We start from the raw sequence: 57,671 nt of genomic DNA, 5'->3' as shown, positions 1-57,671 counted from the left end.
GAGGATTATCATTTTGTAGTGCTAAATTTTGCTAATCCTGATATGGTTGGCCATACCGGTGATATGGATGCAGCCATTAAAGCCGTTGAGGTCATAGATTCAGAACTCAAAAAAGTCCTAGAGACAGCAAATGACCACGGCTATCGGTCTCTGATAATTGCTGATCATGGTAACGCCGACTGCATGATCAAAGAAGACGGAAGTCCGCACACTGCGCACACAACTGCTCTGGTACCGGCCATTATTGTAAATTATCCTGATGAAATTCAGATGCATGATGGCATTCTGGCTGATGTATCACCTACTATTCTAAAGCTCATGGGGTTGGATCAACCTGATGATATGAGCGGTACGCCATTATTTTAATACATCTCCTTAGCATTTAGTTTGCATTTACTATACCGCCCTACTACCTTCGAGTAGCGATGAACTAAAGATGTGTCTGACACGTTTTTAATTACATCAATAGAAACTATTATATATTAAAAGGACTAAGGAACACGCCAGATGGAGGGAAATTTTTCAAGCAAGGTTCGTGATGTAATTCAATTCAGCCGTGAAGAAGCGCTGAGATTGGGGCACGACTACATCGGAACTGAACATTTAATATTAGGAATTGTACGTTTGGGCGACGGTGTTGCAGTCCGGATCTTAAAAAACCTGGATTGCGATCTCTTTAAACTCAAAAAAACTATTGAGGATACTGTCAGGGGAACCGGAGGATCGGTTCAGGTCGGAAATATCCCGCTAACCAAACAAGCAGAAAAAGTATTACGCATAACCTATTTAGAAGCAAAACTTTATAAAAGCGACACGATCGGAACTGAGCATCTGCTATTATCTTTGCTCAGGGATGATGAAAATATTGCAGCACAGATCCTACAACAATTCAGCATCTCTTATGATGCTGTACGAGAGGAGTTAGATCTGATCATTTCTGGAAAATCGCGGGATGACCACAGTGACTCTTCAAGCATGAAAGCAAGCGCCGCAGCCTCAAAAGGACCGAGTGGCTCGGGCAGCTCCAGAGAGAAAAAAATGGATAAATCAAAAACACCGGTTCTGGATAACTTCGGCCGTGACCTTACAGAACTTGCTGAAGAAGGTCGTCTTGATCCGATCATTGGCCGTGAAAAAGAAATTGAACGAGTGGCTCAAGTTTTAAGTCGCCGTAAAAAGAATAATCCTGTTCTGATCGGCGAACCCGGTGTGGGTAAAACAGCCATCGCTGAAGGTCTTGCATCCAGAATTGTTGAGCGTAAAGTATCACGCGTATTGTATGATAAACGCGTTATCGCTTTGGATTTGGCAGCATTAGTAGCCGGAACTAAATATCGCGGACAGTTTGAGGAACGTATGAAAGCCGTGATGACCGAACTTGAAAAAACAGATGATGTGATACTCTTCATTGATGAGCTTCATACCATTGTGGGTGCCGGAGGTGCCAGTGGGTCATTGGATGCTTCAAATATGTTAAAGCCTGCCCTTGCTCGCGGTGAGGTTCAAGCCATCGGAGCTACTACTCTAAACGAGTACAGACAGTTTATTGAGAAAGATGGAGCACTTGAACGACGTTTCCAGAAGATCATGGTTGAACCAACTACACCAGAACAAACCATCGAAATTCTGAACCAAATCAAATCAAAATACGAAAAACATCACAGTGTCAGGTATACTGAAGATGCTTTAGATGCCTGTGTAAAACTTACTGACCGCTATGTCTCTGATCACTTTTTGCCAGACAAAGCAATAGATGCTTTAGACGAAGCCGGAGCCCGGGTTCACTTATCAAACATAACGGTACCGCAAAACATCATCGACCTTGAAGAAGAGATCGAGACCACCAGTGAAGAGAAAAATTCAATGGTAAAAAAGCAGCGTTTTGAAGAAGCTGCGAGACTTCGTGACAAAGAAAAGAGGTTAATTGAAGAGCTTGAGTTAGCTCAACAGGAGTGGGAAAAAGAATCTGAAAATATCGTTTACGATGTAAATGAAGAGGATGTCGCATCAGTAATTGCCATGATGAGTGGTGTTCCTGTAAATAAGATCAGCCAAAAAGAAGGGCAAAAACTTCTCAAAATGAAGCAAAGCCTTTCCGGTAAGGTAATTGGTCAGGAAGAGGCGATCGTCAAACTTACAAAAGCTATACAAAGAACAAGAGCCGGTCTCAAAGACCCCTCTCGACCTATCGGTTCCTTTATATTTCTGGGGCCGACGGGGGTCGGTAAAACTGAGATGGCGAAGGTGCTTTCCAGGTATTTATTTGACAAAGAAGACACTCTTATTCGTATTGATATGAGTGAGTATATGGAGAAATTCTCCGTATCAAGACTTGTCGGAGCTCCTCCTGGATATGTCGGTTACGAAGAAGGTGGTATTCTTACTGAAAAAGTAAGACGCAAACCTTACAGTGTGGTACTCTTAGATGAGATCGAAAAAGCTCATCCCGATGTATTCAATATTCTCCTTCAGGTACTGGACGATGGTATTCTAACTGATAGTCTTGGCCGTAAAGTAGATTTCCGTAATACTATCATCATCATGACGTCCAATATTGGAGCACGTGACATTCGTAATATGGGTAAAGGCATCGGTTTTGATACTGATGATTCACCTTTCGATTATGCGAAAATGAAATCGACCATGCAAGATGCCCTCAAAAAGGTATTTAATCCTGAATTCCTCAACCGCATAGACGATGTAATCACCTTTAAGCCACTTGAGAAAACCGATATATTCCAGATCATTGATCTGCTTAACGAAGAGTTATTTGAAAGGATCAATGAGCTTGGCTTTGAAATTCAGGTTACTAAAGCTGCCAAAGAGTTTATCACTGATAAAGGCTTTGACCAGAAATATGGAGCACGACCTCTAAAACGTGCCATCCAAAAATATATTGAAGACCCTTTAGCGGAAGAGATCCTTGAAAATAAACATAAGTCAGGTGCTGTAATCAAGATCAAAATGAACAAATCCAGAGATGGATTGGAATTTGATTGGACTGAAACAGACTCCACTGATATCAAATCTGAAAATGGATCTTCCGAATCTGACCATGAAGAAGACACTTCAGAAGAAGCGAAAAAAGCATAACAGATAACAAAATATCTGTTAAAAATTAAAGCCCTGTTCATTGGACAGGGCTTTTTTGGTACTTGCCAGAAAAGTGTGTCTGGGTATAGAATAAAAAAGTCTTCTTGTGTAGGTTTGGCGGCGTCCAAACCAACCAGGAACCCAAAACACAAGAAGACCAATGATAGTATCAAAAGTACTGCTCAATGATTTAATTACCAACCACATCAAACAAGACAACGGGCTCAATGAAGTGCTCGAATTTACCCTTAATGCGATGATGGCCCGTGAACGGGAACTACACTTGGAAGAGGCTGATTCCAACAAAGGTAATGGCTATCGCCCCGGGAAAGTGTATGGCCACGGGAAGCTGTTAGAGTTGCGCATCCCTCGCGATCGCAATGGAGAGTTTTACCCAAAAGTATTAGCTCTGCTACGCAGCCAACAGGCGGAAACCGACAAACTTGTAAGCGCACTTTATGGACAAGGACTTACCCAAAGCCAGGTAGGGGAAGTGTTTGAACGACTCTACGGACGCCACTACAGCTCTTCTCAGATCGGCCGGATGATCGACTGGATGCGCGAGGATGTAGCCATGTGGAACAGCCGGGCGTTAGAGGTGGAATACCCGGTGATTTTTATCGATGCGCTGTGGGTGAATGTTCGCCGGGATAGCGTAAAGAAGGAAGCGTTCTACGTGGTACTTGGCGTCAAAGAAGATCGCACACGCGAGGTGCTGGCTATTTCTCATCAACCTACCGAGAGCGCTACGGGCTGGGAGATGGTGCTGGAAGAACTGACCCAACGCGGGTTGCAGTGCGCCAGGCTCATCGTCGCCGACGGGCTAAGCGGACTCGAGGATGCGGTAGCAAAAGTGTATCCATCGGCTGACTTTCAGCGCTGTGTTACCCACCTCAAACGTCGGCTTCTGGCTCGTGTGCGCAGTGAGGACAAAGCTGAACTGGCTGAGGACCTCAAGCATGTATTTGCCACTGACGGGCAAAAAGATAGCCCAGAAAAGGGGTGGACACGTTGGCAGGTGATGTGCGAAAAGTGGGGCGCTAAGTATAAAAGGTTTTTTGAGTTTAAGAATGCCCCACTGTACCGTCCATGCTTTAGCTATTTGAAGTATGATTACCGCATACGCTCGATGATCTATACCACGAACTGGATCGAGCGACTTAACAAAGACTTTCGAAGGGTGTTAAAAGCCCGCAACAGCATGCCTGATGAGCAGTCAGTAATAACGTTAATGGGGCATGTAGCAATGAATAAAAGTGCCTATACCCGGAAAGTCCCAAAACTGAATTATGAGAAAAAACTGTTTATCCAATCATCGCATGAAAAAAATTACTAACATAACTTAAGTTGCTAGCTTGCATAAGAAGACTTACAGACACACTAGTTGGGTAAGTACCGCTTTTTTATTACACTGATGAATAAATAAGAGTTCGTGGAGAATTCCTATCAAAATCTAATTCTTAGATCGACCGGATTGTTGAAGCCTGTTAATTGATAATCATAAGCCCCTTTTCTGCGCAAATTTACCGGCACTTTTTCACTGGTAACTAGCTGACCGTTCAAATCTTTTCTCTTTATGCTACGTTGCACTATGTTGATGGCGTGAAATTCTATGTCTGACAACATATCACCGGAACGTTCTGCTGTCATCGCGATGATCGTATTCTCTTCAGGGACAAAAGTCGCAAAGTGTAATCTGGATCTGAAGCTGGTACTGCCTATTCTTTCTCCGTTTAGTACGTTATAGACCCCAACCCGTCCATTAGATCTGATTGTTACGAAGTTACCATTTGTTGAAAGTGCAAAATCCATTACAGCCTGATCAAATGAAATGGTATTAAGCTCGTTACCAAAACGATCAAACAATGAAAGTTGATCATCACCGCTCCCATAAGTGATCACTCCAATGAATTGGCCATCATTCATAACCTTAACACTTCTAATGGCACGGTCTGAACTGTAAAAAAAGTCTTCAGTGGTATAATTAGATCCAAGGACCCTTGCTCTTGATCCTTCCACTCCATCTCTTACGATCTTTGGATTGTATAAAACACGTGTTTTAAAAGCCGGATCAGTTGCAAGTTCCGAGATAGATTCCCCTTCGGTACTTTGAGAACTGTTTGAAACAGATTGTACAATATTACCGTGAGAATCATAAAAAAGGAAGTTTGCGATATTTTCACGAATCGCATAAGAGCCATTCAAACCTGCATAGATCTTCAGTGACTCGTCGCCGGGTGCAGTTGATACTTCAGATGATAAAAGTTGGTTAGAGCTTCCGGAATGAATAAAAACTTCATCCGCTTGAAGTATCGTTGAAATTCCTGTAAGACTATTTATATCTCCGGATAGCACAGATTCAGATTTTAAAAATGAGTTTTGTCCCAAATTCACCTCTTCACCAGCAATGTTAAAAACCTGAGAAGAATTATTACCGTCAACAGATAAGGTTATCTGACCGACAGCTGAGACGTTGGTAAGGAGTAAAATTAGTATAAGATTTGTCAGATATTTCATAAATAAGATTGGTGATTTTTTCTGTGCAAACTTAATGAAAATTAACAAGAGCTATAAGTTTTAAATGGTTATTGCTTGAACTTGTAATTACTTTTTTTAAGCATTACCATTTCAGTAAAAAATATCCCTTGATTTCATTTGTAAGTGTATTCCCTCCCTTTCGCGGTGGAATTGCAAAATTTAGTGATTATTTGTTTCAGCATTTAAAGGTCAGGACTAAGGTAAAAGCTTATAACTTTACTAGTCTCTATCCTTCTTTATTGTTTCCCGGTAATAGTCAATACCTGGATTCTGTTGATACTACATATGCTCAAAGAGTACTTCATTCATGGAATCCATTTAATTGGAAAAAGGCAGCAAAAGAAATAATTGCGGACCGACCAGATAATGTGATCATCAGTTACTGGCATCCATTTTTTGCCCCGGCTTTTATAAAAGTAATCACTCAAATTAAAAAGAGCTCTCCTCAAACTTCAATCTCAGTTCTTGCCCACAATATACTTCCTCACGAAAATTTCCCACTTGGTAAGTACTTATCAAAGAATCTATTGGATAAAGCAGACCATGTAATTGTCCTTTCAGAGAAAAGCAGCGCGGAAGCACAAAGTTTATCCCTTGGTAATAAGGTGATAAAGTTATTTCATCCAGTTTATGAACAAGAGCTGCCGAAAATAACAGTACCGGAGTTAAAACAACAATATGGGTTTACAAATGATGATTTTGTATTGCTCTTTTTCGGCTTAGTACGACCTTATAAAGGTCTGGATGTACTAATCGAAGGCCTGAATGAAATGGACTTAGAGTCAGAAGGTATCCGTCCTTTTATAGTCGGAGAATTTTACATGGATAAAGATTCAGTTCTCTCACGGATAAATATGAAGCATAGAAAATTTTATACCATCATAGATCGATTTATAAGTGACCGGGAAGTGGCCGAGGTTCTGACATTATCGGATGCTATGGTAATGCCTTATCGCTCCGCTACCCAAAGCGGTATCCTGGCTAATGCCATTAATTTTAAACTACCCTGTATACTATCAGACCTTCAGGGTTTAACCGAGCATATTGAACATAATAAAAGTGCTTTGGTGTTTTCGTCGGATAGTGTGTCAGAATTAAAAGAATCCATATACACTATGATGAAAACTGAAACTCGCACAACAATTATCAGTGAATTAGAGAAGTTAAAAGAGGAACTTAGCTGGGAGGCTTTTACAGACCGTCTACTTAGCAAACTTATTAAATAAAATACCTAAAACTATTTGCCTGCAATTGGTATGCTTCGTATTTTTGGAATCTGTCTTGAAGACGGAAACCGGGGAGTGGCGCAGTCCGGTAGCGCATTCGCTTTGGGAGCGAAGGGTCGCAAGTTCAAATCTTGTCTCCCCGACATAGAGATTTCCTGATTACTTTAAAATGATCAGGAAATCTCACTTTTTTTGACATATTGTTAAGTTGAGCGCCCGTAGCTCAACTGGATAGAGCAACGCCCTTCTAAGGCGTAGGTTACAGGTTCGACTCCTGTCGGGCGTACTAACTTTGGCGGTTTTTAAAAGGCGACATGGCCGAGTGGTTAGGCAGAGGTCTGCAAAACCTCGTACGGCGGTTCGAACCCGCCTGTCGCCTCACTTGTTAACGCTTTATGTTTGACTTATTGATTTTATGTATGCCGCGTTCGTCTAGGGGTCTAGGACGCCGCCCTTTCACGGCGGTAGCACGGGTTCAAATCCCGTACGCGGTACTTAAATGGAGCTCGTAGCTCAGTCGGTTAGAGCGCTAGGTTGTGGCCCTAGAGGTCGTGGGTTCAATTCCCATCGGGCTCCCTTTTTTTCAGTGTACAGTGACCAGTAAACAGTATACAATTAATGTACTGTTTACTGGTCACTGTATTTCTGAGCACTGTTATCAAAATGCCGCGTTCGTCTAGGGGTCCAGGACGCCGCCCTTTCACGGCGGTAGCACGGGTTCAAATCCCGTACGCGGTACAACAGATAAAGCTTCCCGATGATCGGGAGGCTTTTTTTGTTTTATGGACCATCCATTCAAACAGCCTATACTACCTCATAGCTTTTCTCAAAATTAGCACCAACTGGCCTGTTACCAATGGAATCAAACTCATTAACAGGATAATTGCCCACATTGAAAAACTTGGTGGAATCAGGCTTAGTACATCTGATAATATCGGTACATATATCGCGCTCAACAGTAAAACTAAACAGAGTACTATAGCCGCCCAAATCCATTTATTTTTAGTAATTGAATTAATAAATATTCTACTGTTCTCTTCTCTCATATTAAAAACATGCCATAACTGAGACAATGCCAATGTTAAAAAGCTCATTGTTACAGCCCCTTCAGCACCCACTTCTAACCAATGTGACCCGATCAGAAATGAACCAAGTACCGCTGCAGTCATTATCAAACTGTATGCTCCAATCATTTTCCAGTGTTTTCTGTTTAAAATTGGTTCCTCAGACTTTCTTGGTCTTTCTTTCATTATAGTCTTGTCGCCTTCACCAACTCCCAAAGCAAGAGCCGGAAATACATCTGTTACAAGATTTAAGAAAAGTATCTGCAAGGGTAATATTGGCAATGGCAAACCAATGAAGGAAGCAATTCCAACCACTGCAACTTCACTTACATTACAGGAAAGCAGATAAAACACAAACTTTCTGATATTGTTGAATATGATTCTACCCTGCTCAACTGCCAGCACGATCGTTGAGAACGCGTCATCCGTTAACACTATATCTGCAGCTTCACGTGCAACCTGCGTACCTCTCCGACCCATTGCGATCCCAATATCAGCTTTCTTCAGTGCCGGGGCATCATTTACGCCATCACCCGTCATTGCCACTGTCTGATTCTCATTTTGATACATGTCTATGATTTCCAACTTTTGTTTCGGATCAATTCGTGCATAGACAAATGAATTTAGCTTGGTCTGCTTATCAGTTTCATATAATTTACTTCCGTGAATAACTGCACTGTTACTTTTCTCAACAAGTTTAAGCTTATTCGCAATGTAACGAGCCGTCTCTACCTGATCACCTGTCACCATAACTACATTGATCCCGGCCTGCCTGCACTCTTCAATCGCTTCTTTAACGCCTTCCCTTGGGGGATCCATCAAAGCTACTAGCCCAATAAAGCACAAATCCTCATATGAATTCCCTTCAGGATCTTGAGCCATTTTAGTAGCCAAAGCGATCATCCTGTAACCTTCCCCGGCTAGTTTATTGTTCAGGTTCGACCAATGATCTTGCTCATCATTTCCGAGTTCTTTACAATCCCCTTCTTTTAAATAAGTGCTGCAATTCTGCAGTATTGCCTCAGGTGCGCCTTTTATATAAACCCGAAGTTTCCCCTCCTCAATCTTGTTCCAGGTTGCCATCATCTTAGTTGTTGAATCGAAGGCATCTTCCCTAACTTCCGGATGGACTTTCATCAGCTCAGAATGTAATAAGCCTGCTTTATAACCGAGCTCAAGCAGGGCAATTTCTAATGGATCTCCATTTGCCTCTTCTGAGTTTGGTTCGAAGGTCGCATTGTTGCATATCACCCCAACTTGTAATGCGAGCCTAAGGTCCCCATCGTGCTCAATGTGCAAAGGGTTACCCTCTTCAGTAAGTTCTTGGTCAATTTTGCCGTTTACATCTATCGTTCTGTTGTACAAATGGACCTGTGTAGCTGTCATTTGATTTTCAGTCAAAGTCCCCGTTTTATCCGTACAGATAACAGATGTAGCCCCGAGTGTTTCAACTGAAGAAAGCTTATTGACCAAAGCATTTTTGTTTGCCAGAGTTTTCAATCCTTTTGCAAGTGATAAAGTGGCAACAATTGGTAGTCCTTCCGGAATAGCTGCCACGGCAAGAGCGATCCCGGTTTCGATCATCAACACGATTTCTTTTCCACTGACAATTCCCGATATAACAATTGCTATGATGATCCCAACGCTTACATAGATCAGCTTATAACCCAATACGTCAAGGCGTTCCTCCAATGGGGTTAGCTCATCTTCTGTAGTCTCAACTAAAGATGAAATCTTACCTAACTCAGTACTCATTGCCGTGCCTACTACTACGGCAAGCCCAGAACCCCTCGTTACAGCTGTTCCTTTATACAGCATATTACTTCTCTCAGCCAATACGCTTTCTTCCTTAACTTTCATTTCATTTTTACTGACCGGAAGACTTTCACCCGTTAGTGCAGATTCATTAGCCTGCAGTTTGGAAGCATTGATTATCCTGAGATCTGCAGTTATTATATCTCCTCCTTCAATTACAACCAGATCTCCCGGAACAAGGTCCTCAGCGTCTACTTCAACAACTCGACCTTCCCTTTTTACTCTCGTCTTAACGACCCCAATTTGTGACAGGGCCTCCATTGCACGCACGGCTCTTAATTCAGTAATAAACCCGATCAGTGTATTGATCAAAATGACCACCAATACAGCCCATCCTTCTATCCATTCACCATATATTAATGCTGCTGCCGCTGCTACCGCCAATATCCCAATTATGATACTCTTGAATTGCGATATAAAGACCGACCAAATACTCCTGCTTTTGTGCTGCCTTAATTTGTTAATTCCATACTGCTCTCTTCTTATCTTAACAGTTTGTTCGTTAAGGCCCTTGTTCCGATCAACTTCAAATCTATTCAGTACCTCCTCAACTTCTAAAGTATGTAGGTTCTCCGGATCCACTAAAACATTATGCTTATCTGCAGCTCTGCTCATTCAATTACCGTCTGATTTACCCGGAATTTAGTCTTACTCCATAACTGAATTTAATATATGAGGCTGTAATATCCATCATTCTTTGAATTACAAAACCTATTTATATCAATTCTTATTTCGATGTTGTAATTGACACCTGCATGAGTTATTGAAAATGCCGTAATGATCTAATTACTAAACTTATTTTACAGTATGAAAAACAATAGCTTTGACAGCTTGTGTCAGCTTCTCATTAAACAGACTGACCAGATTCTGAAAAAATCCCTGTGTGATTCCAAAAATGTTTGGTCGTAATAATTCTAACCTATCAAAATAAATACGGTTTTATCCTACACTTTTTGTAATAAAAATATTACAACCTCTTTATCCTTTCCCCTGCATACAACTAACAGGTATTGTTTTATACTTCTCTCAGAGTCTTTGATATAATGATAGTCAAATTAAAAAAGAGCATAATTTCTGTCTCTTTAAATAGAACAGAGATAAACCGGAAAAATGCCGCCGGTTACTTACAGTGATTAATCTTTATTGATTTTTCCTGACGTATGCTCCGGTTATCAATAAGGAATGCTGATAATACAGCAAACCCGAAAGATACCTGTTGAGGGTGCTTGTTATGAGCTGAAATTATACCTCTTATACTTGATGCGGATCATACCGACGAAAGGAAACAGTTAACTTTCTAATTATTGAGTAGCCCGTAGTTTAATTACTATGGGCTTTTATTAAACATACTTCGAGACAGTAAAGATGCTGATGACGGGCTTAGTAATCTGGCTGAAAGTGAAGTCAATAAAAATGCAACCTGGAGCTCGATCGTATCTTCTATCGATTAAATCCCTAATTTTTCTGATATTAAATAAATTCCGGGAAATTAAAACCTACAGGATATAACATGGGCAAAGCAATCAAAAACATTCTTCATCCAACCGATTTTTCAGATAATGCCAAACACGCACTTTCTTTCGCTTTGAAGCTGGCAAAAGAATATGATGCAAGTTTACATATAATGCATTCAATAGAAGAGCCCTACGATTTTACTCCCGTGGTTGAAAATATCAAACAAAATGTGACGCGTAAAGTTGAAAAACTGTTTGAGGAAATCACTGATCAGATAAAAAGTCAAAAAGAATATGAAAATCTAAAAGTTAAAACTCATCTTTTTGAAGGCAGGTCAGTTTATTCTGTGATAAATGCAATACCTGAATATCATATAGATATGGTCGTAATGGGTACTCAAGGAAGAAGTGCGCTTGAACGGATGTTCTTTGGCAGTACTACCACAGAAGTCGTTCAACAATCTGAAGTACCGGTTCTTGTGATTCCAATGAATAGTGAATTTACCGGTTTCAAAAAGATCCTGTTTACATCAGATTATGGGCCTTATGATCTGAACGCACTAAAATTTGTAAGCCAGTTAGCATCTCAATATCAAGCATTATTAAAAATAATTCATGTCACTAAAAAACTGGATAGAAAAGAAGATCTGCTATTTCGCGGATTAAAGGATTATGTTTCTGAACATATCAGCTATAACAAGATCAAATATGAATTAATGGAATCTGATGATCTTTTAAATACCGTAAATATTGAGGTTAATGAGCATGACTTTTCTTTGATCGTTACCGTACGCTATCAAAATCTATTTTCTGTTATTGGCAAAAAACATTCAAAAAAGATAAGTCAGGCCACAATGGTTCCTCTACTTGTTATGCCCGGAAAACCAAAGTCATAAAAAACTTCTGTTAATATGTAGATCACTATGGAAAAAAAGAAATCACATAATATTGAACCCAGGGAAATAAAAATTGAGATTGATTCTGAAATTATAACGGTTCCCAAAACTGCCGAAAATATCCGATGGGAAGATGACGGTGGACATATACCTGAGGTCATTAAAATGGTTGACAATAGTCTGCTACCTTTAAGGCCCGGAGACTCTTTTAAAGTTAAAAGTGGAGAGCTTATTAAGGAAAAAGACCGAGTTTTCTACGTTGCTAAAATCGAAACTATAAATGAGTAGGCAGCTTTATAAGACAGATTCATATTCCGGAAATCTTCAAACCTGTTCCCTGATCCTTGGTTTTTGTTTTTCTATATGATTTTTATTGATCAACTCACCAAGTAAGCCCGTTGAAAAGAACTGAACACCGACAACCATCAAAAGAATGCCAAGAAAAAGTAATGGCCGGTTTCCAATGCCCTCACCTAAAACCAGTTTCACATACACCATATACAAGTTTATGAAACCGCCGGCAATTAACAGTAGTACCCCTATGGTTCCAAAGAAATGCATTGGTTTTTGGAGATATCGCTGAACAAAAGTAATTGTCACAAGATCCAAAAATCCGTTCATGAACCTAGATAAACCAAATTTAGTCTTTCCGTATTTTCGAGGATGATGCTTAACAACCTTTTCAGTTATTCGGCCATAACCTTCACGTTTTGCCAGCATGGGTATATATCGGTGTAACTCTCCGTATAAATAAATACTCTCTACAACTTCTGCTCTATAGGCTTTCAAGCCGCAGTTAAAATCATGCAGTTTGATACCCGCAACTTTCCGGGTCACATAGTTAAAAAATTTAGACGGTATAGTCTTTGAGATCGGATCGTGGCGCTCTTTTTTCCAACCACTTACCAGATCGTACCCGTCTTTCAGCATTTGTATCATCTCAGGAATTTCATTAGGATCATCCTGAAGATCTGAGTCTAAGGTAACAATGTAATCTCCCTTTACATCTTCAAATCCAGCTTGTAAAGCAACACTTTTACCGTAGTTGTGATGAAATGAAATGCCTCTTACATTATCATTTTTTTCAGCCAGATCTTTGATCACACTCCACGAAGTATCAGTGGACCCATCATCCACAAATATGACTTCGTAGGTAAACAAATTCAACAGAGCTTCTGAAATAGCTTTTTCAAGCTCGGGCAGTGATTCTTCTTCGTTGTAAACAGGGATCACTAAACTTATGTCTATATTTGAATTAGTATCCTTATCTTGCAAAATGTTACCTTTTATAAATGAACAGAATTAGTTTACTTTAATAAATAAAACGGTTCTAAAATACACTTTCTGTCTGCTATGAAAAAATTGTATTACTCTATGGGTGAGGTCAGTAAATTAACGGGACTTGAACCTCACGTTCTAAGAAACTGGGAAAAAACCTATTCAGAGTTAAATCCCAAAAAGAACAGTGCCGGAAATCGTGTATATAAAGAAACTGAACTGGCGTTGATCTTCAGAATAAAAGAACTGCTTCATGACAAAAAATACAGTACTGAGGGAGTTCAGGATATCTTAACCAACGGAGAGGGAAAGAAATCATCCGACTTAACTCCAGAAGCTCAAAAAGATCTTTCAGAGATCCGTGTATTCTTAAGTGACCTCCTGGAAAGGCTATAAAATAGATACCTGTCGTCTCCTTTAATTTCCAGGCACACTTTATAAACATCTTTGGCACAACGAGATAATCATTTTTTACAAAAACACCTGCCTGAGAGCGCATTTCTCTGCAAGAAATCCGTAAAGTTTCTAACAAAAATCCCGAAATTATCTTAACTTCATGATTGCTTCAAAAAGCAGTATATGACCAATCGCAGTAGATGAATTCAGCTAAAGAGACCGTACTAATCAACAGACCTTTAACAGAGGTTATTTCTGACTACTATCAACTTACCAAACCCGGCATTACCATGTCTGTATTGGTGAGCATGCTGGTTGGTTATATTTTAGGTAGTGGAGCAGACATTAATTTCTCTGTTCTGATCCATGCTTTGATCGGAACCTATTTGATCGCAGCCGGAACCGGAGCTCACAATCAGTTCATTGAGCGGGTTTCAGATAAACTTATGAAGCGTACTGCTAAACGACCGCTTCCTGATCACCGTATTGATTCCAAAAGCGGGATGATCTTCTCACTAACCCTCATCTTTTCAGGTTTACTCTATCTTATATTGCTGGTAAATCCAGTTGCTGGAGCGGTTTCCTTAGTCACGGCTTTGATCTATCTGGGTATCTATACCCCAATGAAAAAAGTCTCACCTATTAATATAGCTGTTGGAGCAATCCCCGGTGCACTTCCTCCCGTAGGTGGTTGGGCTGCTGCAACCGGTAACATATCAGAACCCGGTATGTGGCTGTTGTTCGGGATCATGTTTTTTTGGCAAGTTCCTCACGTTTTATCCATTGCATGGTTATGTAAGGATGATTATTCAAGTGCCGGACTTAAAATGCTGCCTAAAAAAGACGAGGAAGGCTATAAGACTTTATTCTGGTCAATGATCTGCGTACTTAGTTTATTTCCGGTAACACTTGCCCTTTTTCAACTTAATATTGCCGGAATTATTTTTCTTGTCTTTGGAATGCTGTTTGCACTGGGATTTATGGCTTACACTATAAAATTTGGATTAGAACGGACAAAAGATAATGCCAAGAAAATGATGTTTGCCTCCATAGCTTATCTTCCCTTAGTCTGGATCGCCGTTTTCTTAGACCGTTTCATCTCTATCTGAATCGATTAATCTTAGGTCCTATCTATTCTACACCACTTGGAGTTTTGTTTGCTTTCCCAATTCCAATAAAAAAGGTGACAGAGATCTTTACTCGAAAGAAATTCTATCACCTTAGAACTATTGATAAGATTAATAAATGTTAAGCCTGGTAGATCTCCGGAAAGCGCGCCGGATCTGCTTCACTCATAATTGAATAAATAGCTTCGTAAATATCTTCAGCGTTGGGCTTACTAAAGTAATCACCATCAGATGCATACGCTGGTCTGTGTGCTTTAGCTGTCAGACATTTAGGCTCAGAATCTAAGCTAAAATAGCCACCCTGATCTTCAAGTATGTTTTGAAGAATATAAGCTGATGCCCCACCGGGAACATCCTCATCAACTATAAGCAGTCTATTCGTTTTGCTCAATGAATTTCCTATCAAATTGTCAATATCAAATGGAAGAAGGGTTCTCACGTCTATCAACTCTACCGATAGCCCAGCTTTTTCCAACTGTGGAATCAAACCTTCTATGATATTAAAAGTGGCTCCATAAGACACTACTGTAATATCTGAGCCCTCGTTGACGATCTCCGGTTTACCTAATGGAGTTGTAAATTGCCCAAGATTAGTAGGCAGATCTTCTTTCAACCTATAACCGTTTAATGGCTCAACAACGATGGCAGGATCGTCACCTTTCAATAATGTATTATAAAAACCGGCTGCTTGAGTCAAGTTTCGAGGCACACAGAAATGCAAACCTCGCACTCCATTTACGATCATACCCATAGGCGAACCTGAATGCCATATACCCTCCAGTCGGTGACCACGCGTTCTCACGATCAGAGGAGCTGCCTGCCCTCCTTTAGTTCTGTATCGAATAGTTGCGAGGTCATCAGAAATACCCTGAAAGCAGTAAAGCAGGTAATCCAGGTACTGGATCTCAGCTATAGGTCTCAATCCACGAATTGCCATACCTATACCCTGACCTAAAATAGTAGCTTCGCGAATTCCGGTATCGCTAACACGGATCTCACCGTATTTATCCTGCATACCCTCAAGCCCTTTGTTAACATCACCAAGCTGACCTGTATCTTCCCCGAACACCAGGGTGTTGGGATAATTCTCAAATATTTTGTCAAAATTATCTTTAAGAACGAGTCGCCCATCTACCTTTTTTGGCTTTTCATCATACTCAGGTTTGATCTCCTCAACATTTAATGGAGAGTACTTAGTCTCACTGTAAAGATGTGATGAATATCTTTCCCTGTTCTCTTCCAAAGAGTTCTCAACCCATTTGATAAGTTCCTGTCGGGCTGAACCGTTTTTTCCTGCTGTTGCTGCCAAAGATTTTCTAGCAGCTGACAGTATATCTTTTCGGATAGCCGTAGGATAATTCTTCAGAGACTGGGCATACTCCCCTACTTCCTGTACACCTGATTCATCCTTTAATTTATCTAAGAGATCAAGTACCGTTTTCTTCTCTTCCTTGATCGGTTTCATGAAAGCATCCCATGCGGCTTTCTTGGCTTCGTTTATTTCAGCCTTGGCTTCATTTTCAAGCTCATCAAGCTTTTCAGCTTTGGCAATATCATTATCCAAAATCCATCTTCGCAGTCTTTCCAGGCAGCAATATTCTTCTTCCCACTTCAGGCGTTCCTCATCTTTATACCTTTCATGTGAGCCTGATGTTGAATGTCCCTGAGGCTGTGTTACCTCTTGTACGTGTACCAAAACCGGTACATGCTCTTCCCGGGCTATTTCAGCTGCCTTTTCATAAGTATCCAGCAATGCTTCATAATCCCAGGCTTTAACTGTAAGGATCTCATATCCTTCTTTTTCATCAGTCCGCTGAAAGCCGCTCAGAATCTCCGAAATGCTTTCTTTGGTGGTCTGATATTTCTTAGACACTGAAATTCCGTAGCCGTCATCCCATACGGAAATAACCATTGGAACCTGTAAAACACCACCGGCATTAATGGTTTCCCAGAAAATACCTTCAGAAGTACTGGCATCACCAATTGTGCCAAACGCTATTTCGCTACCCTTTTTTGAAAATTTCTTCCATTCTTTACCCTTTAGTGCTTTTTCATTACGGTAAACTTTAGATGCCTGAGCCAAACCCAGCAATCGTGACATCTGACCAGCAGTTGGTGAAATATCGGATGCAGTGTTCTTAGATTTTGTTTGATCTTTCCACTCACCCTCATCGTCTATTAATCGGGAAGCAAAATGAGAGTTCATTTGTCGGCCAGCAGAGCTTGGGTCTGCCTCAACATCTGCATGGGCATACAACTGAGAAAACAACTGTTGAGGCGTCACCTGGCCGATCGCCAGCATTAGCGTTTGATCCCTGTAGTATCCCGATCTGAAGTCTCCTTCCTTAAACTGTTTGGCTAAAGCTATTTGGGGTACTTCTTTTCCATCACCAAAGATTCCGAACTTAGCCTTACCGGTAAGCACTTCCTTACGACCGATTATTGACATGTGCCGACTAACCCAACCCAGTTTAAAATCACTGAGGATCTCTTTTTTTTGAGCTGCGCTGAATTTTTTCTTCGTAGATTTTTTCTTTGCTTTGGCCATTATGTAATATTAGTTCTGAAATTTGGTAAGCACCTTCCGAAAGGGGCGACAGTATAAGGAAAAGCGCTTTTTTATGAAACAGGTTTTCGCCTTCCTTACGTTCTGCAGTGACCGCAAGAAAGACTTTCTACCTTTATTCCGTAAATCCGCCCTTGGTCATCTTAATCGGGTCTAGTGCTTTATCCAGTTCCTCATCAGAAAGATCGGTCATTTCTTTAGCCACCTCTTTAAGTGGGCGAGATTCAGCAAACGCTTTCTTAGCTATCTTCGCAGCAAGATCGTAACCAATGATTGGATTCAAGGCCGTGACAAGGATCGGATTTCTTCCAACCATATCTGCTATTCGTTCCTTCTTAACTTTCAACTGTGATACAGAACGATCAGCCAAGTTTTGAGCTGCATTTGCCAGAATATCGATCGACTCTAACAAGTTATGAGCCACAACCGGAAGCATAACATTTAATTCAAAATTTCCGGCCTGCCCCCCAATAGTAATGGCTGCATCGTTACCTATGACCTGAGCACAAACCATAGTCAACGACTCTTCAATAACGGGGTTAACTTTTCCCGGCATGATAGAAGAACCGGGCTGAAGAGCAGCAAGTTCAACTTCACCGATCCCGCTATTTGGTCCTGAATTCATCCAACGCAAGTCGTTTCCGATCTTCATCATCCCAACGGCAATAGTTTTAAGCTGTCCACTGAGTTCAACCGGAGCATCAACCGTAGCCTGTGCCTCAAAATGATTTTCCGCCTCAGTGAATTTCTCCCCTGTCAATTCTGATATTTTTACAGCGAAATTCTTACCAAAATCATTATGGGTGTTAAGTCCGGTACCTACCGCAGTTCCACCCTGAGGCAATTCACTAACTCTCTCAAGTGCAGATTCTAAACGCTTGATCCCCAGTTCAAGCTGACGCGCATAACCACCAAACTCTTGTTCAATAGTCACCGGCATAGCGTCCATCAGGTGGGTTCGTCCGGTTTTCACGACCTCTGCATACTCTTTTCCTTTTTCCAGAAAAGTATCATGAAGGTGTTTGAGCGCCGGGATCAAATTATTATTAATTGCTTTTACAGCGGCCACCCGAATAGTGGTCGGTATCACGTCATTTGAGCTTTGACCATAGTTAATATGATCATTGGGATGTATGCTTACATCAACATTGTTTTTAAGTTCGTTGGCCCTGCGAGCAATGACCTCATTAGCATTCATATTTGTTGATGTCCCCGAACCGGTCTGAAAGATGTCGATCACGAATTCCTTATCATGAACGCCTTCAATTACTTCCAGCGCAGCAGCTTGAATTGCTTCAGAAATATCCTTATCCAAAAGACCAAGATCGGCATTTACAGAAGCAGCGGATTTTTTAACGTATCCAAGTGCTTCTATAAATTCGCGGCTGAATTTGATACCGCTAACAGGAAAATTATCATGTGCACGCTGTGTTTGAGCTCCATATAAAGCCTTTTTTGGTACTTTAATTTCACCCATTGAATCTTTTTCTATACGAAAATCGCTCATCTTTCTTTTCCTTTTGAGATTAAATCCATCGCACTGCTTCAGATAATTTCTTTAATGCAGAGCATAGAAAATTAAATTTTATAGCCTTAAAAAGATAAGGAAAAACTATGTAGATGTTGTGAAATGGTTGTTAAAATTGGTGAGCTTATCAGAGTGATTTTGAGTACATACGATAAGTCTTATCGAGCTTACCACCAATGCGTTCAGCCACGCGTATCATTTCAGGATTTGATTCAAGTACCCAGCTCATTTCTGATTCGGTCTTGTTCTCTCCCTTGAGACCATTTTGTATTGACCGATGGTGCAGCAAGGCATCGATTCCTTTACCCTGATGTTCGGGCACAACTCCCATAAGGGCCGTTCTCAATGTATTTAATTTTCTTTTATTCCATAACAACTTAAATATACCGAAAGGGAAAAGATTCCCATTCATTGTCTTCAGGATCTCATTGATGTTTGGGATCCCAATGGAAAAGCCAACTGGTCTCCCATTCATTTCTGCTATATGTGCAAAATCTGTATCAATAATGAGTTTCAGATCTTTTGCTATTGCATCAAATTCAGCCTCGCTTAAAGGGATAAAACCCCAGTTCTTTTCCCACGCCTGATTGAAGATATCTCTTATGATCTTGATCTCAGATCTCAGGTTTTTCAAGTCAATCGGTCTGATCTTAATATCGGGTAACCGGTGTTTAACAATATTCATAGCTCGGTTTATTCTGTCCATAGAAACAGTCTCTGTGTCAACTATGTAAGCATACAGATCCATTTCTTTTTCAAAACCGGCAGATTTGATCAGTTCGTCGTAATAATCGTAGTTATAAGGCATTAAAACATATGGATCTTTATCAAATCCATCGATCAGTACTCCAATTGTATCCATCATACTTGGGCTTGCAGGGCCTATGACTTTGTTCATACCCCTGTCGCGTAACCAATCGGATGCCACCCGAAACATTAAATTAGCAGTGTGCTGATCATCAATACATTCAAAAAAACCAAAATGGCCGGTTTTTGAATTGTGAAATTCGTTAAACCGATGATCAATAATAGCCGCTATCCTACCTACATCTTCTCCATCCTTCTCGGCTATAAAAAGCTCGATCTCGGCATTATGAAAAAATGGATTTTTATCGGTATTGATAAGTTTTTTCTGATCCATCCGAAGCGGAGGAACCCAGTGCTCAGCATCCTGATAAAATCTATAGATAAACTCTAAGAATCGTTTCCGTTCGTTTGTGGTAGAAACAACTGTGACACCGGAGCTATTCATACGGTACTACTTTTTAAATTATTCAGTACCTGAATGTCCGTTACGATCGATGATCCCATGTTTTAAACCAACTTTTCTAAAGGCTTCAAGGATCTGATCCAAATGTTCATCGGTATGGCTAGCCATGTAACTTGTTCTAAGTAAAGATTGACCGGTTGGCACAGCAGGAGGCACTACTGCGTTAGCATAAACTCCTTCTTCGAAAAGATCTTTCCAAAATCTAAAGCAATCCATCATTTCACCAATTACCACAGGTATGATAGGACTTTGACTGTTCCAGACATTGAAACCAAGATTCTTGAGTTCTTTACGCATATAGTTGGCTATCTCCTCCAGCCGTTCCAATCTCCATGGTTCTTCCTGGAGGATTTCAAGTGCTTTAAGTACAGTTGCCACGTTGGCCGGTGGCATGGAGGCACTGAAAATGTGCGCAGGCGAATTATGCCTGATAAATTCTATGACCGGTTTATCACCAACAATAAATCCACCAAGGGAAGCAAATGATTTTGAAAAAGTCCCACTGATGAGATCCACTTTATCGGTCAAACCAAATACTGAAGCGGAACCTCGTCCGCCATCCCCAACAACACCAACAGCATGAGCATCATCAAGGTAAAGCCTGGCATTATATTTATCTGCAAGCTCCACGAGTTTAGGAACGTTGGCCAAAGTACCGGACATTGAAAATACACCATCAGTAATAATGATCTTTCCGGCTTCAGGATCAGCTCGTTGGAGCAGCTTCTCCAACTGATCCATATCATTGTGATGATAGCGAACCGTTTTAGCATTAGAAACAAGAGTACCAACCACTATACATGCATGGTTATCCTTGTCAGAAAAAATAATATCGTTACGACCGGCAATAGTTTGTATTGAGCCTTCATTGGTTTGATATCCCGTACTAAATAGTACGCATGCTTCTTTGCCCATGAACTCAGCTAGTTTTTCCTCAAGCACAAGGTGACTGTCAAGTGTACCGTTAAGATATCTTGAACCGGTGCAACCAGTACCGTATTTAGTGAGGGCATCCTGAGCAGCTTTGATCGTACGAGGATCATTGGTCAACCCAAGATAGTTATTGGAACCTGCCATAATAACTCGATGACCTTCGATCTCCACAATGGTTCCATCGGTGGCTTCCAGCGGTTTAAAGTATGGAAATAATCCCGCCTCTTTAACTTCGTCGGCTTTTCTGAAATTATATGCCTTAGAAAAAATATCTGATTTTTTGGCGCTTGTTTTGTTGTCGGCCATTAGGTGATTTCCTTAAAAAAGATTCTAAATAAACATCAATATATAGTCAGTATAAAATTCTTAACAGATTATAATTAAGAATGTTATGAATACCGACTGCTGATACAAAAAGTAATTATCTGAGCAAAGATAATAAATTTATAAGAATGCTACTGAATTACATCCAAATCTATGCTCAGAATAAGGATTTTATTAAACCATTAACGGCCCTTTGTATCCAATAATTCCTGGTATGTTTCAAACAACATTTTAAAGTGACCCTCCATGGTTACTATATCATTTTCAGCAGCTTTTTTAGTGGCCTCAACCAGGTCCTCTCGATTTCGGTCTGTAATATTTAGCACCGCTTCCGAGAACGACTCACTGTCTCCGGGCTCATAGGTCACCCCAAGATCAGGATTAGCAATATCTGCTGCTCCACCTCTTTCAGGTACTACCACCGGCAATCCACTGCATACAGCCTCTGCTACCACAATGCCATAGGTTTCGGCTGCAGAGCCGTGAAGAAAATAATCGGATGATGCTAGAATATTAGCTAATTCATCTCGGTTTTCGGTGAATCCCATTAATTTAACATATTCAGACTTACCTGCTTTCATTTCCACATACTTTCTGATCGGCCCATCTCCAAATATCATGAGGCCCATGGGTTTTTCCTCAGATGCTTTTATAAAACCATCGATAATAGTGCCTAACCTCTTTTCTGGATGATGCCTGCTGATTGCGATCATAAGCTTTGCTTCTTCAGGTAATCCGAAATCAGCTAAAAGTTTAGCCCTCAGTTCTTGATCTCTTCTTTTTGGTGAAAAGAAATCCTTATCGATACCAAAAGGAACGGCTATAGGATTTTTCACTCCATTCTCACCTATCCTGTCGGCAAGCCAGCTTCCACTTACAATTGTGGCATCAAAGCGATTACTCAGATTTTGAAGGTATTTCCAATAGAAGCCAAATATCTTGTCAATATTATCAAATCCAATAGAATGACCTAAGAATGTCTGTGGATATGCTGCAATAGGATCTTGATGAAATATAAATGTCTTTACAGCATCACCTTTCCATCTGCCTGCAAACCACCCTCCTGTCCAAGGAGACGATCCTTCCACTACATCGGGTTTTTCACGATCAAGGATCTGATGAACGGCTTTTTCCCTCCAAAGGATATAGTACCGCCAGTCAACAGGTAACCTTGGTCCTTTTACCCAGATAACACGTCCGCCATCGCGTTCTTCCTCACCCCAGTCTTCACCGGGTGCGACGATCACGATCTCGTGACCCATTTGCGAGCCGAACTTCAGTTTCTGATTGATGTAGGTCTTTACTCCCCCACCCTGATCTGTATAAAATTCTGCAACGTCAATGATCTTCATAAATAGGAGATCCCTTAATTATTTTTCTTTCTTACAGGAGCATTCAAAGCCTCCCGATAATTATGAACCAACTGTCCGTTAATTTCATCCCACTCATAATTGAGAGCTTTTTTTCTGGAATTCTTACCCATTTTTTGCCTAAGATTTTCACTTTCTGTAATTATTCTCAACTTGTCTGTAAAATCCTCTTTGTCCTGAGGTTCCGCTAAAAAGCCATTGACGCCGTCCTCAACAAGCGACCGACTTCCGGTGGCATTTGCCACAAGGCATGGCAGCCCGCAACTCATGGCTTCCAGAGTTACATTCCCAAACGTTTCTGTGTGAGATGGAAACATAAATATATCACTGCTGGCATACGCTGTTGCTAATTCATCACCATTCAAAAATCCGGTATATACCGCTTCGGGCATGACCTCCTGTAATTCCTGCTTTGCCGGGCCATCACCCACTACCATCGCTCTGATTTTCTTATTTTCGGCAGACAGTTGTTGTACGCTATGTCTGAACGTATCAAGTTCCTTTTCCCAGACAAGGCGCGATACGAATGTGACTACAATATCATTCTTATCGAACCCCTGCTTCTTCCTCCACCTTTCATTTCTCTTATCGGGTGAAAAAAGTTCTGTATTCACTCCCCTTGCCCATATCCTCATATCTGTCTCAAACCCATGAGGCATCAACTCTTCGATCATAGATTGAGAGGGCACGTATACATGAGCGCAGGCATTATAAAACCAACTCAGATATTTCCAGGCTAAAGATTCAATAAAAGTCAGCCCATAATATTTAAGGTAGCTGGTAAAATGCGTATGGTATGAACCGACTATTTGAACATCGTGTTTCAGTGCCCATTTCCTGGCTCTCAACCCGCCAATATCCGGAGTAGCAATATGAACTATAGTTGGATCAAAGTCTTCAAGTGCCTTTTTAGACTCACTTGATAAACCGAGAGTAACTCTGTACTCTCCCCTCCCTGATACCGGCATTCTCACTGAAGGAAGTGGAATCAATGTTCCATTGTGCTGCAGATCCGGTTCTTCAATTGTTGGGCCAAATACGAGGACCGGAATGTCATGATCTTCCAAAAATTTCACCAACCTGTTCAAAGTAAGAGAAACGCCGTCTTTGATATGATTATAATTTCCGGTAAAAAGCGCGATTCTTAATTCTTTCATAAAAATTTAAAAGCAGGTGGCAGATTCGTATCTTATTTGCCGTGCACTAGAATAGATATTGTGATTATTATATTTCTGTAAACAATCTTTAAATATAAGGAATTTAATGAAAGCCTTTGTAACCGGCGGAACAGGTTTTATTGGAAGTCACCTTGTCGAAGCACTGGTAGATTCTGATCAATATTCTGAAGTTCGCTGCCTGGTTAGAAACAAAGATAAATGGCTGAATGGTCTTAATTACCAGAAAATAACCGGCGACCTCAATAACTTTAAGGCATTAAGCAACGGCCTTGAGAATGCTGATGTCTTATTTCATGTGGCTGCTATTGTGAAAGCCCCTACCAAAAAGGAATTTACCCGTGCGAATGTAGAGGCAACTGAAAACCTAGTCAGACTGGCCCAGAAAAAAGGCGTAAAGAATATTGTACTTTTGTCTTCACTAGCTGCAGCTGGTCCCAGTAACGGTTCCCCAAAAACGGAAACCGATCCTATGGAGCCCGTCAGTATGTATGGGCAATCCAAAAAAGAAATGGAGCATCGGGTAAAACAAATAGCCACAAAAAGTGACAGCATTAAAATTATCAGGCCGCCTGCAGTCTATGGTCCACGGGAAGATCAGATCTTTTCATTCTTTAAGAGTTGTTCCAGAGGTATATGCCCTATAATTGGAGATGGGAACAATCCAAGAGTATCAATGGTGTACGTAAGTGACTTGGTGGACGGCATAATAACCGCTGCTGGCATAACTGATACAGGAATACACACTTACTTTATTTCAGGTGAAGGAACCCATTCCTGGAATGAAATACGTTCAGTTACATCAAAAGTGCTTGGGAAACGTACTATTCCACTTAAGATCAAACCAAAGCTGGTGAAAAAAGCTGCGTCCGTTATTGAAAATATTTCATCATTATTTGGTATCTACCCCGTTGTAAATAAAGAAAAAGCTAACGAGCTTACATTGGAATGGACCTGCAGCTCCCAAAAAGCACAAAATGAAATAGGTTACGTACCCCAAACCTCATTGGCTGAGGGGATATCACGCACTATTCACTGGTATAAAATTCATAATTGGTTGTAATTCTATGAGATCATCTGTTACAAAAATTTTAAGCCTTTTATTTGTACTCATCTTCACTTTTACTGTTGAGGCACAGGAAAGACTGATACAAGATTATTCTAAAGTGATGGAGATCCCAGAGATCGTTGCTATGGAATCTTCCCCTACTCACCTCTATGTTCTTTCTGAAGCAGAGGGTATGGTTGTTTTCAGAGCCTATTCTGATTCTCTTCAATGGCTCTATACTTCATCGGGAATGCAGAGAAGGGGTAGTAATATCATGGCGGATATCCGCTTTGCTTATCTTTTTGGTGAAACTAACCGGTTGACTGTCTTAGAACCAACCTCAGCACTTGGTGTTTACTCATCCACTCTTCTTCCGCAAAAACCAATGGCTGCCGCCAGAATTGGCAACGCTCTTTATATAGCTCTTGGTCAAAATGGTTTAGGAAAGGTCTCTTTGGAGACACCCGAGACTGTTGACTCTGAACCTGAATTAGTTGCAAGCGAACAAATTTCAGGCGACAACGTTATTGATGTTAGATCTACCCCGGTAAGCAAACAACTTTTTGTATTGACGAATGCTCCGTCTCTTCTTGTATTTGATGTTGAAGAACAAAATCTTGCTCTTTCTCAAAACATCATGCTTAATACAAACCTGACAAATATTTTTGTAGACAATGAAAATGTTTGGGGTGCTAACAGCAAAGGTGAGGTCTTTGGGATCCGTTCAGCTGGTATCGGGCAAAAATTAGGCATGGTAAACGAACCTGTTGATGATATTTACAAATGGGAAAACAGGCTTTTTGTAAGAACCGAAAGTGGTGAAATTTGGGTATCCGAAACCGGATCTAATTCACTCAAGGCCTGGAAGACCGATGGTGCGGCTAAAAATTTGTTAGCAAAGAATAAAGAACGATTATGGATCGCGGAAAATGACAAGATCTCTGAAATAAAAATTGCTGTCATTTCTGATTCTTCTTTAACTGCTAATGCGTCACAAAATTCCGGTTTCAAGATCAAAACGATCCCTAACCAAATCGTAACCTACCCGACCCCGCTCTTATTAGCGCTCGAAATGGAAGGTAACCATGCGGCACAAGAGGTTGAGTTTTCTTATCGATCAAATATTAAAAACGCGCTGATTCGTAAGCAGGGTTTATTCTGGCAACCCAATGTAAATCAAGTTGGCGGTCACTGGTTCACAATAGTTGCTACAGACAGTGAAGGACGTTCAGACAGTACACGATTTTTAGTTGATGTACGGTCTTTTAATTCCCCACCAAGATTCAGCCCTGTTAGAAATACAAGTATTGCAGTAAATGAAAAGTATGAGTTGAGTTTCTCTGCTGTTGACCCCGAAAACCCAAAAAATTCTATTGTAAGATACATTGGTGTTGATATGCCTGATGGTGCAAATCTGAATGAAAAAACCGGAACCTTTGTATGGACGCCATCAGACCGTCAAATTGGTGAATCTACTTTTAAGGTTATCGCAACAGATAAACTTGGAGCAGCTTCTTCCATAGAGGTGACTCTCAAGGTTCTTGATATAACTCGTGAAAGCCCTCAAAACCGCAACTGATTGTCAATCTAAATAGAATCGCAGTTCAATACTCTATTAACACGTGCAACCGAAGCAATTCCGCACCGAACTTTTGAAATGGTATAAGGATCATAAACGGGCAATGCCGTGGCGGGGTGATACAGATCCCTATAAGATCTGGATCTCTGAGATCATGCTTCAGCAAACACAAGTCCAACAAGCTACTCCTTATTTCCGGAATTTTATTTCCCAGTTTCCAACCGTTTATGATCTTGCTGAAGCTGATCAGCATGATGTTCTGAAAGCATGGGAAGGTTTGGGATACTACAGTCGTGCAAGAAACCTCCATGCTGCTTCAAAGATGGTAGTTGATGAATTTAATGGACAGGTTCCTCAAACCTACGATGAGATATTAAAACTTAAAGGCGTTGGTCCCTATACAGCAGCCGCAGTTACAAGTATTGCCTTCAACAAACCTAATGCCGTTGTAGACGGAAACGTAATACGTGTTCTTACCCGATATTTTGGCATTGAGGATGACACCCGCAGTACCAAAACCCGACGTAACGTTCAGGAATTGGCCGATGAGCTTATAGATAAAAAATACCCCGGTGATTTCAATCAGGCCCTGATGGAATTGGGTTCTGAAGTTTGCACACCCACCCGTCCTGATTGTGAGAATTGCCCCATACAAGCCGGCTGTATAGCTCAAAAAATGGCTAAGACCGATTCAATTCCTTATAAATCGCCAGCGAAGAAAAAACCTCATTATATCATTGGAGTTGGGATCATAGAACGTGAAACAGACAAAAAGATCCTGATCGCCCTGCGTCCAAATGAAGCTATGCTGGGTGGGCTTTGGGAATTCCCGGGCGGCAAACAGAAAGACGATGAAAAGATTCAACAAACCATTGAGCGGGAATTAAATGAAGAACTTGGAGTAGAGGTGAAGGCCTACAAGGAATTGACGAGCCTCAAGCATACATATTCTCATTTTTCTATAACCATGCATGCCTGGCATTGTAAACTGATTTCCGGTAAACCCAAGCCAAAAGAGAGTCAGGAAATACGGTGGGTGACTAAAGAGGAACTTGAAGAATATCCATTTCCAAAAGCCAATAAAGTACTTACTGAAAAATTAGTGAAATAATAAATTTCATTTAACAGCGATTCCACTTACATGAGGAATGATCGGCACAAACAATGTCCTACTGTTAAATTTTTCAATCTTTACCCTGCTGAATGAAGTTTCCCGGATACTTTTGCCGGTATTTCTTGTGACATGACACCCATCAAAGACCCATCTCCAGGGTTTTTTCACGAAATTCTGGATCCAACATATCCAGGAGTGATGTTCTGCTTTTACGTGCTCAACAAAAACGAACTGCCCTTCTTTTTTAAGAATGCGTTTAATCTCTGATAAAACCTGATCGGGTGAATCTACAGTGCAAAGAACCAAACTACTCAATACCATCTCCACTGAATTTGATGGCAGACCGATAACTTCAGCCCTTGAATTGTGGATCTCAATCTCAATATCATGTCGCTCGGCTCTTTTTTGAAGCAACCTGTTATAAGATTCATTCGGTTCGATCACGATCACTTTTGTGCCCATACGTAAATATCTGAAATTTGCTCCATAAGCAGCACCTATCTCGACAATTGTTTGAGGGTGATCTGCCAATAATTTCCTCTTTCGCTCACCATAATGAGCGTCCATGTATCGATCTACCAATAAAATAAACCAGTAGTTGAGAGATTGAATCAATTTGACTGCAATTTGTTTGTATTAATAGGTAAGAACCGGCCGATCTTATCGGCAACTTTGATAAACTTAAAGTATTCCTAAAGTAGAAAAAATCCTTGCCCCGAAAGAGAAAAAAATATCGAACCATCTCTAAGCGAAAGCTCGTTGAACTTAAACCGTTCCTTGATGATTTGGTTGAAAAAATTGAACAACCTCATTACATCAATGACGATCCTGTCCAATTTATGCATGCCTTTGAAAAAAAGATTGACCGTGAACTCGCCGGATTCTTTGCAGTAACCATGGCATGGGGACGCCGTGATATTGTAAATGCAAAAGTTGAAGAATTATTGAAACGAATGAACAATCGCCCCGCTGAGTTTATCCTTAATTATTCGGATTCTGAAGCCCTAAATTTTGAAAGATTCAAGCACCGTACTTTCAAACCTATCGACATGCATTGGATAACAAGATCTTTACGATCCATTTTATTAAAATTTGGAGATTTTGAAAAATTCTGGCTTTTCTGTTACAATCTTGCAAAATCTCATAAAAGAGAACTAATAGCTGTATTCCACGAGCAATTTTTTACCTTTCATCCGGAAATTCCTCAGCGCGTTCACAAACATGTATCGAATCCCGAGAAGAACAGTTCCGCGAAAAGATTGTATATGTACCTAAGGTGGGTTATCAGAAAAAACAGTCCGGTAGATCCGGGTACCATGAATTTTATGGAACCTTCAGAACTTAAGATTCCACTGGATGTACATGTAGCGCGGCAAGCAAGGAAACTCGGTCTGCTCTCACGCAAGCAAAACGATTGGAAAGCTGTACTTGAACTAACAAACCGCATGCAAATTCTGGACCCCATGGATCCTGCCAAATATGACTACGCGCTATTTGGCATCGGTGTTTTGGGCACAGATATCCCTGATGAATTGATCGTAAATAAACGAGTTGAGTAATCCACTCAGACGCTTTGCCTAAAAACCGATCAGACAGTTACGTTTATTTTTTATCAATAAAAGAGTTTGTATATTAAAGGCTCCCAATTATGGGATAAAATTTAAAAGAAAGGATGTGATACTTCATGTTAGGAGTCGAAGTAAAAGACAACGAAAGTGTTGATCGTGCAATAAACCGCTTCAAGAAACTGGTAACCCGATCACGCGTACTCAATGAGTACAAAGATCGTCAACAGTATACGAAGCCCTCACTTGAGCGACGCGAAGCTTTGAAAAAAGCCAAGCGAGAGCAACGACGTCGCAATCGCGACAACTTCTAAACGAAGTGTAACGAATTCGAGCCCTCCGGTTTTACCTGAGGGCTTTTTTTATGGCCTCATGTAAATACCTGATGCCATCTTTCTGTTTTGAATCCGGTGCTACCAATTCCTTAAAGCCCAGTTTTTTAGCTTCTTTGATCCTTTGCTCCAAATGGGGCACGGTCCGCACCTCTCCGCCTAAACCAACTTCTCCTACAAAGGCCATGTTTTGAGCAACCGCCTCATCCATCAAGCTGGAAACGAGAGCACAACATACTCCAAGATCTCCGGCAGGATCATTGAGCCTGAACCCACCGGCAATATTCAGGTAAACATCGTGATTCGAAAAATTCTTCCCTACGCGTTTTTCCAATACTGCCAGCAGTAGCAATAACCGATTTCGGTCAAAACCGTTTGCCGTTCTCTGGGGTGAACCGTAGGCTGAGGGTGTTACTAATGCTTGCACCTCTATCAAAAGTGGACGTGTCCCTTCCATTGTACAAACCACAGCATTTCCACTCACACCTGCTGTTTTATCGGAAATAAAAAGCTCAGATGGATTGGATACTTCACTCAGCCCATCCGATTTCATTTCAAAGACTCCTACTTCCTGAGCTGCCCCAAATCGGTTTTTCAGGCTCCTTAATAATCGATACGTATATTGCTTATCTCCTTCGAACTGAAGAACGGTATCCACCATATGTTCCAGAACTCGTGGCCCGGCTATATCACCTTCTTTGGTTACGTGACCGATCACAAGCGTGGTAATATTCTTTCGCTTGGCCAGCTGCTGAAATAAAGCTGCACACTCTTTAACCTGCTGAATACTGCCGGGCATACTTGATAGTTCCGTTCTATATACCGTCTGTATGGAATCTACTATCAGTAGATCTGGCTGCATTTTTTGTGCTTCAGCGATTATGCTATCTACCTGTGTTTCGTTATAGACCAGCAGCTTATCTGATTTTACACCAAGACGGGCTGCTCGTTGTTTGATCTGACCTGCTGATTCCTCACCGGCACAATATAATATGGTGAGTTCAGGGTTTGATTTGGCGATCTGGAGAGTCAATGTACTCTTACCAACTCCCGGTTCACCACCAATTAAAACATACGAGCCGGGTAAAAATCCACCGCCCAATACACGATCCAGTTCACTGATGTTACTGGTGAATCGGGTTTTTTCTGAGGTTTCAACATCCTCCAGTTTTTTCGGAGCAGCTGTTGCTTCAAGCCCTTCAACTTTCGCTTTATGAGCCGATGAAGACTTTCCTTTGCTAACGGTCTTTTCAACAAAGGTATTCCATTCTCCACATGAGGGACAACTCCCATTCCATTTTGGAGAGATATACCCACAGTTGGAGCATTCATATTGGGTCTTCGTCTTTGCCATTCTAGTCCTTTTTAATTTCCGCAACCTTTTGGTTCACGTACCAAGTGGTTGCCATAATTCCAAGTCCTATGCTTATATAATAACTTATGATCCTCCATAGAAAAACTGCCAGACCAATAAATCCTTCACGGGAGATCAATGGTCCCTGGAATAGTACAAAAAGGCCCTCAACACCTCCACTTCCTCCCGGTGTTGGAACAACAAGGAACGCCAGATTCATCGCTAAACTTCGCAAGACCGACAGTACTTCCGGAGCCGGCAGTAAACTAAGAACCACAATTGTTGGCAGTGCAATTCTCATTAACCAGGACATGGTCGATAAAAAGAAGGCTTTCAACAAAAAGCTGAATGGCTTCTTTCTGAGCTGATGTGCATATTCCTCAAGATTCTCTGCTTCTATCTCTATCTTATCATTCATTTTTCTGAGGATAGGCAGTTTAAAGACTACCTTAACTACTTTTTTGATAGCAGATGGATTTACCAAAACCCCGTAAGCGAGCAAACTTGCATAGCTTAAAAGTCCAAGGTAAAGCAGCCACATCGAGACGTCGCCAACCAAACCTATTTCAGACGGAACCACTTCATAAAATATTCCAGCAAACAATAAGATCGGGATCGCCATAGCAAACCATAGCTGATCGAGCAGTACTCCGTATAGTATGATTGCCCCAGAGTCACCCAGCTTAAGCCCTTCCTTGGTCATTGCATAGGTAGCCATTGGCGCCCCACCTATAGTTGAAGGAGTGACAGCAGAGGTAAAATCCCATGCTAAGACCACTCTGATGGAAGCAAACCAACTAAGCTGCTTATCAGCCAGAAACCTGATCTTAGCTGCTGAGAACCATACGCGAAGTAAGGATACCACAACAGCTATTCCTAATCCCGGAAGCCTTTTAGGGGCAAGATGTTTTAACACACCTGGAGTATAGGTCCAATAAATTACAGCTCCCATTGTCACCAAACTCAGAAATATAGAGATGATCAAATATTTCCGTGAAAATAACGACTGAGGTTGTCTTATATGTTTGTGCTCAGAACTCAATTATTATGAATTTGTGAGAAGGATAAAAAAAGCCTTGCAGGTGAGGGCCTGCAAGGCTGATAAGATTTGAGGCGATTTTATGCCAGGGTGATCTCGTCGTTAAGATAAACGTCCTGAATCATATTCAGAAGTTTTACGCCTTCATCCAATGGTCTTTGAAAAGATTTTCGACCACTGATAAGTCCCATACCGCCTGCTCTCTTATTGATAATAGCAGTTTTAACGGCATCGGCAAAGTCGTTTTCACCTGAAGCACCACCTGAATTTATCAGACCGGCACGACCCATGAAACTATTAGCTACCTGGTAGCGAGTCAGATCTATTGGGTTATCAGATGTCAGTTCTGTGTAGATGCGCTCGTCAAGTTTTCCGTAGCTGGAATCACCGGAGTTCAGCGCTTTGTAACCACCATTGTTAGTTGGTTGTTTTTGCTTCACAATATCGGCACCGAGAGTGGAGCCAATATGATTTGCTTGTCCGGTAAGGTCGGCTGAAGAATGATAATCGACACCATCCACTTTGAATGCGTTATTTCTTGTATAGCACCATAATATGGTCGCCATTCCTAATTCATGAGCATAAGCAAATGCCTGCGCTACTTCCTGTATTTGTCGGTTTGATTCTTCTGATCCAAAATAGATAGTAGCACCAACAGCGGCTGCCCCCATATCGTAAGCCTGATCGATCGTTCCAAACATAATCTGATCATAATTATTAGGGTAGGTCAAAAGTTCATTGTGATTGATCTTAACCACAAAGGGAATCTTGTGTGCGTATTTTCTTGAAACTGATGCTAGAGCTCCGAATGTAGAAGCAACTGCATTACACCCCGCTTCCATAGCAAGATTTACAATATGTTCCGGATCAAAGTAATCCGGGTTCTTGGCAAATGAAGCTCCGGCTGAGTGCTCAATACCCTGATCTACAGGAAGGATAGACAGGTAACCGGTGCCGCCTAAACGACCAGTATTAAGAAGTCTTTGTAAATTCTGAAGTACCCTGTTATTTCGGTCGGAATGATACCACACGTCATCTACATAAGAGGCAGATGGTTTGATCAATCTGTCTTTACTGATGGTTTCACATTTATGCTCTAAGAGTTCGGAAGCCTCATCTCCAAGTAGTTCTTCGATACTGTTAATTCCAAGTGACATAATTTATTTCCCTTTTTTAAAAATTCGTTTTATGAGTGAGTAAGTGGGTAGAAAATATAAGCCTAAAAGAGGGAAATGGCTAAAGAGAACTTTAAGTAATTATTTGACAAAAGCAGTTACGTGGCTTAGCCCCTTCAGGTATTACCGGTAATTGATTAAAGGAGCTCAGAAAACATATAAGCAAATTATATCCACGCCACTATTAAACCCTCGCACAAAAACTGACCCTTCGTTCAATATTTTATCATTAGGCCAACCTATATTATTAAAATAATGAACCGACATTCCAATTATTGAAAACGCTTTTACTTGCTTTAAATACTTTATGAAAGTGTTTTGTGGCCTTATAATAACAGAAGAACCTAAATTGGGACCAGATTGGATTAATTGAAACTATTCTTCGTAATTTTCGTTTTCAAATGCATGCAAGTATAGCTTACAATGTTGAATAATATTTTTTAATGACCGTGAGTCAGTAAATGGGAATAAAAGAACGAAAAGAGCGAGAAAAACACCGCCGCAGGGATCAAATTCTGAGTGCCGCAATTGAACTGACCGGCCGACAGGGTTTCGAAAAAACGACGATGGACGAGATTGCTGAAAAAGCCGAGTTGAGCAAAGGTACACTATACTTGTATTACAAAGATAAATCTAGTCTTTATCAAGCAATAAAGAAGAGCGCACTTCAATCTTTACATCAGGAATTCCTCAACGCACTTCAACAGGATCGGCCTGGTTCGGAACTGGTTAAAGGCATGGTTTTTTCATTCCTGGATATGATCCAGGAGAATATCACTTTTACAAAGGCCATGATGTTGTATCGAAATTCCGATTCATCCGAAAACGAACAGGAATCCTCTATTGCTGAAAAATGCATTCATATTGAAAATGAACTAAATATGCTGATGGTAAAAGCCATACAGATCGGAATTCAGGATGGCAGTATTTCTACACAATTGGACCCAAAATTACTGACTCTTCAGATCGGTTTTCAAATGAGGGGTATACTTCAATTTTACATTTTAGATAATAAAAATCAGGGTACCAAGATCTTCAAAGAACAGGAATTATCACTTAGCGAACTCATGGACCAATTTTTAATGGTTCAATTCAGCCAGAAATAATCATCAGGTTCACATGGAAATTGTCAAAACATCATTTTAACAATCAACTTAAAGTCATGAATCAATTCTTACGTCATTCCGCGTATATGACCGGAGTGTTAATAGCTATATTCAGTATTGGGTTACTTTCTACATCCAAAGCACAGGAGAATCCAGAACTTCGATCAGCAGAAACACAGACTTTAGATCTGCGTCAGGCTATTCAGATCTCACTTGCAAATAATACGCAAATGAAGCGCTCTCTACTTTCAGTTAGAGATGCTGATCAACAGGTCCGAAATGCCTGGAGTAATGTGATGCCTGAAATCTCAGCCTCTGCCAATTACACCCGCAACCTTGAAGTACCCGTCAACTTTATACCCGCAATCATCTTTGACCAAAATGCCGATCCCAATGACCTGATACCGGTTGCCTTTGGAACGGATAATAATTGGCAGGGTGGTTTCACGGTTTCACAAACTATATTTAGCGGCCAAGCTTTTGTAGGTATTAGCAGCTCAGAGCTATATAAAGCCGCTCAATCTGAAGGCATGCGTGCTTCAGCACAGGGTATTGTAACACAAACTCGGATCACCTACTATCAGGCACTCGTAGCCAAAGAACAGTTGCGTTTGGTACAAAGTCAGATCGACCGGGTGAAGGAAAACCTTGAGGATACAAAAAAATTATTTGAACAGGGTTTTACTGATGATTATGCGGTTCTTCAGCTAGAGGTTCAGCTCAGCAATTTAGAACCACTACTCACACAAGCAGAATTTGCTGTAGATGAAGCACTTCGTGAATTACTTGATGTAATGGGGCTTCCGGTTCAGCTTTCTATAGATGTGAAGGGCAATCTGGGTGAATATAAGATCGAACCTAACACAGCCACTGATCCTGTAAATAAAGAATTACGCGATATCGACTCTATGACTCCCCTTGTTCTAACCACTCATTCACCTGAGATTGAACAGGCATTCGATCTTAGGGGCGACCTAAGGGTACTCAACATCCAAAAACAACTGCAGGGAAAGCAACTTGATGCCCAGCGCAGTTCATATCTGCCAACTGTTTTTGCAAACTACGGTTTGAACTGGACAGCCTCACAAAGGGGAAAGCCTGTTTTCTTCGGAACTGAAGAAACCCGGGCAAGAGCTCAAACCCTAACACTCGGGGTTCAGCTTCCAATATTTCAGGGGTTCAGTCGCGATGCGGCAATTCAACGATCCAAGATCCAAATCAAAGATACAGAACTACAATTATATCAGGCTCAACAAACTGCCAATAATGAGATCTATTCTGCCAAACAAGGTGTAAGACAGGCTCTTCAGACCAGCGATGCTCTTATGAAAGCATTGAAGCAGGCAGAACGCGGCTATGAAAGAGCATTGATTCGTTATCAAAATGGCGTGGGTACTCAACAAGAAGTCACAGACGCAGACCTGCAACTGAGGCAAGCAGAAAACAATTATGCACAAATGGTATCCGGATACCTCTCAGCCAAGGCACAATATGATCAGGCAATCGGTCAGGTTCCATTTGTAAGCCAGGATATTCAAGACATAAAAGAAAAAATTGAACTCAAATAAGATGAAAATATTTAGCATGAAATTTCAATTATCGATATTAGCATTATTCTTATTTGCCACTGCATGTGGCAATGGTGACCAGGGAAATGGAGAAGATGAAAATCGTCGCAGTACGCCTGTTTACTTAAGTGAGATAGAGCCTTCTACATTTAAGCATTATATAAACGTTCAGGGGGATGTTGAGTCAGACAAGACCATTATGATCACCCCAAAGGCTTCTGCTACAGTAGAAGAGATCCTGGTTCGTGCCGGTCAACAAGTTAACAAAGGTGATGTACTGGCCGAGCTTGATGGAGAGATCACCCGGAATCAACTAAATCAGGCTGAAACGCAGCTGGAGCTGGCAAAAACACTATTTAAACGTCAGCAAAATCTACGAGAACAAAACATAGGTTCGGAAGTGGAATTTCTACAGGCTAAAACACAGTTCGAATCTGCAAAAAGTCAGTTTGCCAGTTTAAAAGAACAATATGATTTCTATACCATACGGGCGACCATTTCTGGGACAGTAGATAGAGTTGACCTTAAAGTTGGAGAAACTGTAGGCCCTACCCTGCCGGTATTTCAGATCTCAAATTCTGATGCCCTTAAAGTAACCACTGAGGTTTCAGAAGCTTACATCATGCGCGTAAATGAAACAGACAGCGTTGAGATCACTTTTCCAAGTCTCAATACTTCAGTTCAAAAAAGAGTGGATGTGGTAAGTAGAGCTATCAATCCTTCGAATCGGACATTCGGCGTTGAAATTTATCTGCCCGGTGTTGTGGAAGGTATAAGACCAAACATGATGGCGAGAGTCAGCATCAATGACACAAAACTTGAAGATCAAATTGTAGTACCTGTGAATTCAGTTCAGCAAGCTAACAACATCAAATTTGTATTTATAGCTGAGGAAACTGAAAATGGCTGGATAGCAAGAAATAAAGAAGTAACCACGGGACTCAATTATGGAAATGACCTGGTAGTCACAGACGGCTTAAATGTCGGAGACCTATTGATAACAGCAGGATATGCAAACCTGTCTGATGGTTCACCCATTACAATACAAGAAAATTAACAGCTCAGAACTGAATAACAGAAGATGAATTTCAAAGAATTTAAGATCTCAAGTCTTGCGATCAATAATCGTACTACCGTTTATCTGCTTACGGTATTGATCACGATAATAGGTATCTATTCCTATATCACACTACCAAAGGAGTCGTTTCCTGAGGTTGAAATACCCATTTTTAACGTCGTAACGATATATGCAGGAGCTTCTCCCGCCGATATTGAAAACGTTATTACACGCCCCATTGAGGAAGAACTGCAGGGAATTGATGGAATTGACAAGATCAGCAGTGTTTCCAAGCAGGCTGTCTCCATAATTACTATTGAGTTCACCACAGAAAAAGATAAACTGGTGGCTCAGCAGGAAGTAAATGATGCAGTTGAAAAGGCGAGAACTGAATTACCCACTCAGCTGACACAGGAACCACAGGTAAACGATTTCAATCTTGATGACCAACCTATACTGAACATTAACCTATCCGGTAATTTTGATCTTGTTGAACTGAAAAGTTTCGCTGATGAAATTCAGGATCGCATTGAAAGCTTGCCTGATGTTAACGAAGCAGAGATCATCGGTGCTTTGGAGCGTGAAATTCAGATCAATGTGGACCTTCAAAAAATGCAGGCTGTTGGATTGAACTTCAACGATATCAGAACGGCTGTACAGAGTAAGAACATGACCATTTCTGCCGGCCAGTTAGAGATCGGAACCATGGAACGTTCCGTTCGGGTAGATGGTGAAATTGAAGAAGCCGGTGACCTTGAAGAACTCATCATATCGAATGCAGCAGGTGATGATGTTTATTTGAAGGACATTGCTTCCATTGAAGACGATTTTGCAGACCGTGAAAGTTATGCCAGCCTAAACGGTGAACCGGTTATCACGATCAACGTCAAGAAAAAGAGCGGCGGTAACCTGATTGAAACCTCTGAAGCAAGTATGGCTATTATTCAGGAATTACAGGAGAATCAGTTTCCTGAAAGTTTAAATATCACTATAACTGGAGACCAATCTCAGGATACCAAGGATAGCGTTTCGAACCTCTTTAACACCGTTATCCTCGGGTTCTTCTTTGTGGTATTGGTACTCATGTTCATCATGGGGGTTCAAAATGCCATTTTTGTAGGCCTCGCGATCCCTCTCTCATCACTCATTGCATTTACAGTTATGCCTACTATTGATTTCTCGATCAATATTGTTGTGCTGTTTGCTCTTATTCTGGGATTGGGAATTGTAGTTGATAACGCCATTGTGATCGTTGAAAATATTTACCGGCATGTTTCAAAGGGCGAAATGGGTAAAATGGAAGCCGCCAAAAAAGCTGCGGGTGAAATTGCCCTTCCCGTTATTACCGGAACTCTTACGACCATTGCCCCTTTCTTCCCTCTTCTGTTCTGGGGAGGTATCATTGGTAGATTTATGTTCTACCTGCCGGTTACGATAATTTTGACGCTTGTTGCCTCTCTCATTGTCGCTTTGGTTATGAATCCTGTGTTTGCTGTTTCGTTCATGAACGAAAATGAAGATCACACCAAAAAGGAAGAGCCTAAGGACAATAAATTTCTCTGGATCGCATCCGGTGTGATTGGAGTACTTGCTATTATATTTTACCTTACCGGAGGGCTGTTTGTTGCCAATTTACTGGTATTCCTTTATCTGCTTTGGTTACTCGAACGTTTCGTACTGAAGCCTTTGATCCGCAAATTCAATGAGAAAACCCTGCCAAAGATACAATCTGTATACCATGACCTGATCGCGTGGTTACTTGTTGGCTGGAGACCATGGATCACCCTGGGAGGAACTTTTATATTCCTAGTGTTCAGCATAATTCTGCTAGGTGTGGTATCACCTAAAGTGGTATTCTTCCCTGAGAGTGAACCTAATTTCGTGTATGTGTATAACGAGATGCCTGCCGGTACCGATCTTGATGAAACAAATCGTGTAAACCAACAGATCGAAGAACGCGTTTATGATGTGATAGGACGAGATAATCCGATGGTGAAATCGGTGATATCCAATGTGGCTATAGGTGCAAATCCACCAAACAGTATTGATCCGACTCCATCACCTAACAAAAGTAAGGTAACAGTAGAATTTGTGGATTATCAGTACAGAGACGGCAAGTCAACCGAGGATATCCTTAATAAGATCCGCGAAAACGTTCAGAATATCCCAAATACCACTATAACTGTTGAAAAAGAACAAAACGGTCCTCCAACCGGTAAGCCGATCAACATTGAAATAACCGGGGAAAGTTTTGAAGAGTTGATCAACCTCACTGAAAACGTCAAATCATTCATTCAGGAACAGGATATCGAGGGTATTGAAGAACTCCGTTCAGACCTTCAGGTAAATAATCCTGAGATCATTGTGGATATAGATAATGAAAAGGCAAATAGCTATGGGATTAGCAACATTCAGATCGGAGGTACGATCCGTACAGCACTATTGGGTGAACCGGTTTCTACCTTTCGAGAAGATGAGGATGAATATGATGTAACACTTCGTTTGTTAGAAAAGGATCGTTCCAACATCATAGATCTCATGAACATGAAAGTTGGTACACCAACCGGGTATATACCCATCTCTGCCGTAGCTACGCCACGTTTATCAAACAGTGTGGGTGCCATCAACAGAATTGACCTGGAGCGTGTAGCCACACTGTCTTCCAACGTTCTCACCGGCTATAATGCCAATGAGATCAATGCACAGATCCGCGAAGCCATGCAGAATTTCGACATTCCTCAAGGATACGAAGTAAATCTTACCGGTGAACAGGAAGAACAAGCAGAAACAAGTCAGTTTCTCATGGTTGCCTTACTATCAGCAGTAATGCTCATTTTCCTTATCCTTGTTGCACAGTTCAACTCCATTGGCAAGCCACTCATAATTATGTCTCAAGTGTTGTTTAGTCTTATTGGGGTATTCATTGGATTTTCAACTTTTGGCATGGATATTTCTGTAGTACTCACCGGAATGGGTATCATTGCTGTCGCAGGTATTGTGGTCAAGAACGGTATCATCCTGGTCGACTATATAGATATTCTTAGAAATGAAGGAACTTCTCTTAAGGAAGCTGTCATTGAAGGCGGTTCCATACGTTTGAATCCGGTTCTGCTTACAGCCGCATCAACAATTTTAGGATTGATACCATTAGCTATCGGACTCAATATTGATTTCTATGGCCTTTTCGCCAGCTTTGAACCGAACCTATATTTTGGAGGAGATAACGCAAGTTTCTGGGGCCCCCTTGCATGGACCATCATTTACGGACTCGGTTTTGCCACTTTCCTGACCCTGTTTCTGGTTCCATCTATGTACTATATAGGTGTAAATTCGAAGCAATGGTTTAAAAATAAATTCAATTCAATTTCAGAATAAAATCAGTATATGATTCCTTATTCAGTTTTAGACCTGGCTGTAGTTACCGAAGGCAGTGATCCAAAGGAAGCCATCGAGCGCAGCCGGGATCTAGCTATACATGCAGAAAAACTTGGTTACAAACGGTTTTGGATGGCTGAACATCACAATATGGAACATATTGCCAGTTCCGCCACTTCTGTTCTTTTGGGGCATATGGCCGAAGCTACTTCCAGTATCAGAATCGGTTCCGGTGGCATCATGCTGCCTAATCATTCACCATACGTCATCGCAGAACATTTTGGAACATTGGCAACTATGTATCCGGGACGCATCGATCTTGGATTGGGGCGTGCACCTGGAACCGATCAAACTACGGCTTACGCCATACGACCTGACCGGATGAAAGAAGTCTACAATTTTCCCGAAAATGTAGCTCAGCTTCAAAATTATTTATCAAGTGGAAATGCAGAAAATAAGGTAAGAGCCTTTCCCGGAGAGGGAACCGAGATACCCCTATGGATATTAGGCTCCAGTACTGACAGTGCCCACCTTGCAGCAAAAATGGGACTGCCCTATGCATTTGCCAGTCATTTCGCACCTCAACAGCTTTTGAATGCCATTCGCATTTACAGGGAAGAATTTCAGCCATCCAGTCAACTTGAGGAGCCTTATGTGATGGCAGGTATAAATGTGATAACTGCGGATACTAATGAGCAAGCTGAATACCTATCTTCCTCAACCAAGCAAATGTTCGTTGGTGTGATCACAGGTGAACGCAAGCCTTTACCACCGCCCGTAGATAATATTAATGAGGTTCTGCCGTTTCAACATCAGATGGCATTGAAGCAGATGTTGGCTTATTCATTTGTAGGTGACAAGCAAAGGATCAGAGATAACTTATCTCGTTTCATTGAACAAACTAAAGTTGACGAACTTATTACTGCTTCTTACATTTTTGACCATAAGGAACGATTGAAATCACACCGATTGTTTACTGAGGCGGTGGAAGGAATCACATTGGAAGCTATATAACATTTTTTGTACCCCGAAAACCAGGCCTCATCAGGTGAAACTGATGAGGCCTTTTTATTCTATACCGTTCCATTTTAAAAAGACTTCAGAAAAATATTATCTTAATTTCTGCTTTAAATACTGTAATAAAATTATCCGTTTATGAAAATTGGATCCATCGAATTACCGGATCAACCTTTGTTTCTCGCTCCAATGGAAGACGTCACAGACTCTCCATTTCGCCAGATATGTCGACGTAAAGGTGCAGACATCGTATTCACTGAATTCATCAGTTCAGAAGCCCTCATCCGTGATTCTGATATTGCCATGCAAAAAATGGATTTCGATGAAATGGAACGACCCTTTGGCGTTCAGATCTTTGGGGGACGTGAAGAGGCCATGGAAGGTGCCGCAAAAGTTGCTGTTGGACAAAATCCTGATCTGGTAGATATAAATTTCGGTTGTCCCGTTTACAAAGTTGTAAAAAAAGGCGCCGGTGCGGGCTGTCTCAAAGACCTTAGTATGATGGAACGCATGGCCGGAACCGTGGTAGATGCCGTAAAAGACCGGCCTGTGACTGTTAAAACCCGACTTGGCTGGGATGATAATACCATAAAGATTCAGGAAGTTGCGTTGATGCTGCAGAAGCTTGGGGTAAAGGCACTTACTGTGCATGCAAGAACAAGAGCACAGAAATACAAAGGCGATGCCCGCTGGGAATGGCTTAAAAAGCTGAAAAATACACCCGGCCTGGAGATCCCTATCATTGGCAACGGTGATGTTACATCACCTGAACTTGCAAAAAAGATGTTTGAAGAAACCGGCGTGGATGGTGTGATGATCGGCCGCGGTGCCATTGGAAATCCTTGGATCTTTGAACAGACCAAACATTACCTTAAAACTGGAGAACTGCTTCCGGATCCTACTGTTAAGCAACGTGTGGAATTATGTGCCGAACAACTCAGGCTTTCGGTTCAACAACATGGCGAGCGTTATGGGGTCATCATCATGAAAAAACATTACGGACAATATTTGAAAGGTGTGCGGAATGGCAAAAACCTTCGTATGGAGTTAATGGAACATGATGAAATGCAGCCAATTCTTGAATTGCTACTCAACTTTGATGAGACTGAAATACATGCGGTTGCTTAGTGAATGATGACAAATTGATAAAGCATTCCACAGCAATTTTATTTTTAGTCTGCACTTAATTATTCATGATTCTATCAAAATTGAATCTTTCGGAGCAATTGACCGTATTCTCTCAAAACTAATTTAACTGTGTGAATCATGTTTACCCGACTGGCTCGACTTTTCAACTCATTCATTGGTGCATCAGCCATAGCTGCAGCCCCTCTTAAAGCCATCACAGGAATTACTATCAGCCTTATTATACCTTATCTGCTCTATGCTTTTCTTGGGGGATTTGGGTTGGCTTTAGCTTTGGTTGCAGTCGTTTGGGGTGCCGTTTGGCTTTCAAAAAAGAAATAATGCCAATACTATCTCTTTAAAACAAATAGGTCCCTGTAGTGTGTATACAGGGACCTATTCAAAAAGTCCGGGCGCTCTGAGATCAGATCATTAATTCTGGTCAGACTTTTCCTCTTCCTTATTTTCTTCAGCTCTCTCCCATGGGTCCCATTCTTCACCTAAGGTGTACTTTTGGATCCATTTAATCTCTTCAATATCACGTGTTCGCTGATTTCGCGGTTCACGGAATCCATGCCCTTCCCGTTTGAAGAACACGTAGCGGGTATCAACCTTACCGATATCTTGCAGATACGTAAAAAAGATCATGCTTTGTTCAGGGGTATCCACCCTATCCTTTTCTCCATGAAGGAACAGAGTTGGAGTAGTGACTTTTGCTGCGTGAGTGGCCGGAGAGCGCATACGATAATCTTCAGGATTGGTCCATGGTTCACCGCCTATATACCAAAGGCGAACATCATAATTAAAACCAAGAGCGTACTCTGAAGACCAGTCTGATACCATAGCTCCGAGTGATGCCGCCTTAAATCGGTCAGTTTTGGTGATCACCGTTCCACCTAGAATTCCACCATAGCTCCAGCCTCTTACAGCCATTTTATTCGGATCAACCTCACCTTCATTAACTAACCTATCAACTCCGGTCATAAGATCCTGATAATCACCGTCACCGATATCCCGCATATTGCCTCTCAGGAAGTCATCTCCATAAGCCGTACTGCCACGCACATTCGGTGCCAGTTGAACATAACCCAATCCCGCCCAAACATGATAACGGGCTGTAAAAGAGTTTGTAAACACTCCGGCAGGGCCACCATGGATATGCAGTAAGAACGGGGCCTTTTGGTTATTCTCTAATTCAGGCGGCAGATACTTGATCCCCTCGACCTCGAGACCATCAGTGCTTTCCCATTTAATCACTTCATATTCGGCAAGGATCAGACTGTCCTGTACCATTGGATTCAGGTCCGTAAGACGGGTTGGGTTATTTAATTCGGACAGATCGGCTACATACAGATCGGTTGGGGTTACAACATCCTCTTTTGTAAAAAGGACTGTTGATCTGTCTTTGTCAAGATCAGCCACTCTTAAAGTTCCCGACATGTCAGTATGTTGTGTTACCTCACCGGTTTCAATATTCAAAGAAAACAGATTGGTGTTGGTCTTAACAGTTCCGCTGAAGTACAACCTCTCACCATCCGGTGATAAATGGTATCCCCTCAAATCACCGTTGAAGCGCTGAGATATCATCTCGTACTGCTTATTTGAAGAATTCATCTTCCAAAGCTTATCCTGCCTCAATTCATGTTCTTCATCATCCGCGGCACTGTAAATGAACTGCTCATTATCCGGTAGCCAGGTCAAACTATTTTCCGGAGCATTATTATCAGTCAGTTGAACTGATACAGAATCGCCGACAGCAAGAAGAAAGATCTCAGATTTGTTACCCTGATTACGCCTGTTTTCAAATCGAGCAGTGTAAAGCAGTTTTGTCTGATCAGGGGAAACTTCGAAATCTCCGACTATGTGCTCATCGTGTGTGATCTGAGTTTCTTCTTTAGTATCCACCTCAAATTTCCATACGTGGCTCCACTTTCCTTCCTGTTGCCCATGAGGTGCCTCATCCACAAAGTAATGATCGTAGCCGGCTTTGTACTCCTTTTCTTCTTCTTTAGACTTTGGTACATCCGATTTGAAATAGATATTCTTACTATCGGCAGACCATTCATAGGAACCGACGCTACTTTTATGCTCTGTAAGTTGAACGGCCTCACCCCCGGCAGTTGGCAGTAAAAAGATCTGAGATGTTCCATCAACGCTTCTTTTCAGAGACAGATACTTACCATCAGGTGAGAATTTAAGATCACTGCCACCCTCTTTTCCCAAATACTGATACTCATCTTCACCAGCCGATGAGATGTGATAATATTTGGTCTCGTACTTATTGTCATCCCAATTCAGTGTAGATTTACCAAAAATGACAAAATCTCCCGCCGGCGAAATTATGGGCGAACGAAGATTGATCATGTTTAGGTAATCATCGGTTGTCATCACTCTTTTTTGAGCAACAGCAGGTAAACCAATGATCAGTAGAAGGAAAAAAAGAAGTATCTTTTTCATAAAGTGATTTTGATGGTTTTATATTTGCCCCAAAATAACATTTCCTTATGCAAATCAAATTGATTTGGTCAGTAAAAGAGGATTTATCACATCAATTTTGCATTGATTTACAGGTGATCGCGGCCAAAAAATGGTTTCAGAACTTCCGGAACCCGAACCCGCCCATTTTCTTCCTGGTAAGCTTCCAGAATGGCAGATACCACCCTTGGCAATGCGAGTCCTGAACCGTTGAGTGTGTGAACGATCTCGATATCTTTCTCTCCCTTTCTATAGCGCAGTTGCATTCTTCTGGCTTGAAAGCTTTCAAAATTGGAACAGGAGCTCACTTCCAGCCAGCGTTTTTGTCCCGGACTCCACACCTCAAGATCATACTTCTTACTTTGGGTAAATCCCATATCTCCGGTACACATCAGCAGTGTTCTGTAGGGCAGATCCAGAGATTCAAGCAGTCCCTCTGCATGCTCACGAAGGCTTTCGAGTTCATCATAGGAATCTTCAGGCTTAACGATCTTAACCAACTCAACCTTATCAAATTGATGTAATCGATTCAAACCTCGAACATCTTTACCGTATGAACCGGCCTCACGTCTCCAGCAAGGCGTGTGGCACACGTATTTCTTTGGGATCTCTTTCAGTTCAAGGATCTCATCTCTGTGAAAATTGGTCACAGGCACCTCAGCAGTAGGGATGGTGAAGAATTCATCACGCGGGATCACATACATCATATCCTCTTTATCCGGTATCTGTCCGGTTCCGCGAGCTGAGTCTTCATTCACAAAATAGGGTGCCTGTAATTCAGTGTAACCGTTTTTAACAGCCTCGTTTATAAAGTAGTTGATCAACGCCCGCTGCAGCTGTGCCACAGGGCCAACGTAGAATGGGAAACCCGCTCCGGTTACTTTAACCCCGCGTTCAAAATCAACCCAACCGTGGCGTTCCGTTAAATCCCAGTGCGGTTTCAGCCACTCCCGTTCATCCGGCTCGCCCCATGATCTGAAAGTCTCATTATCATCCTCAGTAGCTCCCACAGGTACACTAGGATGTGGCACGTTGGGTATTCTAAGCAAAAGGTCGTCGCGTTCTTTGCGAAGTTCTTTAACCTCTTCATCAATATCCTTGATCTGCTCTTTCATAGCAGATGTTTCCTTAATTATGGCCTGAGCTTCTTCATTTTTGCCCTGCCCCATCAACTGCCCGATCTTAGAAGATTTCGTGTTACTCTCACTTCTCAGCTGATCACCTTCGTGAACCTTTTCTCTCCATTTTTTATCAGCATCCAACACTTTTTCAACGACAGATGTATCTTTTTCTCCTTTGTCGATGATCGCTTTTTCTACCGTTTCCTTATTATCCCTGATAAAGTTAATGTCGAGCATTGCCTGTTATTCTTTATAATTAGTTTATATCAAAGATAAGAGGTATTCCATTTTATATCGCACCTTTTTTGATACAGTATTCAGTTCAATGAAAAGAAAAATGGAAGCGCTTTTTTGATTGACTACCTAAATAATTAAGGTTATCATTGTTCATTCAAAGTATTTTAAGGCCAAAACCCAATTAAAATGAGCCAATTGCTAGACGAAACCGATATTGCGATCCTGAATCACTTGCAAGAACACGGGAGAGCACAGCGCAATACCATTGCTGAGATCGTGAATTTATCTGTACCCTCTGTTTCTGAAAGGATGAAAAAACTGGAAGAACGTGGCTTGATCGAAGGCTACAAAGCAATCCTTAACAGTAAGAAATTCCACTTCGATATCACTGCCTTTATTTTTGTTCAGGTAGATGGATCTGAGAACTACGCAAACTTTGTAGATCAAGCTGCGGTCGAAGTTGAAATCCTCGAGTGCCATTCCATTACAGGCGATGGCTCACACTTCCTAAAAGTAAGAACCAAGAACACCGGTTCCTTTGAAGCACTTCTCTCTAAGATACAGTCTTGGGAAGGGGTCAGTAAAACGCGCTCAAATCTTGTTCTTTCCAGTTTCAAAGAGACCCGGCAGATCCCGGTAGAGCACGCAAGTGAACTGATCAAACAATAAGCTCTCCCATATTTTAGCAGAGTTTAGATTTACTTACTAAAGTAAGAATCGTTAACTTACGTCAATCTGTCAGTAAGTAAATCAGAGGCCGGCTTGGATGATAGACATCCGGTCTCAGTATATATGAACCACTATATATGGATCGAGAAGTATTTCAGGAACAATATGGATTATTAGGGAAGTCTGAAGCCATGCGCCAAGTGATCGACAAGATCATGCAGGTTGCTAAAACAGACATCACTGTTACCCTTCAGGGAGAAAGCGGTGTTGGTAAAGATGTAACGGCAAGAGCCATTCATGCCATGAGTGATCGAAGCCGGAATAATCTGGTTATTGTGAACTGTGGTGCTATCCCGGAAGGCATTATTGAAAGTGAGTTGTTTGGACATGAAAAGGGAGCGTTCACCGGAGCTGAAACATCCCGTGAAGGTTATTTTGAAAAAGCTGACGGAGGCACCATTTTTCTTGACGAGATCGGTGATACTCCTAAAAATGTTCAGGTAAAACTTCTGAGAGTACTTGAAAATGGAGAGTTCTTCAGGGTGGGTTCCAGTAAGATCAAAACCACTGATGTACGAGTAATCGCTGCAACCAATCAGGATCTCTGGCAAATGGTGCAGGATGGTGATTTCAGGGAAGATCTTTACTATCGCCTTGATACCGTTCAGATCAAATTGCCGCCTCTCAGAGACCGGCAGGAAGATATCATACCTATATTCAAAAAATTCGTTGAAGAATACTCGGCCCGTTACGACTCTGTTTTTAAAGGATTCTCTGACGACGCAAGAGAACTATTGATCTCCTACCGCTGGCCGGGTAACATCAGGGAATTGCGAAATGTAGCAGAGCAACTGGTGGTACTTGAAAAGTCTCAATTCATAGACACCGAAAAACTACAGAAATATCTGAAAGGCCGGCAACATCAGGGTAGCGCAGATAATCTGCCCATGGTTTCACAAGACAGTCAGGATAGAAGTTCTTACGAAGAGGAGGAGCCTTTAGATAAGAAAGACCGTGAATTGGTCTACCGTGCACTGGTTGAATTGCGGAATGACATTGCGGACGTAAAAAAGATGTTTGCTAATTTTTTGTACTCTTCTTTTTCCGCCAAAAATCTAAAGGCCCTCCCGCCTTCCGTTAAAGAAGAAGTCGACAAAACCGACGTTTCAGACGTAAACATAAATTTGGGTGAGCACGCAACTTTAGGTATGCAATCGATGCCCGAAGATGAAGAGATCGAAACCACCGAAGAATCAGAAATGGCTGAATTTCTTCAAAATGATCAGATACCATCGATCGAAGAAGCCGAAAAATTTCTGATACAACAGGCCCTGCAACGATTTGATGGAAACCGCAGAAAGGCCTCAGAAACACTGGGCGTTAGTGAGAGAACCCTTTATAGAAAATTGGATCAATATGGGCTTGACTAAACTAAAGGCAGTAATGCTGATCTTGATCAGCTTTTCCTTCGCAGGTTGCGTTACCTATAGTTTTACGGGAGCCTCCATACCCAGCGATGTCAATACAATTTATATTCCATTTTTTCCTGATCAATCTAACAGTGGCCTGGGGGATCTGGGTGATCAGCTCAATCAAGTTCTGATCGATCGTTTCGTAAATCAAAGTAGCTTACAACTGGCAAATAACGAAGCCGATGCAGATGCTGTTCTGGATGGATCGATCACATCATATTCCAACCGACCATTCAGTATTGGCGGAGACGAACAAACAGGACAAAATCAAGTTTCCATTTCCGTTCGTGCTTCCTTTAAGTATGCTTCCAAAGAAGAGCCTGAATGGAACAAAAGTTTCAATGGCAGGGCTACTTACGACCCTGCCCAAAACCCCATTGACGGTGAGCGTGCAGCAGCAATTGAAGCCCTGGAACAAGTTGCTAACAACATGTTCAATGATGCTGTTAGTAATTGGTAGACAAATAGCTTTGATTGTAAGTACACTTCACGTTATTATTGATCAGCCTTAATTTTATCTATGCAAGATTTTCCCTTTAACATTCCCAAATCGCTCTCCTCCTATGTGGAGAAGTTTGATGAGGATCCTCAGCTGATCACTCAAAAGCTAAAAAAACATCTTAAAAAGCGAGGGCCAGATGCAGTTGGACACTTTCTGCTGTCGTGGTTTTATCACCTTCGGGGTTTGGATAAAGAAGCTACTAGAGAAGCTCTAAAGGCTAAAACCTATGCCCCCGGAAGTCCCTTAATGGAACACTTGCATTACTTTCTGGTTCACCCTGAGAAATTTGAAGCCGCTGTTCCCGTTTCTTCATACAGTTCGGGTACCACAAAGCTGCAACAAGCTGCACGAACCTCTTCTGTCTTAGATCTTGACCGCCTTATAGAAATGCTTGAGCAGGTGGAATCAAAGCGTATTCAGATTCCCGGAGAAGACGAAGATTTTGATGACACGGATCTTTCTAAAGAGTCAGAAGAAGTAGATGACCTCGTTTCAGAAACCCTGGCCAAAATTCATGCAAAACAGGGTCGAAAAAAAGAGGCTTTAAAGATGTACAAGCGTTTGATAGAGATCAATTCAGATAAGGCTGATCACTATCAGAAGCAGATAGGTAAACTAAAGAAAAATAAAAACTAAGACCTACTATTCCTGTACAAACGAGTTATTCTTCTTTTCATGCCCTATGTTAGTTTCAGGACCATGGCCCGGATAAACAACGGTTTCTTCCGGAAGTGTGTACAATTTTTCTTTGATACTTTTTTCCAGCACATCAAAACTGCCTTTGTAAAGATCAGTTCGTCCAATACTTTCTTTGAACAAAGCATCTCCGGCCAATAGCACCCCTTCTTCTTCAAAATAAAGGGACAGATGATCGGGCGAGTGTCCCGGAGTATATAAGCATTTGAATTTGAAAGAAGCGATCTCAAATTCACCATCAGTCGGCAAATTTTCAGGAATGAAATCGAATCCACCCTGATCGAGGCCAAACATTTGTGACTGACTGCCAAAATTTTCCCACAAGAAACGGTCTTCTTTGCTGTAGTAAACAGGTACCTCAAAGTCTCTCAAGGTTCTTTTCAAACCCAGTACATGATCAACGTGAGCATGTGTCAGTACGATGGCTTTAAGTTCTCCGGTCAAACTTTTTTTAACCTCCTGAAACTCAGGTTCCCTGGAAAATCCCGGATCAATGAGCAGATGTTCTTTGCCTTTTGTCAACAGGTAGGTGTTTTCTAAAAATGGTCCGACTTCAAATTTTTGTATATCCATAACTGTCTGAAATAAAAAAAGGATGTACCGGTTAAGATACATCCTTTTATAAAATGTTTTCTAAGCTTACTTATCTTCGCCTTTCCCGTAACGACGCTTAAAGCGGTCAACACGGCCGGCTGTAGAAGTAAACGTATTGCTCTTAGTATAGAATGGGTGGTTTTTAGAATCTACCTCACTGCGGTATACACCATCTTTGGTGTCCATAGTGCTGCGAGTTTCGATCTCAGTACCATCGCTCATCAATACTGTAATCTCTTTATAATCTGGATGAATTCCTTTTTTCATGGTCTTGTACTTGCTTGAAATTTGCAAAGGCTTTAAAGATAACACTAACTATAACTGAATTCAATCTATTTATTACTCAAATTCATCATAGTCTTCATCATCAAACCCTCCAAGTGATGAAAACATAGAACCAAGCATGTCAGTATAAAGGGTTTCATCGTCAAGGTCCTGTTTACTTAGCATTGAATTTTGGTGTAGAGCTTCAAGGACCAGGTCCTTCCACACATTTATTTCACTTTTGGGCCTGTCTTTTGCATACTCAGAGATCAGTGCGTCTAAACCGGCCACCTTGTTCAAGGCTTCATCATAGCCTTTATTCGTAAGTGTGTCACTGATATTGATCTCATTACCATTGGCGAACCAATCGGTAATTTTCTTATAAACTGATTTCTTTTCCTCGCTTTTGGCTTGCGGATCCGGAAAATACAGTTTAAAGATCCCATTGATAGCTTTGCCTAAAATATGCTTGGCTACACTGATTGCTCCCTCCTGTTCACCCTCATAAACCAGCTCAATTTTCCCCGTTAGTGCGGGTACCATGTGGAACAGATCTGCCACACGCACAGTCGTTTCTGATTCATCATTCAGTATAGCTCTTCTTTCAGCAGAGGATACTACCTGCTCCAGTGCGGTGATGGTCATTCGGGTTGAAACCCCGCTCTTCTGATCTACGTACTCTGAATCACGAGCCTCGAAAGCTGCTTTTTCAACGATCTCGCGAATGAAATCCGGAATATGGATCTTGATGCCTGACGCCCGTTCCTGCCAAGCTTCCTGCCGGGTGATCTCCACTCCTATCCCCAATTCTTTAGGATAATGTGTAATGATCTGTGAATCGATCCTGTCTTTTAATGGCGTGATTATATTACCACGATTCGTATAATCTTCAGGGTTTGCTGAAAAGGCCATTGAAACGTCCAGCGGAATACGCACATTGAATCCACGTATCTGAATATCTCTTTCCTGCATGATATTAAGCAGTGCTACCTGAATTCTGGGTTGCAGATCAGGTAATTCATTGATCACGAATATCCCTCTGTTCGTTCGGGGTATCAATCCAAAATTGATCACATTCTGATCAGCCAGTGTCAGCTTTTTTGTAGCCGCTTTGATAGGGTCGATATCACCGATCAGATCAGCAACGGTTGTATCAGGTGTTGCTAATTTTTCTCCGTAGCGGAATGATCTGTGTAACCATTCAATAGGGGTATCATCTCCTTTTTCAGCGATCAGATCTTTGGCATATTTAGAAAGAGGATTCAGCGGGTCATCATTGATCTCCGATCCCTTGACAACAGGTATGTACTCATCCATAAATTGCACCATCATTCGCAGGATCCGGGTCTTAGCCTGCCCACGAAGACCAAGCAGTATCATGTCATGCTTTGAAAGAAGGGCGTGCTGTATCTGCGGTAATACTGTTTTTTCGTATCCAAGGATGCCGGGAAATAGTTCCTCCTTATTCCTGATCTTCTTGATCAGATTCTGTCGTATCTCATCCTTCACGGAAATCGATTTCCAACCACTCTCTTTTAACTCACCTAGGGTACTAGCTCTCATACTGCTTATTTTCTGAAATGAAACTTATGCCTTTTGCCCTTATAACTTTTATTTTATGAGGTTCATTCAGGATAATCTCACTCAGGAAAATAAATCTGTGATGGCTTTAGCCTTAAGCATTGTTTCTTCCCATTCCTGTTCCGGGTCAGAATCACTTGTTATAGCACCGCCCACAGGATATACCAATTTGTTTCCTTCAATTACAGCTGTTCGGATAATCACATTCAGATCAAAATCACCATTAGGGGAAAAATAACCCAAAGCCCCTGAATAAATACCTCTCTTGTATTCCTCATTATTATCGATCGCTTTCATTGCTGCGATCTTCGGTGCCCCTGTCATGGATCCCATTGGGAAACAGGACTTGATCAGCTCAATACTATCGGTATCTTCGGGCAAGGTACATTCTACGGTAGACACCATTTGATATACCGTTTCAAAGCTTTGTATCTCAAATAAGCCGGATACTTTTACCGACCCTTTTTCAGCTATCCTGTTCAGATCGTTTCTCACCAGATCTACAATCATGAGATTTTCAGCTCTTTCTTTTTCTGATTCCGCCAGTCTCCTGGCCGACTCCACTCCCCCCGATTTTGGAGCCGTTCCTTTGATAGGCTGTGACCAGGCTTTATTTCCGGATCTGCCTAAAAACCGCTCCGGTGATGAGCTGCATACTTCATAACCATCAAAACTCATGTAAGCACCAAAAGGAACAGGACCAAGCTTTTTCATTTTTTCATACAGATCCAGCCCAGCCCCTTCAAAATGAAATTCTAAAGGATGTGAAAGATTGATCTCATAATATTCACCTTCGTAGATATCTTTCTGTGCAAGCCGGATCTTATCCTGATAATTTTGCCGGTCGATGCTTTTAGCAGGTTTCAACTTAAAATCTGATGGTGCGTATGAGCTATTTTCAAATTCAGGGAGTTCACCCTTTAGCAATTTGCAATTATAGTCTTTATCAAATTCTACAAGTAGTTCGGGAGTAAAAAAGAACAGATCAGGTGCATCCTCAACTGGTTGGTTTGAACTCTCAAGATTCTCTAGATAATTTTTGAGATCGTATCCCAAATAACCGAACATCCAGTCCCTATGAGCATTGTAGAATTCAGAAAGTGCCAGCCAGGGATCTCCTGAAAATTTATTTTTTTTACCTTTTGAGAACATTATAATCTTATCTCCTCTTGCCTTTATCCATGCAGAAGCACTTGCAGCTACATAGCTTTTTGTGCTGGATGGATGGTCAGGCATTTGTGACTCCAAAAGAATCACCGGTCCGTCAGTTCGAAGGTGACCGATCAGGTTTGGTATGTTAATTCGATTTGTTTTCATAATATCGGGCGATCGATTATAAGGCTTCTTCAACTCTTTTTGAACGTTTTTTCGTATTATTGCAGAAATGATCTACAAAAATCTTATCAAACCGGTTTTATTTAACAAAGACGCTGAAGAGGCTCACGAATTAGGGCTTAAATTGGCCTCACTGGCGCATCGCTCTAAACTTTTGCAAGTGCTGATTGCATCGATCTATCAAACGAAAGATCGATCCTTAGAACAGGAACTCTTTGGTTGCCATTTCCCAAATCCCGTTGGCCTTGCTGCCGGATTTGACAAAAACGGAAACACACCCAAAGCTATGCAAGCACTCGGTTTTGGCTTTATCGAAGTTGGAAGTATAACCGCAAAACCATCAGAAGGAAATCCCAGACCACGTGCTTTCCGCATTCCGAGAGATCGCTCCCTAATCAACCGAATGGGTCTTAACAATGAAGGGGCTGATGTTATCACCAAAAGGTTATCAGATATCGACCTGGCTATTCCCCTTGGTGTTAATATTGCCAAGACAAATGATGCCTCTATTCATGGTGATGCAGCCCTTCAGGATTATCTCTACAGCTACGAGAAAGCACAGCCAGTTGCAGATTATATCACTATAAATATTTCATGCCCGAATACCGGAGAGGGGAAAACGTTTGAAGACCCTCAGGCATTAAAAGATCTGCTTCAAACCCTGGAGCCTTCAAAAAGCGGGCGAGTACCTTCTTTGGTCAAGTTTACAGTAGATATTGAGAAACCTGCTTTGGAGAAATTGATAGAAATATGTGAGGATAATGGCGTGGCAGGTTATATGGCTACCAACACGTCATCCACTCGTAAAGGATTGAACACCCCTCAAAACATACTGAATGAAATAGGTAACGGTGGTTTAAGCGGTCTTGCTATTCAAAAACGCAGCACAAGGGTCGTAAAATGGATCAGTGAGATAACCGGTGGCAACAAGCCATTAATAGGCGTAGGCGGAATAGACAGCCCTGAGGCGGCCATTGAAAAGGTCGAGGCGGGGGCACATTTGATCCAGATCTACACCGGAATGGTCTATGAAGGACCTTCACTTGCCAAAAAAATCAACAAAGCCCTTATTGGCCGACTATCATAATTACTGTGCAAACCACAGGAACTGAACTGGCCTGATAGATCGTGGGCTCAAAAACCACGTTATTCCTAATGATCATATCCAATTCATTTGAGGTCGTATCAGTCACCTCTTCTGTTTGCAAGGCATATGAATCGACCAATCCCCTGTGATTTACCCTGAATTTGATGCTGACTGAATCTAGTTCTTCTGAGTCTGTGATCAGGGATAAGATCTCTATCTTTCCGGACCTAAATTTGAGTTCGCGATCAATCTCTTCGCAATTCACATAACCTTCGTCCTTGAGATCAATGATATACGCATCCGGTTCACTAACCTGATTCTCCTCATCGGATCCGTAACTTGAGAGTTCAGGCAGTTTGATCTCATCCTGTATGGCCTTCACTTTTCCATATAAAGATGAGTTCGGATAAGTACTTAGAAAGATATCTGTAATAGCTCTTGCACTGTCAAAGGCTGCATTTTGGTAAGGAAATAAAGATATGAGCTCTGTTTTCAACCTAAGTGAATCCGATACCAACGAACTGTCTTTTTCTAATGCCAAAATATCAGAAAAACTGACCTTATTTGGAGTAAAAGCAGAGTCAGATCCAAATGTGTCCTTAAATCTATGCCAGGCGGTTATTCTTTCATTATATAGCGAATCAGTACTTCCGGTCTGAAGATATAATTGAAGTGATTCATAAAGAACCAAGTCAGACCTTTGCTGATCTGAAAACGATAAAGACAGTTTTTTTAGTGAGTCAGCTTTAGCCTTTGTGGAAAGGCTGTCATTTTGCCTCAGCGAAATGAAGAGATCGATCAGCTTTTCAGAATCACTGTTTGTTTCGGTATCCCGGGATTCACCTCTCAGCTCCATTGCAAAACTGCTGTTTGGATATTCCTGCAATAGCCTATTTGCATACTCCATAGATCTTTCAGCATCCCCAGCATTTTCATATAGCTCTGACAGGGAATACAAGGAAACCATATTAATACGATCTTCAGATGGATTCTCAATGGCTTTTTGAAAATAGTAGGCAGCACTATCCGGCATATCCATTGACAGGTACATTAGATTGCCAAGTTCATATTGCAAGCTTGACATATTTTTTCTGATAGAATCCTGCTCATTTTCTGTGAACGGGATCTCACTTAGGTCAATTTCGACATCCAGCAAGATGGTTTCTTCACCGGGTGCTGTATCAACCGCGATCGGGCCGTCAACTGCCGTTGTGCTTATCAAACTCTGTACTCTCCAGTTATCAGTCAATGGCCGGTCTCCCCATATCATATAAAACTGTTGTTTAACTGATTCCTGTAATTCCGGGTTATTCGTGTTTAAGAACCCATTTCTACCGGAGAGACGCTGACCCGGTGAGCCGGGCTGTTCAACCGTCATTAACCGATCTTCCCTGCCCCTCTCTTGCCTCTGCTTCTGTAATTCAAGGATCTTTTGCCTACGCATGACTGTAACTACGGAATCGAGTTCTTCATCTGACATCAATCCCAGTTCCAATAAACTGTCTTGTCGAGACAGCTTACTTTTAATACGTGAGTAGGTCCCAAAAGAATTTGCGTATTCTTCTGCTCTAAACGACTCCGGTAACAGATCTCTTGATACATTAACCTGAGCCGCTGAGTCATAATACACCGCTGCCATCATAAAGTCGTCGTAACTGTAACGGTAGATCTCTGCAAGCCCATTATAACTTCTCGCTCTTATCGCCGGATTTACCGGGGCGTTGTTTGCGTGTAGCACTCTTTTATAAAGGGTTTGTGCCCTCTCAAAATTTCCTCTCTGATGCTCAGTTCTTGCAAGCTCAAAATCCAGTTCAGATAGATAATCCAGATTTTTATCATCTCTAAGCATTTCATTGAAAATATCTGCGGCTATATCATTTCGTCCCATCTCTCTTGCCAGTTCAGCTTTTTTCCTCTGTGCCAGATACTGTAACCTGTAATCTGTGTAGTGATCCTTTACCCGGTCATAAACACCGTATGCCGTCTCATAAATACCAAGCTCTTCGTAAACCTGTCCTAATAGAAAATACCCCCTGCTTTTTAAACTTTGGCTGTCAAGAAATGGAACAGACTCTCTTAATGCCTCTTCAGCCGAGGACCAATTCTCAAGTGCTACAAAGTGCTGAGCCAACAGTGTTCTCAGTTCCGCAATTTCGTTGTTATCCCAATGCTCAAGATCTGAATTTAGTTGGTCACTTACGTAAGCAATACCTTCACTATTCAAACCCATATCCAGAAAAGTTCTGCTTTTCCACAGTACAGCTTCTTTTTGCAATTTCTGTTCCTGTGTGGTCAGGTAAAGCTCATCAAACTTTTGATCGGCGGAATAGAATTCTTGTTGATAATAGTAGGAACGACCTATCAGAAACAAAGCATCATCCACCCATTTCGATTCCCGATGTTTTCTAAGAATATCAGCAGATTTCTGTATTGCTCTCTCAAATTCCTGATACCCGGCATTGACCGGCTGCTCGTGTATGCGGATCGGTATCAATGGATTATAGTCTCTGGGTTGACTTACATTTTTTTCTAAGCCGGCCTTATAACTTTTTTTTGCATTATAGAACGTATTGTAATAGGCATTGAAGTTTTTCCAGTTCGACCGTAATGATGTACTGCATCCTGCAAACAGGACAACCATTAGGACCCAAAGAAAAAGATTTCGGAAACCCATATTACTATTACACCCGAAGTTCCATGCTATTCTATCGTGCTGACCTTGATCATATTGGTACGTCCTCTCTTGGCAATTGGCATACCTGTGGCAATGATCACGCGATCGCCCTCTTTCACCATGCCATTCTCCTTGAGATAATCTTCCATCATTTTAACACTCTTATCAGTATCGAAAAGTTCATCTAAACGAACAGAGTAAACTCCCCAAACCAGATTCAGCTGTCGGCGAACCTTAACATTCTCAGTAAATGCCACGATTGGAACCTTAGGACGGAATTTTGCAATTCGGCGGGCAGTATTTCCAGAATGGGTAATGGTACTTATGGCACCTGCCTCAACATTTTCAGCTATGGTTACGCAGGAATAAGCGAGCGATTCGATCACCTGTTTTTCCTTCCATTCAGGCTTCCGGTATCCCAAACTGTTATACAGCTGAGGTCTGTTATCCTCTATAG

General features: G+C 41.5%; 46 protein-coding genes, 6 tRNA genes and 1 riboswitch (2 of these 53 only partly in view). Of the genes, 31 read left to right on the top strand and 21 right to left on the bottom strand.

Going from position 1 to position 57,671, the window contains the following annotated elements:
• The 3 genes from gpmI to ACKGJO_RS01780 all read left to right on the top strand — a co-directional run.
• Positions 1–366: the end of a 2,3-bisphosphoglycerate-independent phosphoglycerate mutase gene (gene gpmI, locus ACKGJO_RS01790; protein WP_411321681.1), read on the top strand. Its footprint begins 1,155 nt before the window's first position; 366 of the gene's 1,521 nt are visible here — the last part of the coding sequence; the start codon falls outside the window, past its left edge; it ends in the stop codon at positions 364–366.
• Positions 367–507: 141 nt separating this feature from the next.
• On the top strand, positions 508–3,093 hold the full coding sequence (locus ACKGJO_RS01785; RefSeq protein ID WP_411321680.1) for an ATP-dependent Clp protease ATP-binding subunit: 2,586 nt from the start codon (positions 508–510) through the stop codon (positions 3,091–3,093).
• Positions 3,094–3,253: 160 nt separating this feature from the next.
• Positions 3,254–4,429 carry an IS256 family transposase gene (locus tag ACKGJO_RS01780; protein WP_411321679.1) on the top strand — a complete coding sequence of 392 codons (1,176 nt, stop codon included), beginning with the start codon at positions 3,254–3,256 and terminating at the stop codon, positions 4,427–4,429.
• A 110-nt stretch (positions 4,430–4,539) separates the two neighbouring features.
• Here the strand turns inward: ACKGJO_RS01780 and ACKGJO_RS01775 are convergent, their stop codons facing one another.
• Positions 4,540–5,610, bottom strand: a complete 1,071-nt coding sequence (locus tag ACKGJO_RS01775; RefSeq protein WP_411321678.1) for a hypothetical protein — start codon at positions 5,608–5,610, stop codon at positions 4,540–4,542.
• Positions 5,611–5,738: 128 nt separating this feature from the next.
• On the opposite strand from ACKGJO_RS01775, the gene ACKGJO_RS01770 reads away from it, so the two are divergent.
• From ACKGJO_RS01770 to ACKGJO_RS01740, 7 genes are all read left to right on the top strand, one after another.
• The gene (locus tag ACKGJO_RS01770) at positions 5,739–6,857 is read left to right on the top strand and encodes a glycosyltransferase (protein WP_411321677.1); all 1,119 of its coding nucleotides are present in this window, start codon (positions 5,739–5,741) and stop codon (positions 6,855–6,857) included.
• A 69-nt stretch (positions 6,858–6,926) separates the two neighbouring features.
• Positions 6,927–7,000, top strand: a tRNA-Pro gene (locus ACKGJO_RS01765).
• 69 nt (positions 7,001–7,069) lie between these two features.
• Positions 7,070–7,143: transfer RNA gene (locus ACKGJO_RS01760), tRNA-Arg, on the top strand.
• A 22-nt stretch (positions 7,144–7,165) separates the two neighbouring features.
• Positions 7,166–7,236 (top strand) — tRNA-Cys (locus tag ACKGJO_RS01755).
• 42 nt (positions 7,237–7,278) lie between these two features.
• Positions 7,279–7,351 (top strand) — tRNA-Glu (locus ACKGJO_RS01750).
• 8 nt (positions 7,352–7,359) lie between these two features.
• A tRNA-His gene (locus tag ACKGJO_RS01745) sits at positions 7,360–7,433 on the top strand.
• A gap of 89 nt (positions 7,434–7,522) precedes the next feature.
• A tRNA-Glu gene (locus ACKGJO_RS01740) sits at positions 7,523–7,595 on the top strand.
• A gap of 71 nt (positions 7,596–7,666) precedes the next feature.
• Here ACKGJO_RS01740 and ACKGJO_RS01735 read toward each other — a convergent pair.
• Positions 7,667–10,351: a cation-translocating P-type ATPase gene (locus ACKGJO_RS01735; protein WP_411321676.1), complete on the bottom strand. Its 2,685-nt coding sequence runs from the start codon at positions 10,349–10,351 to the stop codon at positions 7,667–7,669.
• Positions 10,352–10,944: 593 nt separating this feature from the next.
• Positions 10,945–11,037: riboswitch (TPP riboswitch) on the top strand.
• A gap of 209 nt (positions 11,038–11,246) precedes the next feature.
• On the opposite strand from ACKGJO_RS01735, the gene ACKGJO_RS01730 reads away from it, so the two are divergent.
• Complete coding sequence (locus tag ACKGJO_RS01730) at positions 11,247–12,086, top strand: universal stress protein (protein ID WP_411321675.1); 840 nt, start codon at positions 11,247–11,249, stop codon at positions 12,084–12,086.
• A gap of 27 nt (positions 12,087–12,113) precedes the next feature.
• Entirely contained in the window at positions 12,114–12,374 is a 261-nt protein-coding gene (locus ACKGJO_RS01725; protein WP_411321674.1) for a hypothetical protein, read from the top strand.
• A gap of 36 nt (positions 12,375–12,410) precedes the next feature.
• Here ACKGJO_RS01725 and ACKGJO_RS01720 read toward each other — a convergent pair whose 3' ends face one another.
• Positions 12,411–13,361, bottom strand: a complete 951-nt coding sequence (locus ACKGJO_RS01720; protein WP_411321673.1) for a glycosyltransferase family 2 protein — start codon at positions 13,359–13,361, stop codon at positions 12,411–12,413.
• 78 nt (positions 13,362–13,439) lie between these two features.
• Here ACKGJO_RS01720 and ACKGJO_RS01715 point away from each other — a divergent pair, with 78 nt between their 5' ends.
• The gene (locus ACKGJO_RS01715) at positions 13,440–13,760 is read left to right on the top strand and encodes a MerR family transcriptional regulator (protein WP_411321672.1); all 321 of its coding nucleotides are present in this window, start codon (positions 13,440–13,442) and stop codon (positions 13,758–13,760) included.
• A gap of 200 nt (positions 13,761–13,960) precedes the next feature.
• Positions 13,961–14,869 carry a heme o synthase gene (gene cyoE, locus ACKGJO_RS01710; protein ID WP_411321671.1) on the top strand — a complete coding sequence of 303 codons (909 nt, stop codon included), beginning with the start codon at positions 13,961–13,963 and terminating at the stop codon, positions 14,867–14,869.
• A 139-nt stretch (positions 14,870–15,008) separates the two neighbouring features.
• On the opposite strand, the gene ACKGJO_RS01705 is transcribed toward cyoE, so the two are convergent.
• From ACKGJO_RS01705 to ACKGJO_RS01680, 6 genes are all read right to left on the bottom strand, one after another.
• Positions 15,009–17,435 carry an alpha-ketoacid dehydrogenase subunit alpha/beta gene (locus ACKGJO_RS01705; protein ID WP_411321670.1) on the bottom strand — a complete coding sequence of 809 codons (2,427 nt, stop codon included), beginning with the start codon at positions 17,433–17,435 and terminating at the stop codon, positions 15,009–15,011.
• A 133-nt stretch (positions 17,436–17,568) separates the two neighbouring features.
• Positions 17,569–18,960, bottom strand: coding sequence for a class II fumarate hydratase (locus ACKGJO_RS01700; protein WP_411321669.1), 1,392 nt, complete (start codon positions 18,958–18,960; stop codon positions 17,569–17,571).
• A 148-nt stretch (positions 18,961–19,108) separates the two neighbouring features.
• Positions 19,109–20,233: a GNAT family N-acetyltransferase gene (locus ACKGJO_RS01695; protein ID WP_411321668.1), complete on the bottom strand. Its 1,125-nt coding sequence runs from the start codon at positions 20,231–20,233 to the stop codon at positions 19,109–19,111.
• Positions 20,234–20,251: 18 nt separating this feature from the next.
• Positions 20,252–21,490: an aminotransferase class I/II-fold pyridoxal phosphate-dependent enzyme gene (locus ACKGJO_RS01690; protein ID WP_411321667.1), complete on the bottom strand. Its 1,239-nt coding sequence runs from the start codon at positions 21,488–21,490 to the stop codon at positions 20,252–20,254.
• Between the two features lie 200 nt (positions 21,491–21,690).
• Entirely contained in the window at positions 21,691–22,860 is a 1,170-nt protein-coding gene (locus tag ACKGJO_RS01685; RefSeq protein WP_411321666.1) for a glycosyltransferase, read from the bottom strand.
• 14 nt (positions 22,861–22,874) lie between these two features.
• Positions 22,875–24,035 (bottom strand): glycosyltransferase family 4 protein, encoded by a 1,161-nt coding sequence (locus ACKGJO_RS01680; protein WP_411321665.1) that lies wholly within the window; start codon positions 24,033–24,035, stop codon positions 22,875–22,877.
• A gap of 106 nt (positions 24,036–24,141) precedes the next feature.
• Here ACKGJO_RS01680 and ACKGJO_RS01675 point away from each other — a divergent pair, with 106 nt between their 5' ends.
• The 3 genes from ACKGJO_RS01675 to mutY are packed head-to-tail and all read left to right on the top strand — an operon-like array spanning position 24,142 to position 27,791.
• Complete coding sequence (locus ACKGJO_RS01675) at positions 24,142–25,116, top strand: NAD-dependent epimerase/dehydratase family protein (protein WP_411321664.1); 975 nt, start codon at positions 24,142–24,144, stop codon at positions 25,114–25,116.
• Positions 25,117–25,120: 4 nt separating this feature from the next.
• Positions 25,121–26,680, top strand: coding sequence for an Ig domain-containing protein (locus ACKGJO_RS01670; RefSeq protein ID WP_411321663.1), 1,560 nt, complete (start codon positions 25,121–25,123; stop codon positions 26,678–26,680).
• Positions 26,681–26,723: 43 nt separating this feature from the next.
• Positions 26,724–27,791 (top strand): A/G-specific adenine glycosylase, encoded by a 1,068-nt coding sequence (mutY, locus tag ACKGJO_RS01665; protein ID WP_411321662.1) that lies wholly within the window; start codon positions 26,724–26,726, stop codon positions 27,789–27,791.
• A 6-nt stretch (positions 27,792–27,797) separates the two neighbouring features.
• Here mutY and ACKGJO_RS01660 read toward each other — a convergent pair whose 3' ends face one another.
• The gene (locus ACKGJO_RS01660; protein WP_411321661.1) at positions 27,798–28,361 is read right to left on the bottom strand and encodes a class I SAM-dependent methyltransferase; all 564 of its coding nucleotides are present in this window, start codon (positions 28,359–28,361) and stop codon (positions 27,798–27,800) included.
• Between the two features lie 143 nt (positions 28,362–28,504).
• On the opposite strand from ACKGJO_RS01660, the gene ACKGJO_RS01655 reads away from it, so the two are divergent.
• Positions 28,505–29,353 (top strand): TIGR02757 family protein, encoded by an 849-nt coding sequence (locus ACKGJO_RS01655; protein WP_411321660.1) that lies wholly within the window; start codon positions 28,505–28,507, stop codon positions 29,351–29,353.
• Positions 29,354–29,478: 125 nt separating this feature from the next.
• Positions 29,479–29,673 carry a 30S ribosomal protein S21 gene (gene rpsU / locus ACKGJO_RS01650; protein ID WP_411321659.1) on the top strand — a complete coding sequence of 65 codons (195 nt, stop codon included), beginning with the start codon at positions 29,479–29,481 and terminating at the stop codon, positions 29,671–29,673.
• 31 nt (positions 29,674–29,704) lie between these two features.
• On the opposite strand, the gene radA is transcribed toward rpsU, so the two are convergent.
• From radA to ACKGJO_RS01635, 3 genes are all read right to left on the bottom strand, one after another.
• Positions 29,705–31,045 carry a DNA repair protein RadA gene (gene radA / locus ACKGJO_RS01645; RefSeq protein WP_411321658.1) on the bottom strand — a complete coding sequence of 447 codons (1,341 nt, stop codon included), beginning with the start codon at positions 31,043–31,045 and terminating at the stop codon, positions 29,705–29,707.
• A gap of 1 nt (position 31,046) precedes the next feature.
• Entirely contained in the window at positions 31,047–32,003 is a 957-nt protein-coding gene (locus ACKGJO_RS01640) for a lysylphosphatidylglycerol synthase transmembrane domain-containing protein (protein WP_411323263.1), read from the bottom strand.
• A 161-nt stretch (positions 32,004–32,164) separates the two neighbouring features.
• The gene (locus ACKGJO_RS01635; RefSeq protein ID WP_411321657.1) at positions 32,165–33,241 is read right to left on the bottom strand and encodes a class I fructose-bisphosphate aldolase; all 1,077 of its coding nucleotides are present in this window, start codon (positions 33,239–33,241) and stop codon (positions 32,165–32,167) included.
• Positions 33,242–33,720: 479 nt separating this feature from the next.
• Here ACKGJO_RS01635 and ACKGJO_RS01630 point away from each other — a divergent pair, with 479 nt between their 5' ends.
• The 7 genes from ACKGJO_RS01630 (at position 33,721) to ACKGJO_RS01600 (ending at position 42,849) form a co-directional block, all read left to right on the top strand.
• Entirely contained in the window at positions 33,721–34,365 is a 645-nt protein-coding gene (locus tag ACKGJO_RS01630) for a TetR/AcrR family transcriptional regulator (protein WP_411321656.1), read from the top strand.
• Between the two features lie 56 nt (positions 34,366–34,421).
• On the top strand, positions 34,422–35,933 hold the full coding sequence (locus ACKGJO_RS01625; protein ID WP_411321655.1) for a TolC family protein: 1,512 nt from the start codon (positions 34,422–34,424) through the stop codon (positions 35,931–35,933).
• Positions 35,934–35,949: 16 nt separating this feature from the next.
• A complete protein-coding gene (locus tag ACKGJO_RS01620; RefSeq protein ID WP_411321654.1) occupies positions 35,950–36,990 on the top strand; it encodes an efflux RND transporter periplasmic adaptor subunit in 1,041 nt (346 codons plus the stop codon).
• Between the two features lie 24 nt (positions 36,991–37,014).
• Positions 37,015–40,365, top strand: a complete 3,351-nt coding sequence (locus ACKGJO_RS01615; protein WP_411321653.1) for an efflux RND transporter permease subunit — start codon at positions 37,015–37,017, stop codon at positions 40,363–40,365.
• 9 nt (positions 40,366–40,374) lie between these two features.
• Positions 40,375–41,379 carry an LLM class flavin-dependent oxidoreductase gene (locus tag ACKGJO_RS01610; protein WP_411321652.1) on the top strand — a complete coding sequence of 335 codons (1,005 nt, stop codon included), beginning with the start codon at positions 40,375–40,377 and terminating at the stop codon, positions 41,377–41,379.
• Between the two features lie 141 nt (positions 41,380–41,520).
• On the top strand, positions 41,521–42,510 hold the full coding sequence (gene dusB, locus ACKGJO_RS01605; protein WP_411321651.1) for a tRNA dihydrouridine synthase DusB: 990 nt from the start codon (positions 41,521–41,523) through the stop codon (positions 42,508–42,510).
• 138 nt (positions 42,511–42,648) lie between these two features.
• Entirely contained in the window at positions 42,649–42,849 is a 201-nt protein-coding gene (locus ACKGJO_RS01600; RefSeq protein WP_411321650.1) for a hypothetical protein, read from the top strand.
• 90 nt (positions 42,850–42,939) lie between these two features.
• Here the strand turns inward: ACKGJO_RS01600 and ACKGJO_RS01595 are convergent, their stop codons facing one another.
• The gene (locus ACKGJO_RS01595) at positions 42,940–44,964 is read right to left on the bottom strand and encodes a S9 family peptidase (protein WP_411321649.1); all 2,025 of its coding nucleotides are present in this window, start codon (positions 44,962–44,964) and stop codon (positions 42,940–42,942) included.
• Positions 44,965–45,071: 107 nt separating this feature from the next.
• Positions 45,072–46,340: a serine--tRNA ligase gene (gene serS / locus ACKGJO_RS01590; protein WP_411321648.1), complete on the bottom strand. Its 1,269-nt coding sequence runs from the start codon at positions 46,338–46,340 to the stop codon at positions 45,072–45,074.
• 186 nt (positions 46,341–46,526) lie between these two features.
• On the opposite strand from serS, the gene ACKGJO_RS01585 reads away from it, so the two are divergent.
• The 4 genes from ACKGJO_RS01585 (at position 46,527) to ACKGJO_RS01570 (ending at position 49,619) form a co-directional block, all read left to right on the top strand.
• Complete coding sequence (locus ACKGJO_RS01585; protein WP_411321647.1) at positions 46,527–47,009, top strand: Lrp/AsnC family transcriptional regulator; 483 nt, start codon at positions 46,527–46,529, stop codon at positions 47,007–47,009.
• Between the two features lie 137 nt (positions 47,010–47,146).
• Entirely contained in the window at positions 47,147–48,439 is a 1,293-nt protein-coding gene (locus ACKGJO_RS01580; RefSeq protein ID WP_411321646.1) for a sigma-54 interaction domain-containing protein, read from the top strand.
• The gene (gene lptE / locus ACKGJO_RS01575; RefSeq protein ID WP_411321645.1) at positions 48,426–48,941 is read left to right on the top strand and encodes an LPS assembly lipoprotein LptE; all 516 of its coding nucleotides are present in this window, start codon (positions 48,426–48,428) and stop codon (positions 48,939–48,941) included. Before ACKGJO_RS01580 ends, lptE begins: the two co-directional genes overlap by 14 nt.
• A 60-nt stretch (positions 48,942–49,001) precedes the next feature.
• Positions 49,002–49,619 carry a hypothetical protein gene (locus ACKGJO_RS01570; protein ID WP_411321644.1) on the top strand — a complete coding sequence of 206 codons (618 nt, stop codon included), beginning with the start codon at positions 49,002–49,004 and terminating at the stop codon, positions 49,617–49,619.
• Positions 49,620–49,625: 6 nt separating this feature from the next.
• On the opposite strand, the gene ACKGJO_RS01565 is transcribed toward ACKGJO_RS01570, so the two are convergent.
• From ACKGJO_RS01565 to ACKGJO_RS01550, 4 genes are all read right to left on the bottom strand, one after another.
• Positions 49,626–50,252 (bottom strand): MBL fold metallo-hydrolase, encoded by a 627-nt coding sequence (locus ACKGJO_RS01565; protein WP_411321643.1) that lies wholly within the window; start codon positions 50,250–50,252, stop codon positions 49,626–49,628.
• Positions 50,253–50,318: 66 nt separating this feature from the next.
• Positions 50,319–50,540, bottom strand: a complete 222-nt coding sequence (rpmE, locus tag ACKGJO_RS01560; RefSeq protein ID WP_411323262.1) for a 50S ribosomal protein L31 — start codon at positions 50,538–50,540, stop codon at positions 50,319–50,321.
• Positions 50,541–50,612: 72 nt separating this feature from the next.
• On the bottom strand, positions 50,613–52,100 hold the full coding sequence (locus ACKGJO_RS01555) for a sigma 54-interacting transcriptional regulator (protein WP_411321642.1): 1,488 nt from the start codon (positions 52,098–52,100) through the stop codon (positions 50,613–50,615).
• Between the two features lie 81 nt (positions 52,101–52,181).
• A complete protein-coding gene (locus ACKGJO_RS01550; RefSeq protein ID WP_411321641.1) occupies positions 52,182–53,435 on the bottom strand; it encodes an anthranilate synthase component I family protein in 1,254 nt (417 codons plus the stop codon).
• Positions 53,436–53,502: 67 nt separating this feature from the next.
• Here ACKGJO_RS01550 and ACKGJO_RS01545 point away from each other — a divergent pair, with 67 nt between their 5' ends.
• Positions 53,503–54,540, top strand: coding sequence for a quinone-dependent dihydroorotate dehydrogenase (locus ACKGJO_RS01545; protein ID WP_411321640.1), 1,038 nt, complete (start codon positions 53,503–53,505; stop codon positions 54,538–54,540).
• Here the strand turns inward: ACKGJO_RS01545 and porW are convergent.
• Positions 54,521–57,214 (bottom strand): type IX secretion system periplasmic lipoprotein PorW/SprE, encoded by a 2,694-nt coding sequence (gene porW, locus ACKGJO_RS01540; RefSeq protein WP_411321639.1) that lies wholly within the window; start codon positions 57,212–57,214, stop codon positions 54,521–54,523. The two genes, ACKGJO_RS01545 and porW, sit on opposite strands and share 20 nt — an antisense overlap.
• Positions 57,215–57,240: 26 nt before the next feature.
• A protein-coding gene (gene pyk, locus ACKGJO_RS01535) for a pyruvate kinase (RefSeq protein WP_411321638.1) crosses the window boundary here: on the bottom strand, positions 57,241–57,671 show its final stretch. Its footprint extends 1,003 nt past the window's final position; the window shows 431 of its 1,434 coding nt (coding positions 1,004–1,434); its start codon lies off the right edge, out of view; the stop codon is at positions 57,241–57,243.

Origin of the sequence: Gracilimonas qinghaiensis, from assembly GCF_046602855.1 — a bacterium.
In the GTDB taxonomy this organism is placed as follows: Bacteria; Bacteroidota; Rhodothermia; order Balneolales; family Balneolaceae; genus Gracilimonas.
Note: the sequence above shows the minus strand (reverse complement) of the source record. Positions and strands in the feature narration are given on the sequence as shown.

Excerpts from the sequence above, each read along its gene's own strand:
- ACKGJO_RS01785 (WP_411321680.1), top strand. The coding sequence starts at position 508 with ATGGAGGGAAATTTTTCAAGCAAGGTTCGTGATGTAATTCAATTCAGC.
- ACKGJO_RS01780 (WP_411321679.1), top strand. The coding sequence starts at position 3,254 with ATGATAGTATCAAAAGTACTGCTCAATGATTTAATTACCAACCACATC.
- ACKGJO_RS01775 (WP_411321678.1), bottom strand. The coding sequence starts at position 5,610 with ATGAAATATCTGACAAATCTTATACTAATTTTACTCCTTACCAACGTC.
- ACKGJO_RS01735 (WP_411321676.1), bottom strand. The coding sequence starts at position 10,351 with ATGAGCAGAGCTGCAGATAAGCATAATGTTTTAGTGGATCCGGAGAAC.
- ACKGJO_RS01730 (WP_411321675.1), top strand. The coding sequence starts at position 11,247 with ATGGGCAAAGCAATCAAAAACATTCTTCATCCAACCGATTTTTCAGAT.
- ACKGJO_RS01725 (WP_411321674.1), top strand. The coding sequence starts at position 12,114 with ATGGAAAAAAAGAAATCACATAATATTGAACCCAGGGAAATAAAAATT.
- ACKGJO_RS01715 (WP_411321672.1), top strand. The coding sequence starts at position 13,440 with ATGAAAAAATTGTATTACTCTATGGGTGAGGTCAGTAAATTAACGGGA.
- cyoE (WP_411321671.1), top strand. The coding sequence starts at position 13,961 with ATGAATTCAGCTAAAGAGACCGTACTAATCAACAGACCTTTAACAGAG.
- ACKGJO_RS01705 (WP_411321670.1), bottom strand. The coding sequence starts at position 17,435 with ATGGCCAAAGCAAAGAAAAAATCTACGAAGAAAAAATTCAGCGCAGCT.
- ACKGJO_RS01700 (WP_411321669.1), bottom strand. The coding sequence starts at position 18,960 with ATGAGCGATTTTCGTATAGAAAAAGATTCAATGGGTGAAATTAAAGTA.
- ACKGJO_RS01695 (WP_411321668.1), bottom strand. The coding sequence starts at position 20,233 with ATGAATAGCTCCGGTGTCACAGTTGTTTCTACCACAAACGAACGGAAA.
- ACKGJO_RS01690 (WP_411321667.1), bottom strand. The coding sequence starts at position 21,490 with ATGGCCGACAACAAAACAAGCGCCAAAAAATCAGATATTTTTTCTAAG.
- ACKGJO_RS01685 (WP_411321666.1), bottom strand. The coding sequence starts at position 22,860 with ATGAAGATCATTGACGTTGCAGAATTTTATACAGATCAGGGTGGGGGA.
- ACKGJO_RS01680 (WP_411321665.1), bottom strand. The coding sequence starts at position 24,035 with ATGAAAGAATTAAGAATCGCGCTTTTTACCGGAAATTATAATCATATC.
- ACKGJO_RS01675 (WP_411321664.1), top strand. The coding sequence starts at position 24,142 with ATGAAAGCCTTTGTAACCGGCGGAACAGGTTTTATTGGAAGTCACCTT.
- ACKGJO_RS01670 (WP_411321663.1), top strand. The coding sequence starts at position 25,121 with ATGAGATCATCTGTTACAAAAATTTTAAGCCTTTTATTTGTACTCATC.
- ACKGJO_RS01660 (WP_411321661.1), bottom strand. The coding sequence starts at position 28,361 with ATGGACGCTCATTATGGTGAGCGAAAGAGGAAATTATTGGCAGATCAC.
- rpsU (WP_411321659.1), top strand. The coding sequence starts at position 29,479 with ATGTTAGGAGTCGAAGTAAAAGACAACGAAAGTGTTGATCGTGCAATA.
- radA (WP_411321658.1), bottom strand. The coding sequence starts at position 31,045 with ATGGCAAAGACGAAGACCCAATATGAATGCTCCAACTGTGGGTATATC.
- ACKGJO_RS01635 (WP_411321657.1), bottom strand. The coding sequence starts at position 33,241 with ATGTCACTTGGAATTAACAGTATCGAAGAACTACTTGGAGATGAGGCT.
- ACKGJO_RS01630 (WP_411321656.1), top strand. The coding sequence starts at position 33,721 with ATGGGAATAAAAGAACGAAAAGAGCGAGAAAAACACCGCCGCAGGGAT.
- ACKGJO_RS01625 (WP_411321655.1), top strand. The coding sequence starts at position 34,422 with ATGAATCAATTCTTACGTCATTCCGCGTATATGACCGGAGTGTTAATA.
- ACKGJO_RS01620 (WP_411321654.1), top strand. The coding sequence starts at position 35,950 with ATGAAATTTCAATTATCGATATTAGCATTATTCTTATTTGCCACTGCA.
- ACKGJO_RS01615 (WP_411321653.1), top strand. The coding sequence starts at position 37,015 with ATGAATTTCAAAGAATTTAAGATCTCAAGTCTTGCGATCAATAATCGT.
- ACKGJO_RS01610 (WP_411321652.1), top strand. The coding sequence starts at position 40,375 with ATGATTCCTTATTCAGTTTTAGACCTGGCTGTAGTTACCGAAGGCAGT.
- dusB (WP_411321651.1), top strand. The coding sequence starts at position 41,521 with ATGAAAATTGGATCCATCGAATTACCGGATCAACCTTTGTTTCTCGCT.
- ACKGJO_RS01600 (WP_411321650.1), top strand. The coding sequence starts at position 42,649 with ATGTTTACCCGACTGGCTCGACTTTTCAACTCATTCATTGGTGCATCA.
- ACKGJO_RS01595 (WP_411321649.1), bottom strand. The coding sequence starts at position 44,964 with ATGAAAAAGATACTTCTTTTTTTCCTTCTACTGATCATTGGTTTACCT.
- serS (WP_411321648.1), bottom strand. The coding sequence starts at position 46,340 with ATGCTCGACATTAACTTTATCAGGGATAATAAGGAAACGGTAGAAAAA.
- ACKGJO_RS01585 (WP_411321647.1), top strand. The coding sequence starts at position 46,527 with ATGAGCCAATTGCTAGACGAAACCGATATTGCGATCCTGAATCACTTG.
- ACKGJO_RS01580 (WP_411321646.1), top strand. The coding sequence starts at position 47,147 with ATGGATCGAGAAGTATTTCAGGAACAATATGGATTATTAGGGAAGTCT.
- lptE (WP_411321645.1), top strand. The coding sequence starts at position 48,426 with ATGGGCTTGACTAAACTAAAGGCAGTAATGCTGATCTTGATCAGCTTT.
- ACKGJO_RS01570 (WP_411321644.1), top strand. The coding sequence starts at position 49,002 with ATGCAAGATTTTCCCTTTAACATTCCCAAATCGCTCTCCTCCTATGTG.
- ACKGJO_RS01565 (WP_411321643.1), bottom strand. The coding sequence starts at position 50,252 with ATGGATATACAAAAATTTGAAGTCGGACCATTTTTAGAAAACACCTAC.
- rpmE (WP_411323262.1), bottom strand. The coding sequence starts at position 50,540 with ATGAAAAAAGGAATTCATCCAGATTATAAAGAGATTACAGTATTGATG.
- ACKGJO_RS01555 (WP_411321642.1), bottom strand. The coding sequence starts at position 52,100 with ATGAGAGCTAGTACCCTAGGTGAGTTAAAAGAGAGTGGTTGGAAATCG.
- ACKGJO_RS01550 (WP_411321641.1), bottom strand. The coding sequence starts at position 53,435 with ATGAAAACAAATCGAATTAACATACCAAACCTGATCGGTCACCTTCGA.
- ACKGJO_RS01545 (WP_411321640.1), top strand. The coding sequence starts at position 53,503 with ATGATCTACAAAAATCTTATCAAACCGGTTTTATTTAACAAAGACGCT.
- porW (WP_411321639.1), bottom strand. The coding sequence starts at position 57,214 with ATGGGTTTCCGAAATCTTTTTCTTTGGGTCCTAATGGTTGTCCTGTTT.